Origin of the sequence: Actinomadura rayongensis (assembly GCF_009831215.1) — a bacterium.
Classification (GTDB): domain Bacteria; phylum Actinomycetota; class Actinomycetes; order Streptosporangiales; family Streptosporangiaceae; genus Spirillospora; species Spirillospora rayongensis.
Map to the genome: position 1 here is coordinate 314193 of NZ_WUTW01000006.1, position 55438 is coordinate 369630.

Genomic DNA, 55438 nt, shown 5'->3' on the forward strand with positions numbered 1-55438 from the left:
CGGGCCGGTCGGGCCGGGACGCGCTGGTCGCGTTCGCCGGCGCCTACCGCGCGTACGCCCACGAGCACCCGGGCCGGTACGCGGCGACGCGGTTCCCGCTGGACGCCGAGACCGCCGCGGCGAGCGCCGCGCCGCGGCACTCGGCGATGACGCGGGCGCTGCTGCGCGGCTACGGCCTGCCCGAGCCGGACGAGACGGACGCGGTGCGGTTCCTCGGCAGCGTGTTCCACGGGTTCGTGAGCCTGGAGGCGACGGGCGGGTTCGCGCACACGCCGCGCGAGACCGACGCGTCGTGGGCGTGGCTGCTGGACACGGTGGACGCGGCGCTGTGGTCCCGGCGGCCGGGGAACGCCTGATCAGGGCGGCATCGCGGCCGAACCGCCTGATCAGGGCACCTCGGGGAGCATCGCCGCGATGCACGCCAGGACGCGGTCGAGCCCGTAGGCGAAGCGCTCCTCGCGTCCGAGGTGGGGCTGGCGGGCGTCGCGGACGACGCGGGTGAGCATCGGGTACCGCCCGAACGCCATGAGGTCGCGGACGTAGCCGCCGCTGGCGCGCATCCAGGCGTCGGCGGTCATGCCGGTGCGGCGGGTCTCGGCGGCCCAGGCGGCCTCCTCGCGGACGGTGTCCTGCACGTAGGAGGTGACCAGCCCGCTGTAGGTCATGATGTCGTCCACGGGGATGCCGACGTCCAGGGCGCCCATCATGAACTCCAGGTAGCGGAGCTGGTTCGGCCCGAGCGCGGGGCGGGCGCGGCGGGCGTCGACGGCCCAGGGGTGGCGCAGCAGGGCGGCGCGGGCGTGCTCGGCGCCGAGCCGCAGGTCGGCGCGCCAGTCGCCGCTCGGGGCGTCGGGCAGGCCGAACTCGCCGTGGACGTGGTCGATCATCAGCTCGACGAGGTCGTCGCGGCTCGGGACGTACCGGTACAGCGACATCGCGCCGGTGCCGATCTCGGCGGCGACGCGGCGCATGGACGCGGCGTCCAGCCCGTCGGCGTCGGCGACGGCGACGGCCGCGGCGGTGATCTGGGCGCGGCTGTAGGCGGGCCGCGGCCCGCGGCTCTGCCGTTCGGGACGGCTCCAGATCGTGGTGGGTTCGGTCACCGGGCGTGGCACCTCCGTCCGGACGATTCTAGTTGCGTACGCCGTACTCCGTTGCCTACCCTCTCTCTGCGTACGACGTACCCAATGGGAGGTGGCCATGGCGGATCCGATCGTCCTCGCCGAAGGGCTGCACAAGCGCTTCGGCGACACCCACGCGCTGCGCGGGCTGGACCTGGCCGTCCCGGCCGGGACGGTCTGCGGCGTGCTCGGCCCGAACGGGGCCGGGAAGACAACGGCCGTCCGCATCCTGGCGACGCTGACCGCGCCGGACGCCGGGCACGCGCGCATCGCCGGGCTGGACGTGGTCGCCGACGCCGCCCGCGTCCGCGCCCGGATCGGGCTGGCGGGCCAGTACGCGGCGGTGGACGCGAAGCTGACCGGGCGCGGGAACCTGCGCATGTTCGGCCGCCTGTTCCACCTGCCGCGCGCGGCGGCGCGGCGCCGGGCCGACGAGCTGCTGGAGCGGTTCGGGCTGACGGCGGCGGCCGACCGGGTCGTCGGCGGCTACTCGGGCGGGATGCGGCGGCGCCTGGACCTGGCGGCGAGCCTGATCCTGCGCCCGGACGTGCTGTTCCTGGACGAGCCGACCACCGGCCTGGACCCGCGCAGCCGGGGCGCGATCTGGGACGCGGTGCGGGAGCTGGCGGCGGGCGGCGCGACCGTCCTGCTGACCACGCAGTACCTGGAGGAGGCCGACCGGCTCGCCGACGAGGTCGCGGTGGTCGACCACGGCCGCGTCATCGCGACGGGCACGCCGGACGCGCTGAAGTCGCGGATCGGGGACCGGCTGGACGTCGTCGTCGCCGACCCGGCGCGGGCGGCGGACGCGGCGCAGGTCCTGGCGCGGCTCGCGGGCGCCTACCCGGCGCTGGCGGGCGGCACCCGGTTCAGCGTGCCGCTGACCGCGCCGGTGCGGCTCGCCGACGTCGTCCGGGAACTGGACCGGGCGGGCGTGGACGCCGACGACGTCGCGCTGCGCCGCCCGACGCTGGACGAGGTGTTCCTGCGCCTCACCGGCGCCGACGCCGAGCCGGCGGAGGCGGCCCGATGAGCGCGGTCGCGGGACGGCGGCTGCGGTGGGCGCTGTCGGACGGCCTGGTCCTCGCGGGCCGGGAGCTGGCGCACCTGCGGCACCAGCCGGGCGAGCTGGTCGCGGCGCTGGTGTTCCCGGCGGTGATGGTGGTGCTGTTCGGGTACGTGTTCGGCAGCGCGATCGAGGTGCCGGGCGGCGGCGACTACCGCGAGTACCTGATGCCGGGCCTGTTCTCGATGGTGACGCTGTCGTCGCTGATGGCGGTGACGCAGAAGGTCGCCGCCGACGCCGAGAAGGGCGTCATGGACCGGTTCCGGGCGATGCCGACGGCGCGGTCGGCGCTGGCGTTCGGGCACACCGGCGCGGACCTGGCGGGCGGGCTGCTCGCCCTGGCGATCATGATGGGGGCGGGCGCGGCGGCGGGCTGGGCGCCGCACCGGGGCGCGGCGCGGGCGGCGGGGGCGGTCGCGCTGATCGTCCTGCTGCGGTACGCGCTGAGCTGGCTCGGGTGCTGGCTGGGGCTCGCGGCGCCCAGCGAGGAGGTCGCGGACCGGCTGGGGCCGCTGGTGCTGCCGGTGTCGATGCTGTCGAACGCGTTCGTCCCGACCGACGGGATGCCCGCGTGGCTGCGGGTGGCGGCCGAGTGGAGCCCGGTGAGCGCGCTGACGGCGGCGAGCCGGACGCTGTTCGGGAACGCGGGCGTCCCGGCGGGCCCGGCGCCGTGGCCGCTGGCGCATCCGGTGCTCGCGGTGTGCCTGTGGTCGGCGGTGCTGCTGGCGGTGTTCGTGCCGCTGACGGCGCGCGCCTACCGGCGGCGGGGCCGGTAGGCGCGCGTCCTCGTCAGACGCCGAACGGGGCCGGGTAGCGGATCCGCCCAGCGGGGACGGGGCCGTCGCGCAGGGCGAGGGCCATGAGCGCGCCGTCCGGGAAGTCCGCGGTGATCCCCGGCGCGGGGACGAACCCGAACCGCGCGTAGTACGCCGGGTCACCGAGGACGACGGCGAAGGCTTCGCCGGCGTCGCGCGCCGCGTCCAGCGCGGCGGTGACGGCGGCGGTGCCCGCTCCCGTCCGCTGCCGGTCCGGGTGGACGGCGACGGGCGCGAGGGCGAGCGCGGCGGCGTCCCCGACGTGGCAGCGGGTGAGCAGGGCGTAGCCGGTGACGGGGTCGCCGGCCGTCCACGCCAGGCCCGGCAGCCAGGCGGGGTCGCGGCGCAGCGCGTCGACGAGGTCGGCCTCGGCGGGGGTGGGGAACGCGGCGCGCAGCACGGCGCGGACGGCCGCGTGGTCGGCGGCGGTCTCGGGGCGGGTCGTCCAGGTCACCGGCCGTCCTCCCGGGCGCCGCGCTCGCGGTAGAGCCGCCTCTGCTCGCGGACGATCTTCTTGTGGCGGCCGGTGCGTTCGGCGCGCAGGCGGGCGTCGTCGCGGGACCGCGCCCACTCGTCCTCGCGCAGGAGCCTGCGGTACCCGTCCAGGCGCCGTGCGGGCAGGGCGCCGGACGCGACGGCGGCCAGGACGGCGCAGCCGGGTTCGGCGACGTGCGCGCAGTCGGCGAAGCGGCAGCCGACGGCGAGGTCCTCGATGTCGGCGAAGACGTGCCGGATGCCGTCCGCGGCGTCGTGGAGCCCGACGCCGCGCAGGCCGGGGGTGTCGATGAGCGCGCCGCCGCCGGGCAGCGGGTGCAGTTCGCGGCGGACGGTGGTGTGGCGTCCCTTGCCGTCGGCGGCGCGGACGGCGCCGGTGGCGAGCCGGTCGGCGCCGAGCAGCGCGTTCGCCAGCGTCGACTTGCCCGCGCCGGACGGGCCGAGCAGCGCCACGGTGCCGGTGAGCAGGGCGCGGACGGCGTCGAGGCCGGTGCCGTCCAGGGCCGCGACGGTCCGGACGTCCACGCCGGGCGCCGCCGCGGCTGCCTCGGCGGCGTCGGCGGCGGGGTCGGGGCTGCGGTCGGCCTTGGTCAGGACGATCACGGGCCGGGCGCCGCTCTCCCAGGCCAGCGCGAGCGTCCGCTCGATCCGGCCGGGGTTGACGGGACGGTCCAGCGCGGCGACGACCGCGACGGTGTCGACGTTGGCGGCCAGGACCTGGCCTTCCGACGTCCGTCCGGCCGAGGCGCGGACGATCGCGGTGCGGCGCGGCAGCAGCGCCGCGACGTGCGGTTCTTCGGGGGTCAGGGCCGCCCAGTCGCCGGTGCAGGGCGCGAGCGCCGGGGCGCAGGCGGCGCGCAGCGGGCCGTCGGGTCCGTGGGCGTCGCAGCGCCCGCGGTCGACGGCGGTGATCCGCGCGGGGACGAGCCCGGCGGCGCGGTGCGGGGTGAACAGGGCGTTCCAGTCCTCGTCCCAGCCGAGGGAGAGGAGGTCGTGCGGGAAGTCCAAGACGGAACCTTCGGGTGCGAGGTCCCGGCGGGCAGGGGTCAGCCGCGGGACCGGAGGACGACGATGGCCGGAGTGCCGCGCGGGGCGGCGCCGTCGACGACGGCCATAGGTCGCGCCCCCCTCCGGTCGTTGTTCGTTCCGTCTGCCGTGGACGGTACCGGGCGCCGTCCGCCGCGCGCGAGTCCTTTTTCACGGCGCCGCGCGGGAACCGGAGGGCGGGGCCCGGCGGTTATCGTGGCAGGAGACCGACGAGTGGGGGCGCGGCGTGGACGGACGAGCGGACCGGGACCCGGGCGGCCCCGACGAGCCGGTGCGGGATCTGGTGGCGCGGCTGGACCGCGCGGCGGCCGTCCGGCTGGAGGAGCTGTGGACGGGCCTGCGCGACGAGCTGGCGCCCGCCGCCCGCAAGGCCGGGGCGCTCACCGAACCGGCCCGGGACCTGGCCAAAGACGTCGCGGGCGACCTGATCCGCGACCTGGCCGGGGCGAGCGCGGACACGGCGGCGGCGCGGATGCTGGACCGGCTCGCCGGGACGCCCGCGATGCGCGCGGTGGAACGCGCCGCCCACGACGCGGCGGTGCGGCTGGCGGTCGCGGCGGCCGAGCGGGCGGTGGCGGACGCGCGTGCCGCGGCGGAGTCCCACCCGGTGACCGGCGCGGCGCTGGACGCGACGACGACGGCGGTCGCGCTGGCCGGGCAGGCCGCCCAGCGCGCGGCGCGGCTGGCCGGTCCGCTGGCGGGCCCGTTCGCGCGGGCGTCGTCCCCGGCGCTGGAGGCCGTCGCGGACGCGGCGGGCCGCACGGTGTCGGCGACGGTGACGGCCCCAGTGGTGCAGGCGGCGACGCGGGCGGTCGCGGACGCGGTGCTGGACGCGGTCGCCGAGGCCGCCGTGGAGGTCGCACTGGACGTCGGCCGGGACGTGGCGGTGCAGGTGGTGCGGGAGACGGCGCGCGAGACCGTCCGGGGCGCGGCGACGGCGGTGCGGACCCGCGCCGCCGACACCACGGGCCTGCGCCCGGTGACCTCGGCGGCGGCGGACCTGGCGGTGCGCGCGGCGGGAAGCGACGCGGCGCGCACGGCGGGCGGAGTGGTCGCGGCCGTGGCGGGCAGCGCGGTGGCGCGGACGGCGCGGGACCTGGCGGGCCGCGCGGCGGCACGCGCGACGGTCCTGGCGGTCGAGGCGGTCCTGACCGAACTGCTCCGGGAGGCCCTGAAGGCGGCGCTGCGCGAACGCGTGCGGGGCCTGCTGCGCGACGTGGCCCGCGACGTGGTGGTCGACGTGACCCGAACGACCTGGACGGCCGCGACCCGCCCGTCCCCCCGCCCAACCACCGCCGCCCCATCACCAGCGGACACACCACTTCGCGTCCCGCCAACCGCAGAACCGGCCCCTGACGCCTGGGCAACAGCCACCCAAGACCCGTCCCCAAACGCCCCCAAAACCCCAAATCCCAACGAACCGGCCGACGGCTCAGCCCCGCCAACCGCCACCACCCCGCAGACCGACACCCTCGCGCACCCCTCCAGGAAGCCGACCCCCGAGGCCCCGGCCGACGGTTCAGCCTGGGCAGCAGCCACCGCCACCGAAACCAACGCCCCCGCGAACGACCGCAGAATGCTTGCGCCCGCGGACCCAGCCGACGGCTCGGCCTGGGCAAAGGCCACCGCCGCACAGCCAGACGCCTCCGCACGCGACGCCAGGAAGCCGCCGGCCAAGGAAGCGACCGACGGATCCGCGTGGGCGGCGGCCACCGCCGCCCCGGCCGACAACCCCACGCCCGGAACCAGAAACCCCACGGCCCCAGACATCGCGGACGGACCAGCGCGGCCGGCCACACCCGACCCGGCGGATCAGCCGCCCGCGCCCACAATGTCCACGGAAAACGCCCGGCGGCCAAAGGTCCCAGCGCCGGCGAACGGGTCCGAGGAGGCGGCATCCGCCCCCGCCGACCGGTCGCCAGCGTCCGGAAAGCGCGCGGACGTCCAGAAGCCGACAGCCTCGGAACCTGCGGACGGCTCAGCCTGGGCGACGGCCACCCGCGAGGCCGCAGACCAGCCGCCGCCGACCAACAACCCGGCACTCGAGACCGGAAAGCAGCCCGCCCCAGAACCGGCGGACGGACCGGCCTAGGCGTCGCCGCGCGCGAAGCGGGGCCGTCGCCGCCCGCAGGCACCCGCGCGATGACACGCAACGGGCACCTTCGCGCTCGTGAGCGGCCAGCGCTCGCTCTCGCGCGTCCGGACGCGCCGGATGCATCCACGCGTCCGCGGCCCCACAGGCGTCCGCGTGTCCGGATGCGCCGATTGCGCTTTTGCGCTGGGCCGCGTCTCGGGCGCTCGCGTGTCCGGACGTGGCGCGCGGGCGGCGTGTGGGCGTCGGCCGTCCGCGAGGCGGCGGGTCGGCCGTCGGCGGCCGGGCGGGTCGGCGTCCGCGAGCCGCTGGGGCAGGGCCGGCGGACGGCCCGCGTGGGGGCGGCCACGCGCAAGGGCGTCGCGTTTCGCGAGCCCATGCTGAACGCGCGGGGGCTGGGCGGGAGCGGCTGGTCGGGTGGTGCGGTGGGCGACGTCGTCCGAGTATGCGGTGCGGTGGTTGCCGCAGGGCTGAGGGGTGGCTGAGAAGTTCCTGAGAGTGGGATGAGAATCCCGGCGGCGGCGGTGGGGCCGCGGGGGTGCGTGGTTACGGTGGGTGCATGGAGGCGGGGACGCAGGACGCGGCGGCGCGGATCCTGATCGTGGACGACGAGCCGGCGGTGCGGGAGTCGCTGGCGGGGAGCCTGGAGTTCGAGGGCTACCGGGTGGAGGAGGCCGCCGACGGGGCGCTGGCGCTGGACCGGGTGGCCGAGCGTCGTCCGGATCTGATCGTGCTGGACGTGCTGATGCCGCGGATGGACGGCCTGACGACGTGCCGGCGGCTGCGCGCGCTGGGCGAGGTGATGCCGGTGCTGATGCTGACGGCGCGCGACATGGTCGGGGACCGGGTGACGGGCCTGGACGCGGGCGCCGACGACTACCTGGTGAAGCCGTTCGAGCTGGACGAGCTGCTGGCGCGGATCCGGGCGCTGCTGCGCCGCACCGCGATGGCGGCTCCGGCGGGGACCGAGCCGGGCGACGTCCTGACGTTCGGTGACCTGCGGATGGACACGGTGACGCGGGAGGTGACGCGGGCGGGCCGTCCGCTGGGCCTGACGCGCACCGAGCACATGCTGCTGGAGATGTTCCTGCTGCATCCGCGGCAGGTCCTGACGCGGGAGCAGATCCTGGAGACGGTGTGGGGGTTCGATTTCGAGCCCGCGTCCAACTCGCTGGACGTGTACGTGATGTACCTGCGCCGCAAGACCGAGGCGGGCGGGCTGCCGCGGGTGGTCCACACGGTGCGGGGCGTGGGGTACGTGCTGCGCGCGGCGGCGTGAGGCGGGCATGAGGCGGGCGTGGCGGCCGTTGCGGCGGCTGCCGTTGCGGGGCCGGCTGGCGCTGCTGATCGCGACGGCGGTGGCGGTGGCGGTGGCGGCGTGCGCGACGCTGTCGTGGTTCCTGGTCCGCGACCAGCTGTACCGGGAGCTGGACCGGAGGCTGGGGGTGCTGGGCGGCGGCCCGCCGGGGCGGCCGGGCGATCCGGGGCGCGGCGGGCGGGTCGCGATGGACCTGACGCGGCTGGTGGCGGTGTGCTCCCCGGACCCCATCGAATCCGGATCAACGTTCCGTTTCCCTGGCCCGTACGACATGGTGCAGGTCGTGCGGGCGGACGGGACGCGCTGCACCGTCCCGGACGCGGGCGCGCTGACGGTGACGCGCGCGGACCGGGACGTCGCGGCGGGCCGGGCGGCGCAGGCCGTCCACAACGGGTCGGGGGTGACGTCGGGCGGTGAGGGCACGGGCGTGCGGGTCCTGACGCGCCCGGCGGTGACGCTGGACGGGACCCGGGTGGCGCTGTCGTACGCGATCCGGCTGGACCAGGTGGACCGTCCGCTGAACGATCTGGCGCTGATGCTGATCGCGGTGGCGGCGTTCGGGGTGCTGGTGTCGGCGGGCGCGGGCCTGATGATCGCGCGGGCGTCGCTGCGCCCGGTGGACGAGCTGACCGACGCGGTGGAGCACATCGCCCGCACCGAGGACCTCGGGACGCGGATCCCCGCGCACGGCGCGGACGAGATCGCCCGGCTGAGCCGGTCGTTCAACCTGATGACGTCGGCGCTGGCGGCGTCGCGGGAGCGCCAGCGCCAGCTCGTCGCGGACGCGGGCCACGAGCTGCGGACGCCGCTGACGAGCCTGCGCACCAACATCGACCTGCTGCTGCGGTCGGAGCAGACGGGCCGGGAGCTGCCGGCGGGGACGCGGCACCGGCTGCTGGTGAGCGTGAAGGCGCAGATGGTGGAGCTGTCGAGCCTGGTGGGGGATCTGCTGGAGCTGGGCCGTCCCGACGAGCGGGGCCCCGAGCGGGCGGCGGTCGCGCTGCACGAGGTGGTGGGGCGGGCGGTGGAGCGGGCGCGGCTGCGCGGCCCGGGCCTGACGGTGGACGCGGCGGTGGAGCCGTGGTTCGTGCGCGGCGATCCGGGGTCGCTGGAGCGGGCGGTGGTGAACCTGCTGGACAACGCGGTGAAGTTCAGCCCGCCGGGCGGGACGGTGCGGGTGCGGCTGGCGGGCGGGGAGCTGGTGGTGGCCGACGAGGGCCCGGGGATCCCGGCGGCGGACGTCCCGCACGTGTTCGAGCGGTTCTGGCGGTCGCCGTCGGCGCGGAGCCTGCCGGGGTCGGGCCTCGGCCTGTCGATCGTGGCGCGGGTGGCGCGGGAGACGGGCGGGCGGGTCGCGGTGGACCGCGCGGACGGCGGCGGGACGCTGATGCGCCTGACCCTGCCGGGCGGGTCCGCCGAACCGGCCTGATTCTCATGGGGCGTTCATGCGCGCCTCACGGGCCCCCCAGACCCGGCCCCGACGGTGAAGCGCATGAGCCATCTGATCACCGAGAGCGGCGCGCGGGACGTGCCGCCGGGGCCGCCGCTGCGGCTCGTCGAGGTCGTCGTGCCCGTCCACGACGAGGAGCGGGTGCTGGACGCGAGCGTGCGGCGCCTGCACCGGTACCTGGACGGGACGTTCCCCTACCCGTTCCGGATCACGATCGCCGACAACGCCAGCACCGACGGGACGTGGCGCGCGGCGCAGGGCCTGGCGGCGGAGCTGCGCGGGGTGCGGGCCGTCCGGCTGGACCGCAAGGGCCGGGGCCGGGCGCTGCGGCACGTGTGGAGCGGCAGCGACGCCGACGTCGTCGCGTACATGGACGTGGACCTGTCGACGGATCTGGACGCGTTCCTGCCGCTGGTCGCGCCGCTGATCTCCGGGCACAGCGACCTGGCGATCGGGTCGCGGCTGACGCGGGGCGCGGCGGTGGTGCGGGGCCCGCGCCGGGAGGTGATCTCCCGCTGCTACAACCTGCTGCTGCGCGCGGCGCTGGCGGCGAGGTTCACCGACGCGCAGTGCGGGTTCAAGGCGGCGCGGACGGAGATCGTGCAGGCGCTGCTGCCGCGCGTGGAGGACGAGGAGTGGTTCTTCGACACCGAGTTGCTGCTGCTGGCCGAGCGCAACGGGCTGCGCATCCATGAGGTCCCGGTGGACTGGGTGGACGATCCCGACAGCCGGGTGCAGGTGTGGCGGACGGCCCGCGACGACCTGCGCGGGATGGCGCGGGTGGCGCGGCGGATGCTGACGGGCGGGTTCGGCGCGCCGGTCGGCCGCCGGCGGGCCGCGGTGGAGGGCCTGCCGGCGGGGATGGCGCGGCAGCTTCCGGTGTTCGCGGTGATCGGGGCGGTGAGCACGGCGGCGCAGCTCGTCCTGTTCGTGCTGCTGCGGACGGTGCTCGGGCCGCTGGCGGCGAACGCGGTGTCGCTGGTGGCGACGACGGTCGCGAACACGGCCGCCAACCGCCGGTTCACGTTCGGGGTGACGGGCGCGGGCGGCGCGCTGCGGCACCAGGCGCAGGGGCTGCTGGCGTTCCTGCTGGGGCTGGCGCTGAGCACGGGCGGGCTGGCGGCGCTGCACGCGGCGGCGCCGGGCGCGCCGCGCGCGGTGGAGGTGCTGGCGCTGGTCGCGGCGAACGCGGTGGCGACGCTGGCGCGGTTCGTGCTGATGCGGGCGTGGATCTTCCGCCCGCGCGGCGAGAGGGGCGCGGCGTGACGGCGACCATGACGGCGCCGGGCGCGGTGCGCCGGGCGGTGCTGGGCGGGGACGGGCCGCGCTGGTCGCGTCCGGCGCTGTGGGCGGTCCTGGTCGCGGCGTTCGCCCTGTACGCGTGGGACCTGCCGGGCGGCGGGACGGCGAACGCCTACTACGCGGCGGCGGTGAAAAGCGCGACGCAGAGCTGGAAGGCGTTCTTCTTCGGGTCGCTGGACGCGGGGTCGTTCATCACGGTGGACAAGCCGCCGCTGGCGCTGTGGGTGCAGGCGCTGTTCGCGCGGGTGCTGGGGTTCGGCCCGTGGGCGCTGCTGCTGCCGCAGGCGCTGGCGGGGACGGCGGCGGTCGCGGTGCTGCACGCGACGGTGCGGCGGGCGTTCGGGCCGGTGGCGGCGCTGGCGGCGGCGGTGGTGCTGGCGCTGACGCCGATCACCGTCGCGATCGACCGGGACAACAACCCCGACGCCCTGCTGGTGCTGCTGCTGGTTTCCGGCGCGTGGGCGGTGCAGCGCGCGGTCGCCGGGGGGCGGCTGCGGTGGCTGCTGGCGGCGGCGTTCCTGGTGGGGTGCGGGTTCAACGCCAAGATGCTGCAGGCGTTCCTGGTCGTCCCGGCGTTCGCGCTGGTGTACCTGGTCGCGGCGCGTCCGCCGTTGTTGCGGCGGGTGGCGCATCTGGCGGCGGCGGGCGCGGTGCTGGCGGTGTCGGGCGGCTGGTGGATGGCGGTGGTGGACGCGATCCCGGCGGGGTCGCGGCCGTTCGTCGGCGGCAGCACCGACGGGACGGTGTGGGATCTGGTCGTCGGCTACAACGGCCTCGGCCGGATCCTCGGCCGCGACGCGCCCGGCGGCGGGCCGGGCGGCGGTGCGGGGTTCGGCGGGGAGCCGGGCGCGGGACGGCTGTTCAACGACGTCGTCGGCGGCCAGATCTCGTGGCTGCTGCCGCTGGCGGGGCTGGTGCTGCTGGCCGGGGGGCTGCTGCTGGGACGGCGTCCGCGCCGGGATCCGCAGGGCGCGGCGCTGCTGCTGTGGGGCGGGTGGCTGGCCGTCCACTACGCGGTGTTCAGTTTCGCGCAGGGGACGTTCCACCCGTACTACACGACGGCGCTGGCCCCGGCGGTCGCGGCGCTGGCGGGCGCGGGGACGGTCCTGGCCGCCGCCCTGTACCGGGAGCGGCGCCGGGCGTGGACGGTGCCGCTGGGCGTCGCGGTGACGGGCGGCTGGGCGTTCGCGCTGCTGGCGCGGACGCCGGGCTGGCATCCGTGGCTGCGCTGGACGGTCGCCGTCGCGGCGGTCGTCGCGGTCGCGGGCCTGCTCGCGGCCCGGTACGCGCCGACGCCGCGGCGTCTGCTGCCCGTCGCTGTGGCGTCGGCGGTGGTCGCGGGCCTGGCCGGGCCGGGAGCGTATTCGGTCGCGGCGGCGTCGACGGCGTCGAACGGGACCAATCCGCTGGCGGGCCCGTCGGCGGGCGCGGGTTTCCCGGGCCGTCCGGGCCGGGCCGCGATGATGCCCGGCGCGCCAGCCGGCGCCCGGCGGGGTGTCCCGTCCGGCGCGCCGCCGGGGATGCCGGGCGCCCTGCCGCGCGGCGGCCTGGGCCGCGGCGGGTTCGGCGGCGGCCCGGGCGGCGGGGTGGACGCGAAGATGGCGTCCTACCTGGTGCGCGACCAGGGGTCGGCGCGGTGGCTGGTGGCGGTGTCGAGCGCGCAGTCGGCGTCGTCGCTGATCCTGGAGACGGGCCGTCCGGTGATCGCGATGGGCGGGTTCACCGGCTCGGACCCGGCGATGACCGTGGCGAAACTGCAGGCGCTCGTACGGTCGGGCCAGTTGCGGTATGTGCTGGTCGGCGGCGGTTTCGGCCCGGACCGGGGGTCGGACGGCGTCAGCGCGTGGGTGCGCGCGCACGGCACGGAGGTCCCGGCGTCGGAGTACGGCGGGGCGTCGGGCGGCTCGTCCGTCCTGTACCGGCTGGAGGCGTCATGACGGCGACGACCGCACCGCCGACGGTGGCACGCTCGGCGTCCGGCGGCGACCCGAAGTGGGCGCGGCCCGCGCTGGGCCTGCTGCTGGCCGCGACGGCGGTGCTGTACCTGTGGGGGCTAGGCGCGTCGGGCTGGGCGAACGCGTTCTACGCGGCGGCGGCGCAGGCGGGGTCGCGGAGCTGGTCGGCGTTCTTCTTCGGCGCGTCGGACGCGGCGGGCGCGATCACCGTGGACAAGACGCCGGGCGCGCTGTGGCCGATGGCGCTGTCGGCGCGGCTGTTCGGGGTGAACTCCTGGAGCCTGCTGGTCCCGCAGGCGCTGATGGGCGTGGGGACGGTCGCGCTGCTGTACGCGGCGGTGCGGCGGTCCCTGGGCCGGACGCCGGGCAGCGTCGTCCCGGCGCTGCTGGCGGGCGCGGCGCTGGCGGTGACGCCGGTCGCGGCGCTGATGTTCCGCTTCGACAATCCTGACGCGCTGCTGGTCCTGCTGCTGACGGCGGCGGCGTACGCGCTGCTGCGGGCATGCGAGGACACGCGGGCGCGGTGGGTGGTGGCGTGCGGCGCGCTGGTCGGCGCGGGGTTCCTGGCGAAGATGCTGCAGGCGTTCCTGGTGGTGCCGGTGTTCGCCGTGGTGTACCTGGCGGTGGCGCCGGGCGGCGTGCGGGGCCGGATCGTGCGGCTGCTGGCGGGCGGCGCGGCGCTGGTGGCCGCGGCGGGCTGGTGGGTGGCGGCGGTCGCGTTGGTCCCGGCGGGGTCGCGTCCCTACATCGGCGGGTCGCAGCACGACAGCGTGCTGGAGCTGGCGCTCGGCTACAACGGGTTCGGGCGGCTGAACGGCGCGGAGACCGGGGGGCTCGGCAACCCGGACGGGGACGCGGGCTGGGCGCGGATGTTCGGCCCGGTGATCGGCGGCCAGGTCGCGTGGCTGCTCCCGGCGGCGCTGCTGCTGCTCGCGGCGGGGCTGTGGGCGGTGCGGCGGGCGCCGCGCACCGACGGCGTGCGGGCGGCCCTGCTGGTGTGGGGCGGGTGGCTGCTGGTCACCGGCGCGGTGTTCAGCTTCATGCGGGGGATCTTCCACGAGTACTACACGGTGGCGCTGGCCCCGCCGATAGCGGCCCTGACCGGGCTGGGTGCGGCGGTGCTGTGGGAGCGTCGCCGCTCCCCGTCGGCGGCGGTGCTGGCGGTCGCGGTAGCCGGGACGGCGGTGTGGTCGTTCGTGCTGCTCGGCCGGTCGCCGGGCTGGCTGCCGTGGCTGCGCCCCCTCGTCCTGGCCGCGGGCCTGACCGCCGCAGCAGCCCTGGCGGCGCTGCGGCTCCTGCCGCGCCGCGCGGTAGCGGCGGCGTCGTGCGCCGCTGTCGCCGCATGCCTGGCGGGCCCGGCCGCGTACGCGGTGGACACGGCGGCGACGCCGCACACCGGGTCGATTGTGACGGCGGGCCCGGCGGTGGCGCGCGGCGGGCCGGGACGCGGCTTCGGCCGTCCGCCCACCGGAATGCGCACCGGCCCGCGCGGCGCACCCCCCGGCCTACCGCGCAACTTCCCCGCCCCCGGCACCGGACGCCGCCCACCGCGCGGCGTGCCCGGCGGCGTGCCCGGCGGCGTGCCCGGCGGCGTGCCCGGCGGCGTGCCCGGCGGCGTGCCCGGCGGCGCGGCCGGGGGCGCGGCCCGTGGCCTGGGCGGTGGCCTGGGCGGCGGTGCGGCGGGCGGGCCGGGCGGCGGAGCCAGCGGGCTGCTGCGCGCGGCGGCGCCGGACGCGCGGGTGACGGCCCTGCTGCGGGCGGACGCGTCGGCGTACACGTGGGCGGCGGCGGCCGTGGGCTCCAACAGCGCGGCGGGCCTGCAGCTGGCGAGCGGCCGTCCGGTGATGGCCGTCGGCGGGTTCAACGGCACGGACCCGGCCCCGACGCTCGCGGAGTTCCAGCGCCTCGTCGCCCAGAAGAAGATCCACTACTTCGTCGGCGGCGCGATGCCGGGAGCGCGCGCCGCGTCGGGCGGCAGCGACGCGGCGGCGCGGATCGCGGAATGGGTGGAGGCGTCTTTCCCGTCCCGGGCGGTGGCGGGCACGACCCTGTACGACCTGACCGCCGGCCGGGCGTGACGGATGGTGTGAGGGAGGCGGCGCGGGGCATCTGGCAGAGGGAGCCCGGCGCCGCCGGGCGGGAAGGAGCACGCGATGGCGGAGGTGCTGGGCGACGCGGCGATCGCGGCGCGCCTAACGGAGCTGGCGGGTTGGGAGCGGACGGACGGCCGGATCCACCGGTCGGTGACGGCGCCGTCGTTCCTGACGGGCATCGAGGTGGTGAACGAGGTGGCGCGGGCGGCGGAGACGGCCGACCATCATCCCGACATCGACATCCGGTGGCGGACGGTGACGTTCTCCCTCACGACGCACAGCGCGGGCGGCCTGACGGCCAAGGACTTCGCGCTGGCGGAGTCGATCGACCGCATCGCCGCCCAACACGACGCGACCTGACCCGCCGCCCGCCGCCCTGGCACGCCGCGACGTCCCGCCCGGAAGCCCGCCGACGGCCACCACACGCCCAGGCGCGCCCCAAGCCCGAACCCGCGCGCCCGATGGCGCGCCGCGAACCCGTGCGTCCAAGCCTGCGCGCCTGGGTCTGACGGCCGACCGCATCGCGGCCCAGCACGACGCGACCTGACCCTGCCGGAACCCCGCCGACGCACACCGCGCGCGAAAGCGCGATGCCGCGCGCCCGACGCCCAGCGCTCGCCGCGTGCATGCCCCGAGTGCGACTTGGGCGCTCCAAAGGCGCCTCAGAGGCACGGCATCGCGCCTCGAGCGCGATGCCGTGCGCTCGGAGCCGTGCGCTCAAGCGCGAGCATGAGTGGCCGGTCAGCGTGCCCGTCTGCGCGGGCGCGTGCTGCACGCCGGGCCTGACGGTGCGGCACCGGCGTTCCGCGCGCCCGCTTGTGGGCGGTGGCCGAGGGCTCGCGGGCGTGGCGCGCCCCGTCGTCGGACGCCCCGTCGTCGGACGGGCTGTGCGATCGGGTTCACCGTGCGGCATCGGGCGTCGCTGGGGGCGTGCCGTTCGCGGGCGCGGCGCGGGGTTCTGCAGGCAAAACGCGGGGTGGTGGGTCAGTGGGCGGAGAAGCCGCCGTCCACGAAGATGGTCTGGCCGGTGACGGCGGACGCTGCGGGGCCGGCGAGGAACACGGCGGCGCCGGCGAAGTCGCCGGGGACGCCGTTGCGTCCGGTGAGGGTGCGGTCGGCGAGCGCGGCGACGCGGGCGGGGTCGGCGGACAGGTGCGCGTTCAGCGGCGTCGCGACGAACCCGGGGACGAGTGCGTTGCTGGTGACGCCGTGCCGCGACCACGCCTCGGCCTCGGACCGGGCGAGCGCGGTGACGCCGCCCTTGGACGCCCCGTAGGCGCCGCTGTCGGCGAACGCGCGGAACGCCTGCTGGGACGACAGGTGCAGGATCCGCCCGTACCCGCGCCGCGCCATGCGGGGCCCGAAGTGGCGGCCGAGCAGGAACGGGGCGGTGAGGTTGACGGCGAGGGTGGTGTCCCAGACGTCGTCGCCGAGGTCGCCGAGCGGGGGCCGCAGGTTGACGGCGGCGCTGTGCACGAGGATGTCGGGCTCCCCGAACGGCACGGCGGCGTCGGCGGCGGCCCGCCGGACCTGGGCGCGGTCGGCGAGGTCGGCGACGACGTGGTCGGCGTCGTGCCCGGCGGCGCGCAGTTCCCCGGCGGTGGCGCGCAGCGCGTCCTCCCCGCGGGCGAGCACGACGACGCGGGCCCCGGCGGCGGCGAGCGCGCCCGCGATGGCGCGGCCGATGCCGGAGCTGCCGCCGGTGACGAGCGCGACGCGTCCGTGCAGGCCGAACAGCCCGGTGAGGTAGGCGGCGGGTGTGGTCATGCGGGCACCCTACGGGCGGGGCGGGGGCGGCGTCGTCCATCATCGGGGTATGGACATCGCGGGCGGGTCGCTGTCGGTGGAGGAGGCGCGCGGCGAGTTCGCGCCGCGCGTCGCGTATCTGAACACCGCGTCCTACGGGCTGCCACCCCGGGCGGCGCACGAGGCGGTGCTGGCGGCCGAGCGGGACCGCGCGGCGGGCCTGATGTCGCCGGTCGGGGTGGAGGCGACGGTGCCGGTGGCGCGGGCGGCGTTCGCGCGGCTGACGGGCGTGCCCGTGGAGTGGGTGTCGGTGGGCCCGCAGGCGTCGTACTTCGTGGGCCTGGTGGCGGCGTCCCTGCCGTCCGGGGCGCGGGTGGTGGTCGCCGACGGCGATTTCGCGTCGCTGGTGCACCCGTTCCTGGCGCGCGACGGCCTGCAAGTACGGTCGGTCCCGCTGGACCGCGTAGCGGACGAAGTCTCCGGCGGCGCGGACCTGGTAGCGGTGTCGGTGGTGCAGTCGGCGGACGGCCGGATCGCGCCGCTGGCGGAGGTGACGGCGGCGGCCCGGTCGGCGGGCGCGCGGGTGCTGCTGGACGCGACGCAGGCGTGCGGATGGCTGCCGGTGGACGCCTCAACCGCCGACTTCGTGGTCTGCGGCGGCTATAAGTGGCTGATGGGCCCGCGCGGGACGGCGTTCTTCACGGTCGCGCCGGACGCGCTGGCGGACGTGTGGCCGGTCGCGGCGGGCTGGTTCGCCTCCGAGGACCCGTGGGCGTCGCTGTACGCGGGCCAGTTGCGGCTGGCGCCGGACGCGCGGCGGCTGGACCTGTCCCCGGCGTGGCCGTCGTGGGCGGGCCAGGCGGCGGCGCTCGAACTGCTGGAACGGGTCGGCGCGGACGCGGTGCTGCGCCACGACGTGGCCCTGGCGAACCGGTTCCGCGCGGGCCTGGGCCTGCCGCCGGACGACTCGGCGATCGTGTCCCTGCGCGTCCCGGACGGCACGGCGGCACGCCTGGCCGAACACGGCGTGGTGGTGGCCGAGCGAGCGGGCCGACTGCGCGCGTCGTTTCACCTGAGCACGTCCGAGGACGACGTGGACCGCGCCCTGTCCCTCCTGACCACCCCCTGAACCCGCCCCCCCAGAAACAACGCACCACCCCGTCCGCAAACCCGACGCCGCACAACCCGCCGCCCGACGTGCGCGCCGCCCGCCGACGGCGCCTCCAGGACGCCACCCGACCCGCCGTCCACTCACCGCCACCTGCACGGCTTACTCGCCGGCGCCGCCCACCCACCGGCGCGCGGCTCCCTGCCCGCGCGGCCAGCCCGTCCGCATGGTCTGCCCATGCGCGTGCGGCGTGCACCCCGCTCGCCGCCTACCGGCCCGCGCGATCGACCCGTCGCCCGCGCGTCATCGGCAATGCTCGCGAGCGCGCGGGTCGTGCGAGGGCTCGCCGCGATGCGTTCGCGCGGCCGGACCGGTGTGGGCCGGTGGGGAAAGGCCGCCGCGCGCCGAGAGGTCCGGCGGCGCCGCGGCACGCGGACGTTCATGGGCGCGAGCGCGGACGAGCCGTCTTAGCCCGTCACCCGGCTCTCCCATGGTGGTGCCGCTGGTGCGCGTAGCCCGTTCGAGCCCGTCGGCCGGGACGGGTGAGCGCGGCGGGCGTCACGCGGTCGGCGGCACAGCGATGCGGAGGCACGCCGTCGGCGCGGCGCGCCGGGTTGGGAGGCGCGTGGAGCGGACGGGCGGAGGGCCGCAGGCGGTGGGACGAAACGGGCGTTTGGAGGTGGCCGGAGGGGAAGGAATGGGGCGTCCGGACGATCCCGCTAAGCGGGGTGACGGCCTGGATTGTCCTGAAACGTGGCTTGTTGTTGATGATGTCGGCGCGGTGTTATCACGTGAGTGACAACGTTCGGCGTGCAGCACGTACAGGATGTGAGTGTTGCGCAACGCACAAGATACCTACCGTCGGAGACCCGGTTCCGGGCGGCGGCCCGGCTGCTGTCCGGGTGGAGGTGTGCGGTGACGTTGGTGTACGACGGGGCTCCGGTGGACGGGGCGCGCGAGGGCGCGGCGGCGCAGCCGTGGCGTGCCGTGCCGGTGGCGGAGGCGGCGTGGATGCGGGGGCATCTGCCGGCCGTGCAGGAGCTGATGGTGGCGGGCGTGCTGCGGGAGGTGCCCGAGTACGCGCGGCCGGGTGATCCGGTGTACCGGCAGGTGGTGGAGGCCGCGGTGGTCTTCGCGATGGAGCACCTGGTGCGGCTCATCGAGGACCCGGACGTGTCGTGGAAGGACGTGTACCAGGTCTACTTCGACGTCGGCTACGGGGAGGCGGTCGAGGGCCGCAGCCTGGAGCACCTGCAGAACGCGATGCGGATCGCGTCGCGGACGGCGTGGCGATACCTGGCGGCGGAGTACCAGCGGCTGGGGCGCCCGCTGTCGCTGCTGAGCGTGATGGCGGAGGCGAACTTCGCGTATCTGGACGAGTTGTCGTCGGCGGCGGCGGCCGGGTACCGGCGGGCGCGGGAGAAGGCGGCGGGCGAGCGCGAGCAGCGCCGGCACCGGCTGCTGGGCCTGCTGCTGTCGGAGGCGCCGGTGCCCGAGGGCGTGGTGGCCGAGCAGGCGGCGATGGCGGGCTGGCCGCTGCCGCAGCGGCTGGCGGTGATCGTGCTGCGCCCGCGTCCGGGCAGCGGCGGGGAGGGCCCGTCGGGGCTGCCGCCGCAGGTGCTGGCGGGCCTGGACGGCGGCCGTCCCTGCCTGGTGATGCCCGACCCCGACGGCCCCGGCCAGGCCGAGCGGCTGACGGGGATGCTGGCGGGCTGGTCGGGCGCGGTCGGCCCGGCGGTGCCGCCGGGCGAGGCGCGGGTGTCGCTGCACTGGGCGCGGCGCGCGCTGGAGCTCCCGGCCGACCCGTGCGGCGGGGACGACGCGCAGCGCGGCGGCCTGGTCCGCGCGGAGGAGCGGGTCGCGGACCTGCTGCTGGAGGCGGGCGGGCGGCTGACGGAGATCGTCGCGGCGCGCCGCCTGGAACCGCTGACGCGGACCCGGTCCCGGCACGGGGTGCGGCTGGCGGTGACGCTGCTGGAGTGCCTGAAGAACGGCTTCAACGCGACGGGCGCGGCGGCGGCGCTGCACGTGCACCCGCAGACCGTCCGGTACCGCCTGGGGCAGCTGCACGACCTGCTCGGCTTCGACATCGAGGACCCCGAGATCCGCCTGGAGCTGATGCTGCTGCTGCAGGTGTGGATCCGGCGGGACGGCGAGCTGCCCGAACAGCCCGCGTGAGCGCGGCGTTGAGAGGGTTCTGAGAGGTCGGTGCCGTTGGATGACCGTCCATGAGCGATGACGCCACGGCCCCCGCGCCGTCCCCCGGCCCCGTCCCCTCCGCCCCGCCCGCTTCCCGCCCGGACGGCGCCCCGCGCCCGGGCCCGTTCGGCATCCCCCTGAACGCGCCGGTGCTGCTGCTGGCGGCGGCCGTGGTGCTCGCCGCGGCGCTGGCGCCGGTGGAGCCGCAGGACGCGTTCGGGCTCCCGGCGCATCCGCTGCTGGTGCACGTCCCGGTGGTGCTGGTGCCGCTGCTGTCGGCCGCGGCGGCGGCGCTCGCGGTGCGCCCGGCGTGGCGGCTCCGCTTCGGCGCGGCGACGGGCGGCGCGCTGGTCGCGGTGATGGCGGCGACGATGCTGGCGGCGGGCGCGGGCGAGGCGCTGCGCGACGAGCGCACCGGCGGCGGCCCGGTGCCGCACGCGGTGGCCGAGCACGGCGAGCTGGGAGGCCAGCTCCGCGTGCTGGTGGTGGCGCTGACGCTGGTGTTCCTGGCGCTCCTGATCCTGGACGCGCGCCGCGCCCCCGAACCGGGCCGCGCGGCCGTCCTGACGGGCAGGGCCGCCGCGGCGCTCGTGGTCGTCCTCGCGCTGCTCGCGTTGGTGTGGGTGGTCCGGACGGGCCACGCCGGCGCCGAGCTGACCTGGGGCCACACCACCTGACGCACCCTGAGCCGCCCCACCTGACCACACCTCCGTGCCCAGCCCGCGCGAGCCTCCGCGCGCGGAACATCCACTCCGCCTTGCTGCGGCACAGCCCACGCACGTGATCGCGCGCGGCCCAGCACAGCGCGTCCCCGCTCCCGACCCACGCCCGGCCACGTCATCGGTCGCGCCGCCGCAGATCCCGCCAGCCCGCCCGGGCGTTCGTGCGGTCCGCCGCCTGCGAGGCGGCGGACCGCACGCGCGGTGGCGCGCGTTGCGCCCGCCGTCGATCTACCGTCCGCCGTTCGGCTGCCAGCGGACGTTCGCCGGCCGTCCGCCCGCCGGGACGCGCACCGGCCTGCACGGCGCACCACCAGGCCTCCGGCGCAACCTCCCCGGCCCGGGCACCGGCCGCCGCCCACCGCGCCGCCTACCGCGCAGCGTGCCCGGTTGCGCGGGCGGCTGGGCGGGACGGGCGGGATCTGCGGTCGGTGCGCGTGTACCGCGCCGCACCGCGAGGGGGCGCGCGGCGCGGTACGGGGCGAGTTGCGGGTCGTCGGGGGCCGGTGCGGGCACCGCGTCGGCCGGTCGTGCCGCTCGGGATCCCGGGCGGCGGCGTGGGCGGGTCGGTGGAATGGGCCGGTTGACGTTCGTGGGCCGGTTGGCGGGCGGGGGGCTGCGCTGCGCCGTGCGGCGGGTGGGGCGTGCGGCGGGGTGGGGGTGAGGGTCAGGTGGGCCAGCGGAGGAGGACGTGGCCCCAGGTGAGGCCGGCGCCGAAGCCGGCGAGCAGGACCAGGGCGTCGGGCGGGAGGGTGCGGGTGCGCAGGGCGCGGTGGAGGGCGTAGGGGAGGCTGGCGGCGCCGATGTTGCCGACGTCGTGGCCGGCGACGGCGATCTGGGCGGGGTCCAGGCCGGCGGCGGGGCCGAGGGTGGCGGTGAGGCGGGGGTTGGGCTGGTGGGGGACGACGAGGGCGAGGTCGGCGGGTTTGACGCCGGCGTCGTCGAGGGCGGCGGTGACGAGGCGGGGGAACGTTCCGGTGATGAAGTCGCGGACGGCGCGGCCGTCCATGTGGATGGTGTGGCCGCGGGCGGTGAGGGTGGCGGGGCTGGCCGGGGAGCGGCTGCCGCCGGCGGGGATGAGGACGTCGTCGGCGCGGGTGCCGTCGGAGCCGAGGGCGAGGGAGACGATGCCGGCGGGGGCGGCGGCGGGGCCGAGGACGGCGGCGGCGGCGCCGTCGCCGAACAGGGCGGCGGTGGCGCGGTCGGCGGGGTCGAGGAAGCGGGAGTAGACCTCGACGCCGATGACGAGGGCGCGGGGCGGGGCGCCGCGCTGGGTGGCGAGCCAGCCGACGGCGGCCTGGACGCCGAACACGAACCCGGTGCAGGCGGCGGCGACGTCGAACGCGGCGGCGCGGCGGGCGCCGAGGAGGGCCTGGACGCGGCAGGCGGTGGCGGGGCCGAGTTCGTCGGGGGTGGAGGTGCCGACGACGATGAGGCCGATGTCGGCGGGGGTGAGGCCGGCGTCGTCGAGGGCGCGGCGGGCGGCGTGGGCGGCGAGGTCGGAGGCGGCCTGGCCGGGGGCGGCGACGTGGCGGGCGGCGATGGCGGTGCGGTCGGCGATCCAGCAGGGGTCCAGGCCGAGGTCGCGGGACAGTTCCTCGCTGGTGACGCGCCGGTCGGGCAGGTAGGCGCCGGTGCCGTGGACGGCGACGGGGTGGCGGGCGGCGGGCGTCCCGTCCGGTGGTCGGGGCTGTTCAGGTGTCCCGGCAGGCGTCCCAGCTGGTGTCACGGGCGTTCCCCTCGGTCCGGTCGGGGCTCCGGGTGCGGTGACCGGGAGCGGTGCGGGCCGTCGCTTCGGCCGGTGGCGGGCCGGGCGGCGGCCGGGGTGGTTGTCAGGCCGACCCCTGAAAGGAATAATCCCAGTTTGTAACTTTTGTTCTATATCTGTTGGCGCGCTGTCGCTTATCCACGAAGACAAGTGAGTCTTACCCAGAGGTAAGGAGACCCGCCCGTGCCGTTCGCCCCGGACTGGACGCAGGACCTGGCCCCCGATCTCAGACCCGACGACGTGTGCGCCTTCCTCTTCCCCGGGACGGGATCGGGCGGAACCCCCGACCTGACCGCCCTGTCCGCATCCGGCCACACCGCGGCCGGGCCGGCGGGCCGCCGGATCGTCGCCGACGTCCTGGACGCCGTCCAGGAGGGCCTGCCGGTCGGGTGGCCGGTGCTGCGCGACGTCCTGCTCGACGACCCGGCCGCCTACCCCGACGCGGCGCGCCGCCCGGGCGTCGCGCAGGCCGCGGACTACGCGTGCGCGGTCGCCGCCGACCGGGTGCTGCGCGCGGCGGGGGTCGTCCCGGCGTTCGCGGTCGGGCAGAGCTTCGGGGAGATCGCGGCGATGGTGTCGGCGGGGGTGTTCACCGTCGCCGACGGCGCCCGCATGGCCGTGACGCTGGTGGACGTCCTCACCCGGCACGGGTCGGGCGGCGGGATGGGCCTGGTCGCCGCGCCCGAGGCCGACACCCGCGCGTGCCTGCTGCGCGCCGCCGAGCCGTCGGTGGTGATCGCGTGCACGACCGCGCCCGCGATGACGGTGGTGTCGGGGCCGGACGAGCCGCTGGAGCGGGCCCTGGCCGCCGCGCGCGACCACGGGGTGAAGGCGGTGCGGCTCGCCGTCCCGTACCTGTCGCACCATCCGTCGCTGCGCGGCGCCGACGACGAGTGGTACACGATCATCCGGTCGGTGCCGGCGCGCGCGCCGGAGCTGCCGGTGTACTCCCCGGTGCGGGGCGGCGCGTACGGGCCGGGCGACGACCCGCACCGCGCGCTGGCCGACTGCATCGTGCGGACGCTGCGGTTCCCCGAGATCGTCCGGGCCGTGCACCGCGCGGGCGCGACGCTGTTCGTCCAGGCCGGGCCGGGCGACGCGCTGTGCCGCGCGGCGGCGCTGTCGGTGCCCGGCGCCCGCACCTGCGCGCCGCTGGCCGCCCCCCGCCCCGCCGCCGTCCACTGAGAGGAACCGCCCATGCCCGACAGCATGCCCGACACCACCGACACGGCCGCCGACGGTCTGGCGGGGTTCGTCCGGGGCCGCGCCGACGCGTGGCTGGACGCGGCGGTCCCGCCGGAGTTCGCGGTCGTCCCCGACGGCCTGACGGCCCGCGACCGGCAGGCCCTGACCTACGACCGGCTGCGCCGCGCGGGCCGCGCCGCGCCGCCCGCCGCCGAGCTGCTGGACGACCCGCACGCCCTGTGCGCGCTGCTGGAGCGCGCCGCCGTCGCCGACCCGGCGCTGTTCCACGTGATGCTGCTGCACTACACGCTCGCGCTCGCCCCGATCCTGCGGTTCGGCGCCGGGCAGGACGGCCTGGACGGCCCGCGCGAAAGGCTGGCGTCGATGGGGGACGTCGGGACGCTGCTGATGACCGAGGCGGGCCGCAGCAACAGCCACCTGTCGCCCCGCACCACCGCCCGCTACGACGCCGGGACCCGCGAGTTCGTCCTCACCACCCCCGACGCCGACGCCGCCAAGTTCCCCACCAACACCGGCCACCCCGGCGTCGCCAAGACCGCCGCCGTGTACGCCACCCTCGTCCACGGCGGACGCGAGCACGGCGTGTTCGTGTTCATCGCCGCACTGCGCGGACCCGACGGGACGCCCGCGCCCGGCGTCCGCATCATCCCCGCCCCCGACGGCAGCGGCCTGCCCGTCGACTACGCGGCGGTCCGGCTGGACGGGCTGCGCGTCCCCTACGAGGCGTGGCTGCGCGACGGCGCGTCCATCGACGCGGCCGGAGCGTTCCACGACCCGGCGGGCGGCGCCGCGCAGCGCCTCACCCGGTCGATGTCGGTGGGCCCGGCGGTGTGGCGGGCGGTCGTGGCGGCGTGCGCGGCGGTGACGCGCGCGTCGGCGGGCGTGCTGGCCGCGCACTCGGCGGGGCGGGTCGCGCTCGGCCGCCTGGCGCCGCTGCGGCCCCTCACCGACTACCGCAACCAGCGCGAGGCGGTGCTCGGCGCGCTGGCGTCGGCGTACGCGCTGACCGCCGTCGCCGCCCACGTCAAGGACCGCACCGCCTCCGCCACCGGTGACGGCGGCGGGGGCGCGTGGGCGCCGTGGTCGGCGGTGGACCGGGACCTGGCGCTGTTCAAGGCCGCCGTGACGGTCCGCGCCGAGGACGCCGTCGCGCGGTGCCGCACCCACAGCGGCGCGCCCGGGTTCGCCGCCACCGACCGCCTCAACGCCTACCGGGGCCTCGCCCACGCCTACCGCAGCGCGGGCGGCGACAACGACCTGATCCTGTTCGACACCGCCCGCGCGATGGCCGCCGGCGACCGGTACGCGCCGCCGCCCGCCGCGCCCGTCCCGGCGGGCGCCGACCCCCTGGACCCGGGCGTGTGGCTCGGGGTCGCCGCCGACGCCGAGCGCCGCCTGGCCGCCCGCCTCACCGACCGCGTCGCGACCGCCGCCGCGGCGGGCGCGGACCCGTTCACCGCGTGGAACGCCAACCTGTCCCTGGCGACCGCCGCCGCGACCGCGCACGCCGACCGGACCGTCCTGCAGGTCGTCGCCGCGGCCGAAGGGTCGGCGCCGCCGCCGGTCCGGCCGCTGCTGCGGCTGTTCGCGCTGGACTGGATGGAGTCGCGCGCCGCCGTCCTGCTGAACGAGGGCGCCGCCGCGTCCGGCCTGCTGGACCGCGTGTGGGAGGCGCGCCGCACCCTCGCCGACGACCTTCCGCCGGGCCGCGCCGCCGACCTCGCCGCCGCCCTGGACCTCCCGCCCGCCATCACCGCGCCCGCCTCGTTCATCACCGCGTGACGCGCGCGGGAACCACGGCGCGGCGGGCTCCGTTGCTCGTTACAGTGCGTGCGGACGACGGACGTCCGCGCGACCGGAACCGGAGGTGGAGTGTGGGTGTCAGCCTGAGCAAGGGCGGCAACGTCTCGCTGACCAAGGAGGCTCCCGGGCTGACCGCGGTGGTGGTGGGCCTCGGCTGGGACGTGCGGACCACGACCGGCGCCGACTTCGACCTGGACGCCAGCGCGCTGCTGTGCTCGGCGGACCGCAAGGTCGTCTCGGACCGCCATTTCGTGTTCTTCAACAACCTCACCAGCCCCGACGGGTCGGTGGAGCACACCGGCGACAACCTCACCGGCGAGGGCGAGGGCGACGACGAGCAGATCAAGGTGAACCTCGCGGGCGTGCCCGCCGAGGTCGACACCATCGTGTTCCCGGTGTCGATCTACGACGCCGACGCGCGGCAGCAGAACTTCGGGCAGGTCCGCAACGCGTTCATCCGCGTCGTGAACCAGGCCGACGGCGCCGAGATCGCCCGCTACGACCTGTCGGAGGACGCCTCGACCGAGACCGCCATGGTGTTCGGCGAGCTGTACCGCAACGGCGCGGACTGGAAGTTCCGCGCGGTCGGGCAGGGCTACGCGTCGGGCCTGTCGGGCATCGCGTCCGACTTCGGCGTCAACGTCTGACCCGTCCGGGCCCCGCCGGGCGCACCGCGACCACCGGTCGCGCCCGGCCCCTCCCGGCCGCCCGGCCTCAGGTCCCGGACGCGCGGCCTCAGGCGAGCGGCCTGGGGTGCGCAGGTGGCCGACGGTGCGCGCCGCCGCCCGGCCCCGTCAGGGCGCACGGCCCTGCGGAGACCCGCGCGCCCGTGTGCACCGGCCGCGCGATAGCCCCGAACACGCCGGGCGTGCGGCGATCGCTGGTGCGTCCCGCCTGCGGCCCCGCCCGACAGTCCCGGGCGCGGGACCGGGCGCGCAGGCCATCGCGGAGTGCCTGGCCGGGCGCGTGGCCGTTGCCTTGTCTGGAGGCCCGGGCGCAGGCGATCCGGGTGCGCGCGGACCCGCCCGCCGGGTGGTCCTGCCTGGAAACCGGGGCGCGCCGGCGATCGCTGGCGCGCCCGGTGTGTAGGGCCCCGGGCGTGTACGGCTCCCGCCGCGCGCCCGGGCCAGCGGGGGCGCGCGGCCCTTGAATCCCGCACGCACCGGCGATCGCCATGCGCTCGGCCTGTGCGGCTCCTGCCGTGCGCCTGGGTCGTGCGTTCGGGTCAAGCGGGCCGCCGGTCCGGCCGCACGGGCCGCGTTGGCCCGCGCCGCCGCCGGGACGTCCGGGGCGAGGAACACGGCATGCGCGTTGGCCCGCGTTGGCTGCGTCGGCCCGCGTTGCGTTCCAGCCGTGTCCCCGCGCGCGACTGCTCCAGGAGCCGGGGCAGGTCGTCCAGCGTCACCGTGTCCCCGTGCGCGTGTCCCCGTGCGCGCGGTGGGGCGTGGGCGTTGTGCCGCTGTTGGGTGGAACGTTCCGGCCTGCGACAATGGGCGGTATGAACAAAGGCGCGCCGATCGAGTCGTGGTTGTCGGACATGGACGGCGTCCTCGTTCACGAGGGCCGCCCGATCCCGGGTGCGGCGGAGTTCCTGCAGCGGCTGCAGGCGGCGCGGCGCCCGTTCCTGATCCTCACCAACAACTCGATCTACACCCAGCGGGACCTGTCGGCGCGGCTCGCGGCGCTCGGCCTGCCCGTCCCCACCGAGTCGATCTTCACGTCGGCGCTGGCGACGGCGGCGTTCCTGGCCGACCAGCGGCCGGAGGGCTCGGCGTACGTGATCGGCGAGGCGGGGCTGACGACGGCGCTGCACGAGGCCGGGTACGTCCTCACCGACATCCGGCCCGACTATGTGGTGCTGGGCGAGACCCGCACCTACAGCTTCTCCCAGATCACCCAGGCGGTCCGGCTGGTGGACGGCGGCGCCCGGTTCGTCGCGACCAACCCCGACCCGGTGGGGCCGTCGGCGGAGGGCTCGATGCCCGCGACCGGCGCGGTCGCCGCGATGATCACGCGGGCGACGGGCGTGGAGCCGTACTTCGTCGGCAAGCCGAACCCGCTGATGATGCGGACGGCGCTGAACCGCGTCGCCGGGCACAGCGAGAGCACCGTGATGGTCGGGGACCGGATGGACACCGACATCGTCGCGGGCATCGAGGCGGGCATGCGGACGGTGCTGGTGCTGAGCGGCGTGACGGGGCGCGGCGAGGTGGAGCGGTTCCCGTTCCGCCCGACGGCGGTGGTGCCGTCGATCGCGGACGTGGCGGCGATGGTCGACGACCCGTCCCTGCTGGACCGCGACGAACCCACCGCCCCCTGACCCACGCCCCCACCCGTCCGCGCCGCGCACGGCCGGGCACGGTCGTGGACCCCGACGTGGGCTCCGCCCAACGAGCCGCCCGTCCGCCCGCCCGCTCGCGTCCGTCCGGACGGGCGGACGGGACGTGCGGCAGCCAGCGCGGCGTCTGTTCGCGCTGTGCTGTTCGCGCGCGGGGAAGCGCGCGCTTTCCCGCGTGGGGAGCGCGGCGGTTGGCGTGGTGCTTCTCTTGTCGCCTTGCTGCCGCCCGGTCCTCGTCGCGTTCGGGCCCCGGGGGTCGGGGCGGGGTTCTGTTGTCGTTGTGTGCAGGTCGGGGTGGTGCGGGTGGGGGCAGGGGCGGGCGTGGGGCGTGCGGGGGCGGCTGGTTATCCTGGCGGCGATATCCCGACATGGGCTGGTGAACCTGGTCATCGCGCGTGCGCGTCGTGGCGGGGACCGTCCAGACCGGCCGCCGATCGCAGGAGTTGCGCGTGCACGAACCCGACCCGTCCGGGGTTCCGGCCCGGCCGCGCCGCCGTCTGGTGTGGACGGTCGCGGGCGCCGTCGTGTGCGCGGCGGCGGTCGGTGCGGCGGCCGTGGCGGTCGCCGCCCGCGACGGCGGGTCCGGTGACGGGCGGCGACCACCACGGTCGGCGCGGCCGGAGGCGGCGGGCACCCGCGCGGCGGCGCCCCGCACGCCCGGCTCGCCCCGGCAGGCCCGCTCGCCGAAGCAGCGGCGTGACGGGCGGCGGCAGCCGCAGCGGGTCCGGGTGCCGGTGTCGGGGACGGGACGGTTCACCACCGCGCCCGCCGCTGCCTCGGCGGCGCGCTTTTCCGGGGCGGCCCGGACGGTCCGGTACGCCGTGGACGTGGAGGGCGGCCTGCCGTTCGACGCGGCGGTGTTCGCCGCGCAGGTCCAGCGGATCCTGAACGATCCGCGCAGCTGGGGGCACGGCGGCCGGGTCCGGTTCGTCCGCGTCGCGCACGGGCCGGTCGCGTTCCGGGTGTCGCTGGCGAGCCCCGCGCTCACCGACCGGTTGTGCGCGCCGCTGGTCACGGGCGGGGAGCTGTCGTGCCGCAGCGGGAACCGCTCGGTCATCAACGCGCGCCGCTGGGGGCAGGGCGCCGTGACGTACGGCCCGGACCTGGCGTCCTACCGCGAGTACGTGGTGAACCACGAGGTCGGGCACGCCCTCGGCCACGGCCACGAGCAGTGCCCGGGGCGGGGGCGGCGCGCGCCGGTGATGGTGCAGCAGACCAAGTCGCTGCAGGGCTGCCGCATCAACCCCTGGCCGTTCCCCGGCTGAGGAGCGCGTCGACGAGCGCGGTGAGGTCCCCGGCGAAGTGCTCGTGCCGGCCGTGCGGGTTCCAGGCGTCCCCGAGCGCGTCCAGCGTGGGATGCTCCGACGGGTCCACGTCCCCGGTGACCAGCAGCCGCTTGCCGGTGTAGGCGGGATGGATCCGCTGCACCAGGTCCCCGAAGCTGAACACCCACGTCACGCGGTGCGCGCGCGCCGCCTCCGGCAGCGTCAGACCGCACGCCGTCCACGCCGCGTACAGGTCCTCCATCAGCCACAGCAGCGCGGGCGCGGCGACGTCGCTGCGGCTGAGGACCTCGGTGATCCACGGCCGTCCCGCCAGCTCCCCGTGCTGCCAGAGCAGCAGCGCCAGGAGGCGGTCGCGGGGCGCCTGCGGCAGCACCGGCCGCGGCAGGCTGCCGAACACCCGGTCCATCAGCAGCGTCAGCAGCTCGTCCTTGCCGCGCACATGCCGGTAGATGCTCATCGGCGCGCTCCCGACGGCGGTCGCGACGCGCCGCATCGACAGCGCCGTGCTGCCCTCCCGGGTGACGATGTCCAGCGCGGCGTCGATGATGTCCTCGCGCGTCAGCCGCTGATCGGACAGCCCGTGGTCGCTCACGCACGCAAGTGTGACACGCCCGGGGATCTTGACGGGAACGGGCCGCCGCCGCGCCCGGCTACACTCGCCCCCGTCATGCGCAGGATCCAGCGGCCCGGCTCCCACACCGTGGAGGTGCGGCGGTCCCGGTTCACCTGCACCCTCGCCCGCGTGGACGACGAGGCCGCCGCCGTCGCGTTCCTCACCGCGCACCGCCGCGCGCACCGCGACGCGACCCACAACTGCACCGCCTACGTCGTCGGGGACCGCGGCGAGACCACCCGCAGCAGCGACGACGGCGAACCCGCCGGGACGGCCGGGATCCCGATGCTGGAAGTCCTGCTGCGCCGCCGCGTCACCGGCACCGCCGCCGTCGTCACCCGCCACTTCGGCGGGGTGAAGCTCGGCGCGGGCGGCCTGGCCCGCGCCTACGCCGGCGTCGTCGCCGCGACCCTGGACCTGGTCGGCCTCGTGGAGCTGCTGCCGGTCACCGACGTCACCGTCCGCGTCGCGCACACCGACGCCGGACGGTTCCTCGGCGACCTGCACGCCCGCGGCCCCGCCCCGCAGACCGTCCGGTACGGCGCCGACGTCGCCGTCACCGTCGGCGTGCCCGCCGCCGACACGGCGGAGTTCGCGGCGTGGGCGGCGGCGGTCACCGGCGGACGCGCCGCCGTCGAGCACGGCCCGACACGCTACGGCGAGGTCCCCCTCCCACCCTGACCGGCCCGCGAGGAGGCTGAGCGCAGGCCCTCGCGAGGCCCCTTGGGAGGTCATGAGGAAAAGGATGCGATCACCTCGACCGCCGCCGATGAATCCCGCACCCATCCTCCTCGCAGGCCGACCCGTGCCCCGCCCGCGCTGCGGCCGGCCCAGGCGCGGCACAGGCGCGGCACGGGCGGCGGGCCGGAACGCCCTGGCGGGCACTCGCTCCGGTGCCCGGTCACCGCTCCGGCTCGACGCCGCGCCGACCGCCCCGCGCCACCTCACAGGTCCGGCGCGGCAGCGTGACCAGCGGGGGCGACGGGGGTGGCCGGTGCGGTCGGGCCGGGGACGGTGGCGGGGGTGCGGCGGGTGGCGCGGAGGCGGCGGAGCATCCGCGCGTCGCCGAACCCGACGGCGCGGGCGGCGGCGTCGGCGGTGGCGCCTTGGGCGATGAGCGCCTCGGCGTGCTCGACGCGCAGCTCCTGCTGGTACCGCAGCGGTGTGCGGCCGGTCGCGGCGGTGAACCGGCGCGTCAGGGTCCGTTCGCTCACGCCCGCCGCGGCGGCGACCGCAGCGAGCGGCAGCGCGTCCCGGTAGCGGGCGTCGATGAGGTCCTGCGCGCGGTGCACGGCGTCGCTGAGGTGCGCCCGGTACCGCAGCATCACCCCGTCCTGCGGCTGGTCCCCGTTGCGCCGCGCGTACACGACCATCGCGCGGGCGGCGCGCGCGGCGGCGCCGGGCCCGTGCCGGACGGCGAGCAGGTGCAGCGCCAGGTCGATGCCGCTGGCGATGCCCGCCGACGTCACCACCCGCCCGTCGGTCACGAACAGCACGTCGGGGACGACGCGCGCGGCGGGGTGGAGGCGGGCCAGGTCGGCGTGCAGGGCGTGGTGGGTGGTGCAGCGCCGCCCGTCCAGCAGCCCGGCGCGGCCGAGCGCGAACGCGCCCGCGCACACGCTCGCGACCGTCCCGCCCGCCGCGTGGTGGGCGCGCAGCCGCGCCGCCGTGCCCGCCCCGATCCGCCCCGGGTCGGGGTCGGGGGCGCGGCGCCGCCACCCGGGGACGACGACGAGGTCGGCGGGGGACAGGTCCGGCCACGCGGTGCCGGCGCGGACGGTGAGGCCCTGCGCGGTCGGGACGTCCTCCTGCTCGGCGACGTACTCCGTCCGGTAGGGCAGGCCGAGGTCGGCGGCGGTGGAGAACACCTGCGCGGGCCCCGCCAGATCCAGCAGGTGCACGCCGGGGACGAGCACGAACAGCACACGCGTCACGATCCGGTCAGTCTACGCCCGCCGCCGCGACGTGGTCGTCCAGGGACGCGATCCGCGCGAACCTCCCCGCCAGCGCGTACTCGGTGCGCTCGGTGACGGCGTCGGCGGGCAGGGTGCGGGGGTCGGCGAGCAGCGCCGCCACGTCCAGCCCGGCGCGGACGGCGGGCGGCGCGTCGCGGTGCGCGATCGGGAACGTCGCGGTCGCGTCCGTCACGAACACCACCCCGTAGCCGAGGTCCGCGCCGATCCGCGCCGTGGTCTCGCAGCACTGCTCGGTCTGGATCCCGCACACCACCAGCTCCCCGACGCCGTGCCGGGTGAGGACCCGCTGCAGCTCGGTGGTGGTGAACGCGTTCCGGGACGTCTTGGTCAGCACCGGCTCCCCGGCGGCCGCCTCCAGACCGTCCATCAGCCGCACGTGCCCGCTCACCGGGTCGAACGGCGTCCCCGACCCCGGCTCGCTGTGCAGCACCCACACCACCAGGTCCCCTGCGGCGCGCGCCGCGTCCACCAGCCGGACGGTGCGCGCGGCGATGTCGGGACGGTTCACCGCCTCCCACAGCGGACGGCGGCGGAAGGACTCCTGGACGTCGATCACGATCAGCGCTCGGTTCATGCCCCGATCCTGGCGTCCCGCGCGCCGCCGCGCCCAGCCACGATCACGCCCCGCACCGGAACGATCCGGTCACCCACCCGCCCCGACCGACCGGACCAGGCCGGGCGGAGGCGGACGGGCAGGGGCGCCGACCGCAGCGGGCGGGGGCGGCGCGGTGTTTGGCCGGTCAGCCGACTGCGGTGCGGCCTTTCCACATGCCGCCGCGCCCGGCGTAGTGGCGGCGCGCCGAGTCCACCGTCATCGCCGCGTACAGGGCGGCGACGAGGGGGAGCGCGACGGCCCGGGCCGGCGACAGTCCGTAGAACCGCAGCACCGGGACCTGTGTCGCCGCCATCACCGCCCACCCCGCCGCGCCCGCGACGGTGGCGGTCCCGTTTCCGGTGGCGGCTCCGGCGATCGCCGCGACCGGCGGGACCCCGTACAGCACCGCCAGGCCCGCGACCGTCGCGGCCAGCAGGGCGGGGGAGTAGCGGAGCTGGTGGTAGGCGCTGCGCACCACCATCGCCCACAGGTCCGCCAGCCGCGGGTAGGGGCGGCGGCTCTCCACGTCCCGCGCGAGGCGCAGCTCGCACCGCGCCCCCGACCGCTTCAGCAGCCGCCCGAGCGCGACGTCGTCGATGAGCGCGCCGCCGATCGCGGCGAGCCCGCCCGCCCGGTCCAGCGCCGTCCGCCGCACGAGCATGCATCCGCCCGCCGCCGCGGCCGTCCGCGACCCGTCCCGCCCCACCCGCCGGAACGGGTACAGCTGCGCGAAGAAGTACACGAACGCCGGCACCACCAGCCGCTCCCACCCGGTCGCGACGCTCAGCAGCGCCATCCGCGACACCAGGTCCCGGTCCCGTCCCAACGCGGCCCGCACCAGGCCCGCCACCGCGCCCGGACGGTAGGCGATGTCGGCGTCGGTGAACAGCACGAACTCCGGCCGGTCCCGGGCGGCGGCGCGGACGCCCTCGCTCATCGCCCACACCTTCCCCGCCCACCCGGCGGGCCGCTCCCGCGCCGCCACCACCTCCAGGTCCGCCGCCGCCCCCGCGGCCAGGCGCTTTGCGAGCGCGGCGGTCCCGTCGGAGCTGCCGTCGTCGACCAGCACCACCCGGAACGGCCCCGGGTACTCCTGCGCCAGCAGCGTCGGGAGCGTGTCCGGCAGCACCGCCGCCTCGTCGCGCGCCGGGACGACCGCGACCACGCCCGGCCACCCGCCCGCCGGAACCCCGCCGCCCTCCCCACTACCGCCGTCGCCGGTGGGGGAGGTGCGCCAGAAACCCCCGTGCCCCGCCGCGAGGTACACCCATCCCGCGACCGCCGCCACCGCCGCCGCACCCAGAACCGTCACGCTCCGCAGCCTCGCACCCGCACGCCGTGATCGTCACGGCGCCACGCGCCGCACCCGCCCGACCGGCCGCGCCGTCCCCGCCCACCCCGACCTCTCCACGCACCGCGCCGGTCCGCGAAAGGTCGGGGTGGGTCGGACCGGGGCGCCGCACCCGCTCGCTACCCGCTCGATCCGCCCCGCCACGTCCCGCGGCGCATCCCGCGCCCGACCGATCCATCCGCCGCGTCCCGACGCGCACCCCGCGCCCGGCCCTTGTGTCCGGAGCGTCCTGCGTCAGGGCGTCCTGGGGCCGGACGCGGGGCGGGTCAGGGGGTGTCGTCCGGGCGGGTGCGGCGCGGCGCGGGCAGGAGGGGGTGGACGCGCATCGCGGCTTCGAGTTCGCCGGGCAGCTCGTCCCGGTAGCGGCCGAGGGTGGACAGGTCGGCGTGGCCGAGGATCCGGCGGACCGCGTCCATGTCCGTCGCGACCGCCAGCAGGTGCGTCGCGGTGGTGTGCCGCAGGCCGTGCGGCGTCACGCTCCGCCGCCGTCCCGGCTCCACCCGCGCCAGGACCCGGTCGATGACGCCCTGCACGTCGCCGCGCGCCAGCCGACGGCCCCGCCACGACAGCAGCAGCGCCTTGTCCTCCACCCCCCGGTCCAGTTCCCGCCGCCCCGACGCCAGGTACGCGTCGAGCACGTCGGCGACCGCGCCGGGCAGCGGGACGTCCCGCGTCCGCCCGCCCTTGCCGAAGATCCGCCAGTACCGCACCCCGGCGTTCACGAAGAAGTCCTCCACGTTCGCGCGCGTCAGCTCCGACACCCGCGGCCCCACCGACGCCAGCAGCAGTACGATCAGCCCGTCGCGCAGCTCGGTCCGCTGGTCCGCGCGCCGCCCCGCCGCGGGCCGCGCCGCCACCAGGTTCTGCGCCGCGTCCAGCAGCCCCGCCGCCTGCTCCGCCGTCAAAGCCCGCCGCTCCGCGCGCAGCCCGCCGCGCTCGCGCGCCTCCAGCGTCACCGACCCCATCGGGTTGAGCTGCACCCACCCCGCCACCGTCGCGTACCGGAAGAACGCCGACACCGACCGCCGGAACCGCGCCTGCGACGCCGCGCTCTGCGTCGCCCGCCCCACCGGCCCCGGACCCGCCGCCGCGCGCCGCCCGTCCGGTTTGCGCGCGAACCGCACCAGCACCGCGTCGACCGCCGCGCCGTCCAGGTCGTCCAGCACCGCCTCCGGGTCGGCGAGCTCGGCGAACGTCCCCACGTCGCGGACGTACACCTCCGCCGTCCCGGGCGCGAGCGCACCCGTCGCGGCCTTGGCGCGGACCATCTCGGCATAGCGGTCGGCGGCCTCGGCCACCGTCAGGCGCAGGACATCGGCTGGACGCACGCCGCCGAACCTACCGGCCCCCTCCGACAAAACCCCGGGGAACGCGCGAGGGCGGCCCCGGGGCACGGGACCGCCCTCGCATGCGCCGCCCGCTAGGGGAACACGACCTCCCGGGCCGTGCTCTCGGGCGCGTGACCCTGCGCCTCGCGCAGCGCCCGCGCGAACAGCGGGTCGCGGCGCCCCCGCCGCGCTACGACCGTGCAGCTCACCCCGGCGGTCCTGGCGGCGCGGGCCACGTACCCGTGCTCGGCGAGATCTTCCAGGAAGACGTCCACCCACCCCGGGGCGGACCGCTCGGTCGTCACAGCCATTGGGATCACTCACTACGCGTTTCCAGGGCGCCGCCGGTGCGGCGGCGCGTTCGATAACGGCACAAGATACTCCTGCCCGCCCCGCCTCGCACCCGGAAACCAGGACGGCTCACGACGGCTGCACTTCGTCGAACAACGCCACCGCCCGCGCCGGGTCCGCGCCCACCAGCCGCTCCAGCCCCGCCGCCGTCCGCGCCGCCCACCGGCCCGCCCGCGCCCCCATCCGCTCCTCGAACGCCCGCACCGCCCCGTCCAGGTCCCCGGCGCCGACGATCGCCTCGGCGAGTTCGGCGCCGTCCAGCAGCGCCAGGTTCGCGCCCGCCCCGAGCGGCGGCATCAGGTGCGCGGCGTCGCCCACCAGCGTCACCCCGGGCACGTGCGCCCACGCGTGCCCCACCGGCAGGACGTGCAGCTCCCGCCGCACGAACGCCGTCCCGTGCCGGACGAGGTCCAGCAGGGGAGGAGCCCACCCGTCCAGCAGGTCCAGCACCGCCGCCCGCAGCGCGTCCGCGTCGCCCGGATCCACGTCCGCCGGCCACCCCTGCGGCGTCCGGTACTGCGCGTACACCTTCACGTGCCCGCCGCCGCCCCGCTGCGCCACCAGCCCCCGGTTCACCCCGTACACCGCCACCGCACCGTCCCCGACCAGCCGCGCCAGACCCGGGTGGCGGGCGTCGACGTCGTCCAGCGACGTCTCCACGTACGTCACCCCCGCGTACTCCGGCACCGCCCCCGACACCGCAGCCCGCACCCGCGACCACGCGCCGTCCGCGCCCACCACCAGATCGAACGCCTCCTCCCGCCCGTCCGCGCACCGCACCACCGCGCCGCCCCCGCCCGGCACCACCTCCGCGACCTCCCACCCCCACCGCACGTCCTCCAGCCCGCCCAGCAGCAGATCGCGCAGCCGACCCCGGTCGATCTCCGGATTGGCCCGCTCGTCCGGCCCCGGACGCCAGTCGCGCAGCACCGCCCCGCCCGGATCAAGGATCCGCATCGCCTGCCCCTCCGGCCGCGCCGCCGCCCGGAACTCCGCCAGCAGCCCCGCCTTCTCCAGCGCCCGCTGCCCGAGGCCCGCGTGCAGGTCCAGCGAACCGCCCGGCGGACGCGCCGCGGGGGAGCGGTCGCGCTCCAGGACCGTCACCGGACGCCCATGACGCGCCAGGACGCGCGCGAACGCCAGCCCGGCCGGGCCGCCCCCTACCACCGCGATACGACTCATGGCGATACACCGTATTGACCCGATATGGTGTATCGCAACAGTACGGTGAAACCATGACCGTGTGGGACCGCCCCGAACCACCGCCGCCGCCCGCGCCGCTCGACCGCCCGCGCATCGTCGCCGCCGCCGTCGCGCTCGCCGACGCCGGGGGACTGGACGCGGTGTCCCTGCGCAAGGTCGCCGCCCGCCTCGACGCCGGCCCCATGCGCCTCTACGGCCACATCGCCACCAAGGACGAACTCCTCGACCTCATGGTCGACCACGTCCACGCCGAGATCCTGCCCACCGAACCGCCCGCCGGCTGGCGGGACGCGCTGCGCGGACGCGCCCACCGCACCCGCCGCGCCGTCCTGCGCCACGAATGGCTCGCCGACCTGCTCGGCGGCCGGCCGTCCCTCGGCCCCAACGCCCTCGCCGTCACCGAGTCCGCCCTCGCCGCCCTCGACGGCCGCGCGCCGCTCGACACCGCCCTGCGCGCCGTGGCGACCGTCAGCGCCTACGTCACCGGGGCGCTGCGGCACGAGGTCGCCGACCTGCGCGCCGAACGCGCCACGGGGCTGTCCGAACGCGACTGGCAGCGCGCGTCCGGCCCCCACGTCCGCCGGATGCTGGCCACGGGCCGGTTCCCGGCGCTGGCCAAGGCCGTGCACGACGGCGCGGACGTCGACGCCGCGACGTCCTTCGCGACCGGCCTGGAATGGGTCCTGGACGCCGTCGCCGCCAAGCTCGACGACCCGTCCACCTGACAAACACCGCCCAGACCTGCACAAGTGGGTACAAACCATCCAATACCCAACAGAAGCCCTTTTCTGTCGTGTTTAGGGCCAGTGGGGATCTGCGGGGTCGGGGAGAGGTCGCCGGCGGCCCCGGGACGCGGGGCCGCCGACAGGGTCACCCGGCGTGCGGCGTCACCGCGACAGCGTTGTGACGCGCGGTTTCGCCGGTGAAACCGGCGGCGGCGCCCGCGATGACGGCGTCGCTCCCGGCCGGGCCGAGGAACGTCACGCCGTGGGGACGGCCGGTCGCGGTGGTCCCGGCGGGCACGGCGACGGCGGCCAGGTCCAGGAGGTTCGCGAACATCGTGTAGTGGCCGAGGACGGTGTTGCGCCCGATCGGGTCCGCGGCCATCTCCGCGCGGGTGAACGTGGTGGGGACCGTCGGGACCGCGAGGACGTCGACGGCGTCCCACACCGGGCGGGTCGCCGCCTTCAGCGTCTGGAGGCGGTGCAGGCCCCGGAAGGCGTCCACGGCGGTGAGGGACCCGCCGGTCGACAGGACGCGGCGGGTGACGGGATGCAGGTCGTCGCCGTGGTCGGCGAGGAAGTCCCCGAACACGGCGAGGCGTTCGGCGACCCACGGCCCGTCGTACAGGAGCCGCCCGGCGGCCAGGAACGGCCGCAGGTCCACCGGGACGGCGGTGTGCCCGAGGGCGTCCAGGCGGGCGACCGCGTCGCCGAACCCGGCCGCCGCGGCGGCGTCCCCGTGGAACTCGGGGTGGTCGGGCACGCCGACCCGCAGCGGACCGGTGTCGGCGGGGACCGCGCCGGGGCCGGGGAAGTCCCGGGACCACGGGTCGCCGGGCTCGGGCCCGGCCATCACCGACAGGACGGCGCAGGCGTCGGCGACGGTCCGGGCGATGACGCTGGCGCAGTCGATCGACTCGCACGCGGGCACCAGGCCGAGGGTGCTGACGAGCCCGCGCGTCGGTTTGAACCCGACGGTCCCGGTGAGCACGGCGGGCACGCGCCCCGACCCGGCGGTGTCGGTCGCGACCGCGAACGGGACGAGCCCGGCCCCGACCGCGACGGCCGACCCGGAACTGGACCCCCCGCACACCAGCCCCGGCACCAGCGGCGACTCGGGGGTGCCGTAGGGGCTGCGCATCCCCGACAGGCCGGTGGCGAACTGGTCGAGGTTGGTCTTCCCGACGAGCAGCGCGCCGCCGTCCAGCAGCCGCCGCACCAGCGGCGCGGTGCGGTCGGGGACGTAGGCGTAGGCGGGGCACGCGACGGTGGTGGGGATCCCGGCGACGTCCAGGCTGTCCTTGACCCCGAACGGCACCCCCCACAGCGGCGGCCGGGTCGCGGGGTCGGGCCAGCGGCGGGTGAGGGCGGCGGCGTCGGCGAGCACGTCGGCGCGGCTCCGCAGCGTGATCCAGACGTGGTCGTCGCCGCGCGCGTCGATGCGGTCGTAGGTGGCGTGGACGATGGTGGCGGGGTCGGTTCCGGCGCGGTAGCGGGCGGTGAGGTCGGGGATGTTCATGCGGTCTGGGTCTTCGCGGTGACGGGCTGCCCGGCCTCGGGTTCGGGTTCGGCCGGTGTTTCGGGCTTGTGGCGGGTGGAGAGGGCGAACGCGGCGAACACGATGGCGGCGAACAGGTAGCCGAGGGCGATCTGCCCGCCGGCGTTCCAGGTGACCTCGCTGCCGTGGATGAGGCCGACGAACGACAGGGCGGCGCCGAACGCGGCGTATCCGGCGGCCCACAGGAAGGACCGGTCGACGACGAACGCGACGATCGCGCCGAGGACGAGTCCGGCCAGGACGGCGCCGCCGCCGAGGAGCATGGTGCCCCGGTAGACGGTTCCGGCGCCGGCGATGGTGTCGTAGCCGACTTTCTGGGCGGTGGTTCCGGCGGCGGCGAGGGCGTTGTCCATGTAGCCCTGTGCCCACTGGGCGATGTTGGGGATGATCGCGGCGACGACGGCGACGGCGTGCGCGGGGGGGACGGCCTGGAACGCCTGCGCGCCGATGAGCAGGCCGATGTAGAGCAGGATCGGGACGATCGCGGGGGTGGGGAGGACGGCGGCGAGGAGGGAGAACAGGCCGCCGAAGCACAGGGCGGCGATGACGACGCCGCTGGCGAGGGAGTATCCGGCGCGTCCGCCCGCCGACTTCCAGCCGGGGTGGCCGATGTAGACGGCGGGTGGGAACGGTGAGCCGAGCATGGATCCGACGATGGCGCCGGTTCCGTCGGCGAGCAGGACGGACCGCAGGTTGTAGGAGTCGCCGGCCGCGGCGGCGCTCTCGACGTTGCTCATCCCTTCGGTGAAGTTGTAGATGCCGAGGGGGATGGCGGTGGCGAGCAGGGGTGAGATCTCGCTGAGGCCGTCGCCGAGGCGGGTGAGGTTGAGGGTGGGGACGCTGACGGTGATGTCGTGGGCGGCGGCGGTGACGTCGGCGGGGTGCATGTAGCCGCCGATCCAGCCGATGGCGGTGCCGAGGAGGAGGGCGGCGAGGCCGACGGGGATGTTGCCGGGCAGGCGGACGCCGGTGAAGAACCCGACGAGCAGGAGCGCCAGGACGGGCAGCGCGATCCAGGCGGCCTCCCACATCTGCGCGGCGGGCCGCATGGAGATGAACGCGATGGAGATTCCGGCGAGGGTGCCGAGCATCGCGGCGCGGGGGGTGAAGCGCCGCACCCAGGGGCCGATGAACGCGCCGATGATGACGATGATCCCGATGATGAAGCACCACGCGAGTCCGGCGGCCCACGCCTTCAGGGGGTCGTGGGTGGTCAGGTACGTCGGCAGCATGATCACGAAGGTGACGATGAACATGTGGGGGACGCTGGGCCCGTAGGGCAGGGCGGTGACGTCGGCGCGGCCCTCGCGGAGGGCGAGGCGGCGTGCGAGGTAGGTGTAGTAGACGTTGCCGATGAGGAGCTGGACGCCGAGGGCGGGCAGCAGGACGCCGAAGACGTCGTGGCCGGGCAGGTGGACGACGCTGATGCACAGGCCGCTGAGGACCAGGACGTTCACCATGACGTTGAAGCCGAGGCCGAACGCGGCGTTGGTGTCGCCGCCGACCCACCAGGGCGGGCGTGCCGGTGCGGGGGTGGTCGTTGTGGTCATGGGATTCGCTCCTGGAGGGCCTTGAGGTAGTTCTGTGATGGTGCGACCCAGCCGAAGATGCCGCCCTGCGCGCTGATCATGTCGAGGGCGTACCGGTGGAGGTCGGGGAGGTAGGAGCCGACGCAGTCGGTGAGCACGAGGCAGTCGTAGCCGCGGTCGTTGGCTTCGCGGACGGTGGTGTGGACGCACACCTCGGTGGTGACGCCGGTGACGATGAGGTGGGTGATGGCGGCTTCGCGCAGGACGGTGTCGAGCGCGGTGGCGTAGAACGCGCCTTTGCCGGGTTTGTCGATGACGGTCTCGGTGGGGAGGGGTGCGAGGTCGTCGATGATGCCGTGGCCGTATTCGCCCCTGATGAGAACGCGGCCGAGGGGTCCGTCGTCGCCGATGCGCAGGGTGGGCGCGCCGCGGCGGCGTTTGGCGGGCGGGCAGTCCGACAGGTCGGGCAGGTGCCCTTCGCGGGTGTGGACGACGGTGAGTCCGGCGGCGCGGGTGGCGTGGAGGGTGTCGCGCAGCGGTGGGACGACCCGTTGGAGGAGGCCGACGTCGTTGCCGAGGGTCGCGCCGAAGCCGCCGGGTTCGAGGAAGTCGCGTTGCATGTCGATGACGAGGAGGGCGGTGTGGTGGGGGTCGAAGGCGTAGGAATAGGGGGAGGCGTCGACCTCGAGGCGCTGTCCGGTTTCGTGTTCGGTCATGGGGCTCCGTTCACCGGGGGAATCCCTCAACCGTCGATTGTCGACAGAATTGTGTCGGTGAGGCGTCCCGCCCGGTTACAGCCGTGTTAGCTGCCCCTCACCGGCACCCGGCGAGGGGAGAGGCCGCCCGAAACGCCACGGGCCAGCCGATGTCAGCCGATGTAGGTGCGGGCACCGTGCCCGGCGAGCGCGTCCAACGCCACCTCGCGGTCACCGGTCGCGACCGCCTCGTACAGGCGGCGGTGCCGCGCGACGCCCTCGGCCGGGTCGCGCTGCTCGGCCTCCAGCCGCAGGTTCGCCGCCATGTAGAGCTGCAGCTTCAACAGCACCGGCTCGTAGGCGCGCATGAGGTGACGGTGCCCGGCCAGGTCGACCAGCGCCAGGTGGAACCGGCGGTGCGCCTCGTTCTCGGCGAACGCGTCACCGGTGCGCGCCGCGTCGTCCATCGCCTCCAGCGCCGCCGCCAGCCCCGTCACGTCGTGTGCGGCGACGGTGACGGCGCGCGGCGGCAACGCCACCTCCACCGCGTAGCGTTCCAGGACGTCGCGGAGCCCGAACAGGCCGTCCACGTCGTCGCCCGACAGTTCCGCGACGCGCACGCCGCGGCGCGGCAGGTGCTCGACCAGTCCCTGCTGGCCGAGGAGCCGCAACGCCTCACGCAACGGCGCGCGGCTGATCCCGAACCGGGCGGTGAGCTGTTCCTCGATGAGCCGCTCGCCGGGCGCGAACGCGCCGCTGAGGATCTCGTGCCGCAGCCGCCGCACCGACAGCTCGACCAGGCTGGCGGGCTCCAGCGCGTCCCCGGACTCCACCAGACATCCCCCTCCCGGCCGCCGGTCGTCGGAGACCACTGTGTCAGAGCCGCCGCCGCGCACCGCACCGCCCACACCCGAACGGACGAACCGGACCACTCTCCTACGACCCGTGAATGCGCGATAATGTACATTATGTTAAGTAGCGTTCTCGGGGGCGGTGGGGTGTCCGTTTCGGGTGGGTCGTGAGAGGGTGCGGGGCATGCTGAGCGAGCCCGTCCCCCGGCTGTCGGTCCGCGCGCGGCCCGGCGGGGTGTCCGCTGTCGCGCTGGTGCTGCACGGCGGGCGGGAGCACAGCCGCGCTCGCGCGTCGTCGCGGCAGCCGGCGGCGCTGCGGATGGCGCCGTTCGCGTGGACGCTGGCGGCGGACGGGCGGCGGCACGGTCTGGCGGTGTGGACGCTGGGGTACCGGTTCCGGGGGTGGAACGGCGCGGACGCCTCCCCCGTCGCGGACGCGTGCTGGGCGCTGGAGCGGGTCGCGGCGGCGCATCCGGGGGTGCCGGTGGTGCTGGTGGGGCATTCGATGGGTGCGCGGACGGCGTTGCGGGTGGCGGGCGCGGAGCAGGTGCGGGGTGTGGCGGCGCTGGGCGCGTGGGTGCCGCGGGACGAGCCGGTGGGGCAGCTCGCGGGCCGCCGGGTGCTGTTCGTGCACGGCACCGGGGACCGGACGACGCCGATCTCGGGCGCCCGCCGGTACGCGGCGCGTGCGCGGGAGGTCGCGGACGTGCGGTTCGTGGAGGTGCCGGGTGAGGGGCACGCGATGCTGCGGCGTCCGGGATTGTGGCACCGGGCGGTGAGCGCGTTCGCGTTGTCGTGCGTGGCGGCGGGCTGACCGGTGGGCCGGGACCGGGAGTACCTGGCGTTCCTGCGCCGCTTCCTCGCCGACTCCGAGAAGCTGCGGCGCGCGGCGGAGCGGGACGGGCTGCGGGGTGTGGCGGCGGCGCGGGCGGTGCACGCGGCGGAACTGGCGGCGCTCCCCCACCCGCCGCTGCACCGGGTCCGGGACGTGGTCGTCGGCGGTGTCGCGGGTCGCCTGTACGTGCCGGACGCGGCGAGGCCGCCGGGGCTTCTGGTGTTCGCGCACGGCGGCGGGTGGGTGCTGGGCGATGTGGAGTCCTATGACCCGGTGGTGCGGGGGCTGGCGCGGGCGTCGGGGGCGGCGGTGCTGTCGGTGGAGTACCGGCGCCCGCCCGAGCACCGGTTCCCGGCGGCGGTCGACGACGTCACGGCGGTGACGGCCGCCGCCGGCGATCTCGCCGCGAGCCTCGGCGCGGGAAGGGTGGGGGTGGGCGGGGACAGCGCGGGCGGCCAGATCGCGGCGGCGGCCGCGCACCGGCTGGCGGTGGCGGGACGGCGCCCGGCGGGCCTGGTGCTCGTCTACCCGGCGGTGGACCTGCGGTCGGTGCCGCCTCCACCGCCCGACCCCGACGGCCTGCGGTTCCCCGGCCAGGACCTGGACCGCGTCCTGGACCTGTACCTCGGCGACACCGACCGCACCGACCCCGACGTGTCTCCCCTGCTGGCGCCCGATTTCTCGGTGCTGCCGCCCGCGGTGGTCGCGACGGCCGCGCACGACCGGCTCCGCGCGCAGGGCGAGGCGTTCGCGGCGCGGCTGCGGGACGCGGGGCCGGGCGCGGTGCTGCTGCCGGGCGAGGGCCTGGACCACGGGTTCCTCGGGTGGGGGCCGTTCGCGGCGCGCGCGGCGGACGCGGTCGCCGAACTCGGCGCGGCGGTGAACGCCCTGTTCGCGGCATAGGGTCAGCGGGTTTCGGCGGCGAGGCGGGCGCCGAGGCCGACCAGGACGATCCCGGACGCCTGGTCGAGGCGGCGGCGGACGGCGGGGCGGCCGAGGACGCGGCGTGCGGCGCCGGCGAGGGTGACGACGGTGAGGTACCAGGCGAGGTCGATGACCGTCCACCACACGGCGAGCAGCAGCAGGAACGCGGCGAGGGGCACGCCCGTCCCCACCGACGCGGGGACGAACTGGGGCAGGAACGACACGGCGAACACGCCGGCCTTGGGGTTGGCGAGGTTGGTGACCACCCCCCGGCGGACACTGCGCCACCCGCCCTCCCCCGCCTCAGCCCCGTCCGGAACGCCGGACGGGACGCCGGACGGGACGCCGGACGGGACGGCGGAGCGCCGCACGGCGCGCAGCGCGCGGACCCCGAACACGACGAGCACCACGGCCCCGACGATGCGCAGCCCGTCGTAGGCGACGCGGGACGCCACCAGCAGCGCCGACAGCCCCGCCGCCGCGGCCACGCCCCACAGCAGGACGCCGAGTTCGTTGCCGACGGCGGTGAGCGTCCCCGCGCGGCGGGACCGCAGGGACGCGCGCAGGATCACGACGGTGCTGGGCCCGGGGGCGAGGGCGACGAGGACGGCGGCGCCGGTGAACGCGGCGAGATGCGTCAGCATCCCGCCATCGTCGACACACCACCCGCGACCGGGCAACCCGGTTTCCTACAGCGGCCCGCCGCCTCCGTCGCCCGGCCCGGGCGACCCCGGCGGCGGCGACTCCGGCGGCGATCCGGGCGGCGCCCCCGACGGCGCCGGTTCGGGCGTCGTGCCGGGCGCGGGCTGCTGCGGGACGCCCATCGTCGGCTCGGGCGGCGGCGGGGGCGGCGGCGACGCCTTCGGCTCGCACGCGAACAGCACCGCCAGCAGCAGCCCCAGGATCACCAGGACGGCGACGAGCGTCAGCGTCGCCGCGACCAGCCCCCGCTCCGGCCGCCCGCCCTCCCCCGGCACGGTCACCGGAGCCGTCACCGGCGGCGGCGCCAAAGCGGGCTGCGACCCCTGCCAGTGCGGGCGGAACCCCGGCCCGTGCCGCGGCCCCTCCACCACGCCCGCACCCAGCAGCACCGCCTGCAAGAACCGCTCCGCGCCGACGCGCGCCGTGTCGAACTCCGTCGCGACCCACGGCGCCGGACCGTCCGGCTGCGCCGCCACCACCGGCGCCGCACCCGACGCCGCACCCGACGAGGACGGCTCCCCCGGCCCGCCCGGCAGCGCCGCGCGGATCGCCGCCCGGAACCGGTCGCGCGCCGCCGCGTCCTCGGCCGCGCCGCTGCTCAGCACCGCCACCGACGCGCGCCGCCCCGCACCGTCCACCCCGACGAAAACGATCCCGGCCGCCGACTCCGACAGCCGCGCCGACAGGCGGAACGGACCCAGCACTCCCGGATCCCCCGGCGGCAGCGGCGCGGACATGGCCGCCACACTAACAACCCGATCACTGGACGGTGCCCCACCCGGGTAGGACCCGCCCCAACGGAGATCGCGTAGGGTCGGAGAAGCTCCCGCCGCACCCGCCGAGGACCAGTGAGGGAAACCGCCGATGACCGTCGCCGCGCACGACGCCGACCGGGCAGCAGGGCTGCTGCGCGACACGCTCGCCGAGGTGAAGAAGGTCATCGTCGGGCAGGACCACATGGTCGAGCGGCTCGTCGTGGCGCTCCTGGCGCGCGGGCACTGCCTCATCGAAGGGGTCCCGGGCGTCGCCAAGACCCTCGCCGTCGGGTCCCTGGCCCGCGTGGTCGGGGGGACGTTCGCGCGGCTGCAGTTCACGCCCGACCTCGTCCCGTCCGACATCGTCGGGACCCGCATCTACCATCCGTCCACCGAGCAGTTCGACGTCGAGCTCGGCCCGGTGTTCGTGAACTTCGTCCTCGCCGACGAGATCAACCGCGCGCCCGCCAAAGTGCAGTCGGCGCTGCTGGAGGTCATGGCGGAACGGCAGGTGTCGCTCGGCGGCACCACCTACCCGCTGCCCGAGCCGTTCATCGTCCTGGCGACCCAGAACCCCATCGAGTCCGAAGGCGTGTACCCGCTGCCGGAGGCGCAGCGCGACCGGTTCCTCATGAAGATCGACGTGGAGTACCCCGGCGCGCACGACGAGCTGGAGATCCTGCGGCGCATGAGCGTCGACCCGCCCGCCCCCGACCGCGTCCTCGACCCGGCCGGGCTCGCCGACCTGCAGCGCGCCGCCGACACCGTGTCGGTCCACGAACTCGTCGCCGACTACATCGTCCGGCTCGTCATGGCCACCCGCGACCCCGCCCAGTACCACCTGCCCGAGTTGCGCGACCTCATCGACATCGGCGCCAGCCCCCGCGCCACCCTCGGCCTGGTGTCGGCCGCGCGCGCCCTGGCGCTGCTGTCGGGACGCGACTACGTCCTGCCCGACGACGTCCGCGCCGTCGCCCGCGACGTCATGTCCCACCGCATCGTCCTCACCTTCGACGCCCTCGCCGACGGCGTCGACACCCGCGACGTCGTCCGGCAGATCCTCGCGACCGTCCCCCCGCCCCGCGTGGTGTGGAACCACGGCGCGGGGGTGACCCCGGCATGACCGGCGGCGACGACGAACGCCGGCGGGCGCGGCGTCTCGCCCCCGGACCGGGCCTGCGGCGCCTGCACCTGGCCGTCACCCGCCGCCTCGACGGGCTCCTCAACGGCGAGCACCTCGGCCTGCTGCCCGGCCCCGGCACCGAACTCGCCGAGGCGCGCCTGTACCAGGCCGGTGAGGACGACGTCCGCCACATGGACTGGGCCGTCACCGCCCGCACCACCAACCCCCACGTCCGCGACCTCGTCGCCGACCACGAACTCGAGGCGTGGGCGCTCGTCGACCTCACCCCCAGCATGGACTTCGGCACCGCGCACCTCACCAAACGCGACCTCGCCGCCGCAGCGCTCGCCGCCGTCGGGTTCCTCACCGTCCGCCTCGGCGACCGCGTCGGCGCCTACCTCCACACCCCCGCCGGGCTCCGCCGCCAGCCCGCCCGCACCGGACGCCCCGCCCTCTACGCCCTCCTCCACACCATCCTCACCACCCCCATCCAACCCGCTCCCACCGCCCCCGCCACCCTCGGCGCCGCCCTCACCGCCCTCGCCTCCGGGCAGACCCGCCGCGGCCTGCGCGTCGTCATCTCCGACTTCCTCCCCCAACCCGGCGACGACCCCGAACACCCCCCGTGGGAACGCCCCCTGCGCCGCCTCACCGCCCGCCACCAGGTCCTCGCCGTCGAGATCATCGACCCCCGCGAACTCGACCTCCCCGACATCGGCCTCCTCGACATGACCGACCCCGAGACCGGCGCCACCCACGAAATCGTCCTCGACCGCCGCACCCGCCAGAAATACGCCCGCGCCGCCGCCGCCCACCGCGCCGCGACCCGCGCCGCCCTCCGCCGCGCCGGCGCCCACCACCTCGTCCTGCGCACCGACCGCGACTGGATCGCCGACATCGCCCGCTTCGCGCTCCGCCAGCGCCGCGCCGCCGGACGCGCCATCGCCGCGCCGGGGGTGCGCGCATGACCTTCCTGTCGCCCGAACGGCTCTGGCTCCTCGCGCTCCTGCCGCTCCTGGCCGCCGCGTACGTCCTCCTGCAACTCCGCCGCCGCACCTACGCCGTCCGGTTCACCAACCTCGCCCTCCTCCAGCACGTCGCGCCCCGACGCCCCGGCTGGCGCCGCCACATCGCCGCCGCCCTGTTCCTCGCCATGATCACCCTCATGACCGTCGGGTTCGCGCGGCCCGCCGGGAACGTCAAAGTCCCCCGCGACCGCGCCACCATCATGGTCGCCGTCGACGTGTCCCTGTCCATGATGGCCCGCGACGTCACCCCCTCCCGCCTCGACGCCGCCAAGGACGCCGCCAAGAAGTTCATCCAGGACCTCCCCGCCCGCTTCAACGTCGGCGTCGTCGCGTTCGCCGGAAACGCCAACCTCATCGCCGCGCCCACCACCGACCGCGCCAACGCCATCGCGTCCCTGGACCGCCTCACCCTCGCCAAACGCACCGCCATCGGCGAAGCCGTCTTCACCTGCCTCCAAGGCATCAGCTCCTTCGACGAACAAGCCCGCCAAGACCCGCCGCCCGCCCACATCGTCCTGCTGTCCGACGGCGACAACACCACCGGACGCTCCGTCCAGGAAGCCGTCGACGCCAGCCGCGCCGCGCACGTCCCCGTCTCCACCATCGCGTTCGGCACCCCCTACGGCACCGTCGACATCGAAGGCGAGACCACCAGCGTCTCCGTCAACAAAGAGACCCTGCGCACCCTCGCCGAGAGCACCGACGGGAAAGCCTACGAAGCCGCCGACGCCGGGCAGCTCAGCGACGTCTACACCCACATCGGCAGCTCCCTCGGCTTCACCACCGAGCACCGCGACATCACCGCCCGCTTCACCGGCCTCGCCCTCCTCCTCGCCCTCGGCGCCGCCGGAACCTCCCTCTTCTGGTTCTCCCGCCTCCCCTAACCCGCCCGCAACCGGCACGGCTCCGCGCACGGCAGGCACCCCGCCACGCTCGGCGGACGCCGCGGCGGCGCCCACCACAGCAGCACCGCGCCCGCCGCCAGCCCGCACAGCGCCGCCAGGACGTGCCCGACGTCCCACAACGTCCCGCCCCGCACCAGCGGCGCCGCCACCGCCACCGTCACCAGCGCCGCCCCCGCCACCCGCACCCGGCCCCGCATCAGCAGCACCGCCCCCGCCAGCTGCGCCACCATGATGTACGACACCCCGACGTCGGTCGTCACCGCCAGCCACGCCGGAGCCCGCCCCGACTCCAACGCCCCCGTCTCCACCACCGCCGTCAGCAACGACCCCAGCACATGCCCCGCCAACCCGATCACCACCGACCGCGGCGTCCCCCACCGCCGCTCCCCCCACGCCACCACCGTCACGAACACCAGCACGTAAAGCACCAGCCCCTGCCCCTTGTCCGCCACCCACAACGCGCTGTTCGCCAGCGCCCGCAACGGCTCCCGGTGCAGATTCGCCAGATTCGTCGACTGCAACGTCGTCAACAACTCGATCAACCGCGGCGGCGCCGACTCCTGCACCAGCGTCGACGCCGTGAACACCGCCACGTACGCGAACGTCGCCGGCGCCTCCAGCACCCACGCGTGCGCCGCCCGCGTCCACGGCGCCAACACCCCCACCAACCGCCCCGCAGGCCCCCACACCGCACCCAGCCCCCGCAGCGCGTACCACGCCGCGACGACCGCGGCCACACCCATGACCATCCCCGCACCCAACGTCCGGCCCCCCTGCCCGTCGACCACCGCAGCGTCCCACCCGCCCCCTCCCCCACGCCCGCACCGACACGACCCGCCCGAACCAGTCCGCGCCCGCACCGCGACACCGCCGACCGCACACGAACCGGTCCGCACACGAACGCGAGCGCGAACCCCGGTCAATCCGGCGCGGCCTCCCCGCCGACCGGCCCGCGCCGACGCGCACGCCATGCTCCTGTCCCGCGGGACGAGCCCGTGCCCGCCGGCCCGCTCACGGATCGGCGCCCGGCGGCGGTCTCGGCGAGGGAGAACCCGACGCCGCCGCCGGGCGGTTCCCCGGCGGTCGGTACGGCAGACGCTGCCCGCTGCCCCGCCCGTGGACGGACGTGCGCGCGAAGCGGCGACGTCCGCGCCCCGTCCGTGCCCCGTCTGCGCCTGTCGGGCCGCGCGGCGGACGGGCGGGCGTCCCCGGACTGGTACGGTCGGCCGACGTGGGAGATCACTACTTCGCGCCGCGGCCCGGCCTGCCCGCCCGGCCCGGCGCCGTCGACCTGGTCCTGCCGGACCTGCACCTGCGGCTCGCGACCGACCGCGGCATGTTCTCCCCCGGCCGCGTCGACCCCGGCACCCGGATCCTGCTGGAGACCGTCCCGCCGCCCCCGCCCACCGGGCACCTGCTCGACCTCGGCGCCGGGTACGGCCCCATCGCCCTCACCATGGCGGCACGCTCGCCGCAGGCGAGCGTCTGGGGAGTGGACGTCAACGAACGCGCGCTCGACACGGCGAGGTGCAATGCCTCCACCGCCGGGCTTGACAATGTAAGGTTCATACTGCCGGACGAGGCCGACCCCGGCGTCCGCTACGCCGCGCTCTGGTCCAACCCCCCGATCCGCATCGGCAAGGCCGCCCTGCACGACCTGCTCGGCACCTGGCTGCCGCGCCTGTCCCCCGGCGCGACCGCCCACCTCGTCGTCCAGAAGCACCTGGGCGCCGACTCCCTGCACCGGTGGCTCGACGCCTCCTACCCCACCGAGCGGATCGCGTCCCGCGCGAACTACCGCGTCCTCGCCGTCACCGCACCCCGAGAAGGAACCGCCCGATGACCAGCCCGCAGGCCGGCGCGAGCACCGGCGCGCAGCCCGGACGCCGCCAGCTGCGCCCCACCGACGTCAAGCGCCTCAACCGCGGGTGGCGCCGCCGCACCGAGGCCCGGCTCGGGCTGCTCGCCGAGTCCGTCACGCAGCCGTTCAACGTCGGGTCCCTGCTGCGCAGCGCCGCGGTGTTCGGCGTCGAGCACCTGTGGCTCGCGGGGAACGCCACCTCCCCCGACCACCGCAACGTCGCCAAGACCGCGCTCGGCACCGAACGCCTCGTCCCCTGGACGCACGCCGGGACCGCCGCCGACGCCGCCGCGGCGATCCGGGAGGCCGGGCTGCGGCTGGTCGCGATCGAGCTGACCGCCGACGCCGTCCCGCTGCACGACGCGCCCCTGGACGGCGACGTGTGCCTGGCCGTCGGCGGCGAGGACCACGGGGTCTCCCCCGCGCTGCTCGCCGCCGCCGACGCCGTCGCCTACATCCCCCAGACCGGGCGCGTGGGGTCCCTCAACGTCGCCGTCGCCGCCGCGATCGCGCTCGCCGAGGCGCGCCGCCGCGAATGGGCCGCAGGCCCGCCGCCCGCCTGAGCCCCCCGGGGTCAGGCGGACAGGCCGTCCATCAGCGCCGCGAACTCCTCCAGCGAGATCCGCCCGTCGCGGTCCCGGTCGGCCTGGACGACGACCTCCACCGCCCGCGTGTCGGAGATCTCCCGGCCCAGCGCCGCCATCAGGCCCTTCAGCTCCGCCGGGGAGATCCGGCCGTCCCCGTCGACGTCCACCAGCTCGAACGTCGCCCGGTACTGCTCCACATCCGCCATCCGCGCGTGCTCCTTCCTCGATGCCGTAACAGGTGCGGGGGTGACGGTAGCAGTCCCGCACCTGTCCTTTACAAAGTAAGTCACGGGGCGCGGCGGGGACCCGCGATAATCGGGGGCGTGCCGCCCAGCTACGCCTTCCTCGACCACCCCGGCCCCATCCCCTTCGCCCACCGCGGCGGCGCCGCCGGACGCCCCGAGAACTCCATGGCCGCCTTCGGGCGCGCCGCCGAACTCGGCTACCGCTACCTGGAGACCGACGCGCGCGCCACCGCCGACGGCGTCGTCGTCGCCTTCCACGACCGCACCCTGGACCGCGTCACCGACCGGACCGGGCCGCTGGCCCGCCTCCCCTACGCCGAGGTCGCGCGCGCCCGCGTCCACGGCACCGAGCCCGTCCCCCGCATGGACGACGTCCTCGGCTCCTTCCCCGGCGCCCGCGTCAACATCGACCTCAAGGACGCCGCCGTCATCGGCCCCCTCATCGAGGTCCTGCACCGCACCCGCGCCTGGGACCGCGTCTGCATCACCTCGTTCTCCACCCGCCGCCTCGCCCAGTTCCGCGCCCGGCTGCCGCTCTACACCGACCGGGACGTCTGCACCGCCCTCGGCCCCCGCGACCTGGTCACCCTGCGCGCCCTGTCGGCCGCCGGACGGCCCGGGCCGCGCCGCGAGCGCCTGGCCGCGCTCGCCGCCGCCGGCGTCGCGTGCGCGCAGGTCCCCGCGTCCCTCGGCCCGCTGCGCGTCGTCACCGCCGGGTTCGTCGCGCAGTGCCACGCCCTCGGCCTGAAGGTCCACGCCTGGACGATCAACGACCAGCCCACCATGCACCGGCTCCTGGACCTCGGCGTGGACGGCATCATGACCGACGAGCTGGTCACCCTCCGGCACGTCATGTCCGCGCGCGGCGTGTGGCGGCACGGCCCGCCCGCCGTCCGGCCCACCCCGCCCCCCGCGACGCCCCCCGCAACTCCTCCGACGGCGCCTCCCGCCGCACCGCCCGCAGGGCCTCCGGCGGGGCGCCCGTCCGGCACCTGAGCGGTGCCCAGGACGACAGGGTGGTCGACACCGTGGCCGGCACGGTGACCGGCACTGTGGCGGGCAGGGACGCGGGTCAGCGGCCGAAGCCGGGCGGACGGCGCAGCTCGGCCGCCACGCGCAGCGGACGCTGCGGCGCGCGCTCCTCGGCGGGCGGCGCCGCGCTCGTGCGGGTCAGGTCGATGCGCTGCTCGCGCAGGCTGCGCAGCAGTTCCAGGTCCTCGGCCGACACCAGGGCGGCCATCGGCCGCCCCCGCCGGGTGAGCAGGACCGGGTCGCCGGTGTAGGCGACCCGGTTGACCAGATCGGCGAACTGGGCGCGCGCTTCCGTCACCGGGATTTCCACGGATTCATCGTATAGCGAACCGCCCTGGCCTTCCCGGCCCACGAACTGTACGTTTCGTACGTCCGCGACGCGTACAGAACGTACAGTTCATGGGAGGCACCGCCATGCACCGTCCCGACGGGGACCGCCCGCCGCTGTTCACCGGCCGCACCGCCGCGCCCGCCGAGGCCCCGCCGCGCGGCGACGAGCCGATCTTCCAGCGGCTGCTGGAGCGGCGGATCGTGTTCCTCGGCCAGGAGATCGACGACCGCGTCGCCAACCGCGTCGGCGCGCAGCTCCTGCTCCTGGCCGCCGACGACGCCGACCGCGACATCACCCTCTACGTCAACTCCCCCGGCGGCGTCGTGGACGCGGGCCTGGCGATCTACGACGTGATGCAGTTCGTGCCCAACGACATCGCGACCGTCGGCCTCGGGCTGGCCGCGTCGATGGGCCAGATGCTGCTGTGCGCGGGCGCGCCCGGGAAGCGGTACGCGCTGCCGCACACCCGCGTGATGATGCACCAGCCGCACGGCGGCATCGGCGGGACGGCGTCCGACGTCCGGATCCAGGCCGAGCAGTCCCGCTACCTGCGGCGCGTCCTCGCCGAGCGGACCGCGTTCCACACCGGGCAGCCGCTGGAGCGCGTCGAGGCCGACGGGGAGCGCGACCGGTGGTTCACCGCCGAGCAGGCCCGCGAGTACGGGTTCGTCGACCACGTCGTCGACACCACCGACCGGGTCGGGTCGTGACCGGCGCCGCCCGGCCCTGACCGCGATCCGGGACGGGCGCCCGTCCCGGACGAGTGCCGCGAACCGGGCGCCCGAAACCGGACACCTCGTCTCCGAGTCCGCAAACGGCAGGGTTGGAACGGCCTCCGGACGGGAATCTTGTGACCGGATCCAGCGTTGGCATGGACGACACCGCAAGCCGTCTGGGAGGCACGTGACGATGGCCGAGCGCGCACTTCGCGGCACCCGACTCGGAGCGACGAGCTACGAGAACGATCGCAACACCGACCTGGCCCCGCGCCAGGAGGTGGACTACACCTGCGGCAAGGGCCACCGGTTCACCGTGACGCTCGCCGCCGAGGCCGAGGTGCCCATGACATGGGAATGCCGGAGCTGCGGCGCGACCGCGCTCCGGGTGGACGGGGAACTGCCCCAGGCCAAGAAGGGGAAGCCCGCCCGCACCCACTGGGACATGCTCATGGAACGCCGCACCGTCGAGGACCTGGAGGAAGTCCTCGCCGAACGCCTGGCGATCCTGCGGGCGGGCCGCCGCAAGAGCGCCTGACCCGCCCGACCGAACACCGACTTCGGGGTCCGCACCGCGCAAGGTGCGGACCCCGACGCATGTCCGCGGCAGACCGACCGCGGGCACAGCACGGCCGGTTGTGGCCGCACGCCCTGGCGAAACCCTCCGCCGCCCGACCGCCGCACGCCAGCGGCAGCCGGGCGGCGGCGTAGGCGAGCGGACGCTCGGGCCGCAACGGGCGCGACCGGCCGCATGGACCGGGGCTGGCGGGACGGTCAGGGGCGGGCGGGGAGGCCGCCGTCGGTCGGCGGGTCGTCGCGGATCACCTCGCCGCGCACCACCGGGCCGCGCGGCGCGTCCCCGGCGGACGGGCCGAAGCCGGGCGGGAACGCGCCGCCGAACGGCGCCGGGCGCGGCAGGGCCCCCGCGCGGCGCGACGCCCACGACAGGAACGCGCGCCGCACCAGCGGGCGCGTCCACGGCAGCACGACGAGCGCGCCGAGGACGTCGGTGACGAACCCCGGCGTGAGCAGCAGCAGGCCGCCCGTCATGACCAGGGCGGCGTCGCCGACCTCCCGGTCGGGCAGCGCGCCGGTGCGGGCGGCGTCCTGCAGCGCCCGCCAGGCGCGGCGCCCCGCGCGGCGCACGATCCAGCCGCCGAGCGCGGCGGAGGCCAGCAGCAGCGCGAACGTCCACCAGCCCCCGATCAGGTGGGCCGCGCCGGCGACGGCGAGGACCTCGGCGACCGGGAGCAGCAGGATCGCGGCGAGAACGGGACGGGACGGCATGGCTCCAGCCTCGGGCGGTCGGCGCGGGACGCGTCCCGCCCGGGACGCGCCCCCTTCACACCGCGTTCAACGCGGCGGACCCCCGGAACGTTTCCGGCATCCATCGGCCGACGCCGCGGCCGGCGAGCCGGTCAGCGGCGGAAGCGCTCGGCGCGGGCCTCCACGCCCCACCGCGCGACCCGCCACGCCGCCTCCAGGATCACGTCGCCGCTCATCTTGCTCTGCCCGTGGATCCGCTCGCGGAAGGTGATCGGGACCTCCGCGACGCGCAGGCCCTGCCGCAGCGTCCGCAGCGCCAGGTCGATCTGGAAGCAGTAGCCGCGCGACGCGACGCCCTCCAGCCCGATCTTGTCCAGGGTCGCGGCGCGGAACGCGCGGAACCCGCCGGTCGCGTCGTGGACGGGCACGCTCAGCACCAGCCGCGCGTACACGTTCGCGCCGCGCGACAGGACCTCGCGGCGGCGCGGCCAGTTCACGACCTTCCCGCCCGGCACCCACCGCGACCCGATGACGAGGTCGGCGTCGCGCAGCGCGCCGAGCAGCCGCGGCAGTTCCTCGGGCTGGTGGGAGCCGTCGGCGTCCATCTCGACCATGACGTCGTAGCCGTGCTCGGCGGCCCACCCGAACCCGGCGATGTAGGCGGCGCCCAGGCCGTCCTTGGCGGTGCGGTGCAGGACCTTCACGTGGTCGTCGCCGGCGGCGAGGGCGTCGGCGAGGTCGCCGGTGCCGTCGGGGCTGTTGTCGTCCACGACGAGGACGTCGACGTGCGGGACGGCCGCCCGGACGCGGCCCACGATGGACTCGATGTTCTCCCGTTCGTTGTAGGTCGGGATGATCACCAGGACCGTGCCCAGGTCCGGCGTCCCGTCCGCCGCAGTCTCCATCGCCTGTCAGTTCCCCTCGTTGTCTCGTCGCCCCCGCGCCGCGACGCAGGCCGCCCCCACGGCCAGCACGGCGACGGCGGTGAGCGCGTCCTCCGGAAGCGCGCCGAGCCGGTCGGCGAGCGTGCGCCCGGTGCGCGCGGGCATCGTCGCGACCTGGACGTCGGGCGTGAACTCCCGCGACCGCGCCACGACCCGCCCGTCGGGAGCCACGATCGCGCTGATGCCGCTCGTCGCCGCCACCAAGATCGTACGACCATGCTCGACCGCGCGCAGCCGCGACATGGCGATCTGCTGCGGCGGAAGGCTCGTGCGGCCGTAGGTGGCGTTGTTGGTCTGCACGACGAGCATCTGCCCGCGCGCGACATCGCGGACCTCCCGGTCATAGGCGACCTCGAAGCAGATGACGTCCCCGATCGTGATCGGACCGAGCCGCATCACCCCCGACCGGGTGCCGTGCGCGAAGTCGCGGGGGACGCGGTCGAACCGGGTGATCAGCTTCGTCAGCAGCGGACGGAACGGGATGT

The 55438-nt window shown here is 76.5% G+C and carries 54 protein-coding genes (2 of these 54 only partly in view); 30 read left to right on the forward strand and 24 right to left on the reverse strand.

Going from position 1 to position 55438, the window contains the following annotated elements; all coding sequences use genetic code 11:
* On the forward strand, nt 1-356 hold the 3' portion of the coding sequence (locus GQ466_RS24885) for a TetR/AcrR family transcriptional regulator (protein WP_161105443.1). Its footprint begins 214 nt before the window's first position; the window shows 356 of its 570 coding nt (coding positions 215-570); the start codon falls outside the window, past its left edge; the stop codon is at nt 354-356.
* Nucleotides 357-386: 30 nt separating this feature from the next.
* Here GQ466_RS24885 and GQ466_RS24890 read toward each other — a convergent pair whose 3' ends face one another.
* Complete coding sequence (locus GQ466_RS24890; RefSeq protein WP_337193614.1) at nt 387-1103, reverse strand: TetR/AcrR family transcriptional regulator; 717 nt, start codon at nt 1101-1103, stop codon at nt 387-389.
* A gap of 97 nt (nt 1104-1200) precedes the next feature.
* On the opposite strand from GQ466_RS24890, the gene GQ466_RS24895 reads away from it, so the two are divergent.
* A complete protein-coding gene (locus GQ466_RS24895; protein ID WP_161105445.1) occupies nt 1201-2154 on the forward strand; it encodes an ATP-binding cassette domain-containing protein in 954 nt (317 codons plus the stop codon).
* Nucleotides 2151-2963, forward strand: coding sequence for an ABC transporter permease (locus GQ466_RS24900; RefSeq protein ID WP_161105446.1), 813 nt, complete (start codon nt 2151-2153; stop codon nt 2961-2963). Before GQ466_RS24895 ends, GQ466_RS24900 begins: the two co-directional genes overlap by 4 nt.
* Before the next feature lie 13 nt (nt 2964-2976).
* On the opposite strand, the gene GQ466_RS24905 is transcribed toward GQ466_RS24900, so the two are convergent.
* Nucleotides 2977-3456 carry a GNAT family N-acetyltransferase gene (locus GQ466_RS24905; RefSeq protein ID WP_337193615.1) on the reverse strand — a complete coding sequence of 160 codons (480 nt, stop codon included), beginning with the start codon at nt 3454-3456 and terminating at the stop codon, nt 2977-2979.
* The gene (rsgA, locus tag GQ466_RS24910; protein ID WP_161105448.1) at nt 3453-4505 is read right to left on the reverse strand and encodes a ribosome small subunit-dependent GTPase A; all 1053 of its coding nucleotides are present in this window, start codon (nt 4503-4505) and stop codon (nt 3453-3455) included. Before rsgA ends, GQ466_RS24905 begins: the two co-directional genes overlap by 4 nt.
* Before the next feature lie 265 nt (nt 4506-4770).
* On the opposite strand from rsgA, the gene GQ466_RS24915 reads away from it, so the two are divergent.
* The 7 genes from GQ466_RS24915 to GQ466_RS24945 all read left to right on the forward strand — a co-directional run bounded on the left by GQ466_RS24915 (nt 4771) and on the right by GQ466_RS24945 (nt 15114).
* Nucleotides 4771-6636: a hypothetical protein gene (locus GQ466_RS24915; protein WP_161105449.1), complete on the forward strand. Its 1866-nt coding sequence runs from the start codon at nt 4771-4773 to the stop codon at nt 6634-6636.
* A gap of 559 nt (nt 6637-7195) precedes the next feature.
* Nucleotides 7196-7915 (forward strand): response regulator transcription factor, encoded by a 720-nt coding sequence (locus tag GQ466_RS24920; protein WP_161105450.1) that lies wholly within the window; start codon nt 7196-7198, stop codon nt 7913-7915.
* A gap of 7 nt (nt 7916-7922) precedes the next feature.
* Nucleotides 7923-9383: a HAMP domain-containing sensor histidine kinase gene (locus GQ466_RS24925; protein ID WP_161105451.1), complete on the forward strand. Its 1461-nt coding sequence runs from the start codon at nt 7923-7925 to the stop codon at nt 9381-9383.
* A 63-nt stretch (nt 9384-9446) separates the two neighbouring features.
* The gene (locus GQ466_RS24930; protein ID WP_161105452.1) at nt 9447-10670 is read left to right on the forward strand and encodes a glycosyltransferase; all 1224 of its coding nucleotides are present in this window, start codon (nt 9447-9449) and stop codon (nt 10668-10670) included.
* Nucleotides 10667-12643 carry an ArnT family glycosyltransferase gene (locus tag GQ466_RS24935; protein ID WP_337193616.1) on the forward strand — a complete coding sequence of 659 codons (1977 nt, stop codon included), beginning with the start codon at nt 10667-10669 and terminating at the stop codon, nt 12641-12643. The genes GQ466_RS24930 and GQ466_RS24935 overlap by 4 nt, the downstream gene beginning before the upstream one ends.
* The gene (locus GQ466_RS32485; RefSeq protein ID WP_161105453.1) at nt 12640-14739 is read left to right on the forward strand and encodes a glycosyltransferase family 39 protein; all 2100 of its coding nucleotides are present in this window, start codon (nt 12640-12642) and stop codon (nt 14737-14739) included. Before GQ466_RS24935 ends, GQ466_RS32485 begins: the two co-directional genes overlap by 4 nt.
* Before the next feature lie 75 nt (nt 14740-14814).
* Entirely contained in the window at nt 14815-15114 is a 300-nt protein-coding gene (locus GQ466_RS24945; protein ID WP_103566461.1) for a 4a-hydroxytetrahydrobiopterin dehydratase, read from the forward strand.
* Nucleotides 15115-15738: 624 nt separating this feature from the next.
* Here GQ466_RS24945 and GQ466_RS24950 read toward each other — a convergent pair.
* A complete protein-coding gene (locus GQ466_RS24950; protein WP_161105454.1) occupies nt 15739-16521 on the reverse strand; it encodes an SDR family NAD(P)-dependent oxidoreductase in 783 nt (260 codons plus the stop codon).
* A gap of 49 nt (nt 16522-16570) precedes the next feature.
* Here GQ466_RS24950 and GQ466_RS24955 point away from each other — a divergent pair, with 49 nt between their 5' ends.
* From GQ466_RS24955 to GQ466_RS31060, 3 genes are all read left to right on the forward strand, one after another.
* Nucleotides 16571-17629 carry an aminotransferase class V-fold PLP-dependent enzyme gene (locus GQ466_RS24955; protein WP_161105455.1) on the forward strand — a complete coding sequence of 353 codons (1059 nt, stop codon included), beginning with the start codon at nt 16571-16573 and terminating at the stop codon, nt 17627-17629.
* An 894-nt stretch (nt 17630-18523) separates the two neighbouring features.
* Nucleotides 18524-19786, forward strand: coding sequence for a PucR family transcriptional regulator (locus tag GQ466_RS24960; protein ID WP_337193617.1), 1263 nt, complete (start codon nt 18524-18526; stop codon nt 19784-19786).
* Between the two features lie 50 nt (nt 19787-19836).
* On the forward strand, nt 19837-20484 hold the full coding sequence (locus GQ466_RS31060; RefSeq protein WP_202421058.1) for a DUF2231 domain-containing protein: 648 nt from the start codon (nt 19837-19839) through the stop codon (nt 20482-20484).
* A 709-nt stretch (nt 20485-21193) separates the two neighbouring features.
* Here GQ466_RS31060 and GQ466_RS24965 read toward each other — a convergent pair.
* Nucleotides 21194-22255: a beta-ketoacyl-ACP synthase 3 gene (locus tag GQ466_RS24965; RefSeq protein WP_161105456.1), complete on the reverse strand. Its 1062-nt coding sequence runs from the start codon at nt 22253-22255 to the stop codon at nt 21194-21196.
* A gap of 222 nt (nt 22256-22477) precedes the next feature.
* Between GQ466_RS24965 and GQ466_RS24970 the strand changes: the two genes are divergently transcribed.
* The 5 genes from GQ466_RS24970 (at nt 22478) to GQ466_RS24990 (ending at nt 28906) form a co-directional block, all read left to right on the forward strand.
* Nucleotides 22478-23479 (forward strand): acyltransferase domain-containing protein, encoded by a 1002-nt coding sequence (locus GQ466_RS24970; protein ID WP_161105457.1) that lies wholly within the window; start codon nt 22478-22480, stop codon nt 23477-23479.
* A 12-nt stretch (nt 23480-23491) separates the two neighbouring features.
* Nucleotides 23492-25282 (forward strand): acyl-CoA dehydrogenase family protein, encoded by a 1791-nt coding sequence (locus tag GQ466_RS24975; RefSeq protein WP_161105458.1) that lies wholly within the window; start codon nt 23492-23494, stop codon nt 25280-25282.
* A gap of 92 nt (nt 25283-25374) precedes the next feature.
* Nucleotides 25375-25950 (forward strand): TerD family protein, encoded by a 576-nt coding sequence (locus GQ466_RS24980; RefSeq protein WP_161105459.1) that lies wholly within the window; start codon nt 25375-25377, stop codon nt 25948-25950.
* Between the two features lie 851 nt (nt 25951-26801).
* Nucleotides 26802-27623, forward strand: a complete 822-nt coding sequence (locus GQ466_RS24985; protein WP_161105460.1) for an HAD-IIA family hydrolase — start codon at nt 26802-26804, stop codon at nt 27621-27623.
* Nucleotides 27624-28090: 467 nt separating this feature from the next.
* Nucleotides 28091-28906, forward strand: a complete 816-nt coding sequence (locus tag GQ466_RS24990; RefSeq protein ID WP_337193618.1) for a DUF3152 domain-containing protein — start codon at nt 28091-28093, stop codon at nt 28904-28906.
* Here the strand turns inward: GQ466_RS24990 and GQ466_RS24995 are convergent.
* A complete protein-coding gene (locus tag GQ466_RS24995) occupies nt 28881-29519 on the reverse strand; it encodes a TetR family transcriptional regulator (RefSeq protein ID WP_161105461.1) in 639 nt (212 codons plus the stop codon). The genes GQ466_RS24990 and GQ466_RS24995 overlap by 26 nt on opposite strands.
* A gap of 75 nt (nt 29520-29594) precedes the next feature.
* Between GQ466_RS24995 and GQ466_RS25000 the strand changes: the two genes are divergently transcribed.
* Complete coding sequence (locus GQ466_RS25000; protein ID WP_161105462.1) at nt 29595-30221, forward strand: IMPACT family protein; 627 nt, start codon at nt 29595-29597, stop codon at nt 30219-30221.
* A gap of 263 nt (nt 30222-30484) precedes the next feature.
* Here GQ466_RS25000 and GQ466_RS25005 read toward each other — a convergent pair whose 3' ends face one another.
* The 6 genes from GQ466_RS25005 to GQ466_RS25030 all read right to left on the reverse strand — a co-directional run bounded on the left by GQ466_RS25005 (nt 30485) and on the right by GQ466_RS25030 (nt 36323).
* Nucleotides 30485-31474, reverse strand: coding sequence for a DJ-1/PfpI family protein (locus GQ466_RS25005; protein ID WP_161105463.1), 990 nt, complete (start codon nt 31472-31474; stop codon nt 30485-30487).
* 7 nt (nt 31475-31481) lie between these two features.
* A complete protein-coding gene (locus GQ466_RS25010) occupies nt 31482-32090 on the reverse strand; it encodes an isochorismatase family protein (RefSeq protein ID WP_161105464.1) in 609 nt (202 codons plus the stop codon).
* A 166-nt stretch (nt 32091-32256) separates the two neighbouring features.
* Nucleotides 32257-33423, reverse strand: a complete 1167-nt coding sequence (locus GQ466_RS25015; protein ID WP_161105465.1) for a glycosyltransferase — start codon at nt 33421-33423, stop codon at nt 32257-32259.
* 305 nt (nt 33424-33728) lie between these two features.
* Nucleotides 33729-34790, reverse strand: coding sequence for a tyrosine-type recombinase/integrase (locus tag GQ466_RS25020; RefSeq protein WP_161105466.1), 1062 nt, complete (start codon nt 34788-34790; stop codon nt 33729-33731).
* 92 nt (nt 34791-34882) lie between these two features.
* Entirely contained in the window at nt 34883-35101 is a 219-nt protein-coding gene (locus GQ466_RS25025) for a hypothetical protein (RefSeq protein WP_161105467.1), read from the reverse strand.
* A 109-nt stretch (nt 35102-35210) separates the two neighbouring features.
* The gene (locus GQ466_RS25030) at nt 35211-36323 is read right to left on the reverse strand and encodes an FAD-dependent oxidoreductase (protein ID WP_161105468.1); all 1113 of its coding nucleotides are present in this window, start codon (nt 36321-36323) and stop codon (nt 35211-35213) included.
* Between the two features lie 53 nt (nt 36324-36376).
* Between GQ466_RS25030 and GQ466_RS25035 the strand changes: the two genes are divergently transcribed.
* The gene (locus GQ466_RS25035) at nt 36377-37069 is read left to right on the forward strand and encodes a TetR/AcrR family transcriptional regulator C-terminal domain-containing protein (protein WP_161105469.1); all 693 of its coding nucleotides are present in this window, start codon (nt 36377-36379) and stop codon (nt 37067-37069) included.
* A gap of 145 nt (nt 37070-37214) precedes the next feature.
* Here the strand turns inward: GQ466_RS25035 and GQ466_RS25040 are convergent, their stop codons facing one another.
* The 4 genes from GQ466_RS25040 to GQ466_RS25055 all read right to left on the reverse strand — a co-directional run bounded on the left by GQ466_RS25040 (nt 37215) and on the right by GQ466_RS25055 (nt 41681).
* The gene (locus GQ466_RS25040) at nt 37215-38585 is read right to left on the reverse strand and encodes an allophanate hydrolase (protein WP_161105470.1); all 1371 of its coding nucleotides are present in this window, start codon (nt 38583-38585) and stop codon (nt 37215-37217) included.
* Nucleotides 38582-40174, reverse strand: coding sequence for a regulator (locus tag GQ466_RS25045; RefSeq protein WP_161105471.1), 1593 nt, complete (start codon nt 40172-40174; stop codon nt 38582-38584). Before GQ466_RS25045 ends, GQ466_RS25040 begins: the two co-directional genes overlap by 4 nt.
* Nucleotides 40171-40869 carry a cysteine hydrolase family protein gene (locus GQ466_RS25050; protein ID WP_161105472.1) on the reverse strand — a complete coding sequence of 233 codons (699 nt, stop codon included), beginning with the start codon at nt 40867-40869 and terminating at the stop codon, nt 40171-40173. The genes GQ466_RS25045 and GQ466_RS25050 overlap by 4 nt, the downstream gene beginning before the upstream one ends.
* A 152-nt stretch (nt 40870-41021) precedes the next feature.
* Nucleotides 41022-41681 carry an FCD domain-containing protein gene (locus GQ466_RS25055; protein ID WP_202421060.1) on the reverse strand — a complete coding sequence of 220 codons (660 nt, stop codon included), beginning with the start codon at nt 41679-41681 and terminating at the stop codon, nt 41022-41024.
* A gap of 202 nt (nt 41682-41883) precedes the next feature.
* Here GQ466_RS25055 and GQ466_RS25060 point away from each other — a divergent pair, with 202 nt between their 5' ends.
* Together GQ466_RS25060 and GQ466_RS25065 are read left to right on the forward strand one after the other, a co-directional pair.
* Nucleotides 41884-42513 carry an alpha/beta hydrolase gene (locus GQ466_RS25060; RefSeq protein ID WP_161105473.1) on the forward strand — a complete coding sequence of 210 codons (630 nt, stop codon included), beginning with the start codon at nt 41884-41886 and terminating at the stop codon, nt 42511-42513.
* Between the two features lie 3 nt (nt 42514-42516).
* Nucleotides 42517-43437, forward strand: a complete 921-nt coding sequence (locus GQ466_RS25065) for an alpha/beta hydrolase fold domain-containing protein (RefSeq protein ID WP_161105474.1) — start codon at nt 42517-42519, stop codon at nt 43435-43437.
* A gap of 2 nt (nt 43438-43439) precedes the next feature.
* Here GQ466_RS25065 and GQ466_RS25070 read toward each other — a convergent pair whose 3' ends face one another.
* Both GQ466_RS25070 and GQ466_RS25075 read right to left on the reverse strand, forming a co-directional pair.
* Complete coding sequence (locus GQ466_RS25070) at nt 43440-44102, reverse strand: LysE family translocator (protein ID WP_161105475.1); 663 nt, start codon at nt 44100-44102, stop codon at nt 43440-43442.
* A 45-nt stretch (nt 44103-44147) separates the two neighbouring features.
* Complete coding sequence (locus GQ466_RS25075; RefSeq protein ID WP_202421061.1) at nt 44148-44897, reverse strand: hypothetical protein; 750 nt, start codon at nt 44895-44897, stop codon at nt 44148-44150.
* A 127-nt stretch (nt 44898-45024) separates the two neighbouring features.
* On the opposite strand from GQ466_RS25075, the gene GQ466_RS25080 reads away from it, so the two are divergent.
* The 3 genes from GQ466_RS25080 to GQ466_RS25090 are packed head-to-tail and all read left to right on the forward strand — an operon-like array spanning nt 45025 to nt 47950.
* Nucleotides 45025-46038: an AAA family ATPase gene (locus tag GQ466_RS25080; RefSeq protein ID WP_161105477.1), complete on the forward strand. Its 1014-nt coding sequence runs from the start codon at nt 45025-45027 to the stop codon at nt 46036-46038.
* Complete coding sequence (locus GQ466_RS25085) at nt 46035-47006, forward strand: DUF58 domain-containing protein (RefSeq protein ID WP_161105478.1); 972 nt, start codon at nt 46035-46037, stop codon at nt 47004-47006. Before GQ466_RS25080 ends, GQ466_RS25085 begins: the two co-directional genes overlap by 4 nt.
* A complete protein-coding gene (locus tag GQ466_RS25090) occupies nt 47003-47950 on the forward strand; it encodes a VWA domain-containing protein (RefSeq protein ID WP_161105479.1) in 948 nt (315 codons plus the stop codon). Before GQ466_RS25085 ends, GQ466_RS25090 begins: the two co-directional genes overlap by 4 nt.
* Here GQ466_RS25090 and GQ466_RS25095 read toward each other — a convergent pair.
* A complete protein-coding gene (locus GQ466_RS25095) occupies nt 47947-48714 on the reverse strand; it encodes a rhomboid-like protein (protein ID WP_161105480.1) in 768 nt (255 codons plus the stop codon). The two genes, GQ466_RS25090 and GQ466_RS25095, sit on opposite strands and share 4 nt — an antisense overlap.
* 488 nt (nt 48715-49202) lie before the next feature.
* Between GQ466_RS25095 and GQ466_RS25100 the strand changes: the two genes are divergently transcribed.
* Together GQ466_RS25100 and GQ466_RS25105 are read left to right on the forward strand one after the other, a co-directional pair.
* Nucleotides 49203-49814 (forward strand): methyltransferase, encoded by a 612-nt coding sequence (locus GQ466_RS25100; RefSeq protein WP_161105481.1) that lies wholly within the window; start codon nt 49203-49205, stop codon nt 49812-49814.
* Entirely contained in the window at nt 49811-50395 is a 585-nt protein-coding gene (locus GQ466_RS25105; RefSeq protein WP_161105482.1) for a TrmH family RNA methyltransferase, read from the forward strand. Before GQ466_RS25100 ends, GQ466_RS25105 begins: the two co-directional genes overlap by 4 nt.
* Before the next feature lie 11 nt (nt 50396-50406).
* Here GQ466_RS25105 and GQ466_RS32490 read toward each other — a convergent pair whose 3' ends face one another.
* On the reverse strand, nt 50407-50625 hold the full coding sequence (locus tag GQ466_RS32490) for an EF-hand domain-containing protein (protein WP_161105483.1): 219 nt from the start codon (nt 50623-50625) through the stop codon (nt 50407-50409).
* A 117-nt stretch (nt 50626-50742) separates the two neighbouring features.
* Between GQ466_RS32490 and GQ466_RS25115 the strand changes: the two genes are divergently transcribed.
* Entirely contained in the window at nt 50743-51660 is a 918-nt protein-coding gene (locus GQ466_RS25115; RefSeq protein ID WP_161105484.1) for a glycerophosphodiester phosphodiesterase family protein, read from the forward strand.
* A gap of 76 nt (nt 51661-51736) precedes the next feature.
* Here the strand turns inward: GQ466_RS25115 and GQ466_RS25120 are convergent, their stop codons facing one another.
* Nucleotides 51737-52006 carry a type II toxin-antitoxin system prevent-host-death family antitoxin gene (locus GQ466_RS25120; RefSeq protein ID WP_161105485.1) on the reverse strand — a complete coding sequence of 90 codons (270 nt, stop codon included), beginning with the start codon at nt 52004-52006 and terminating at the stop codon, nt 51737-51739.
* 89 nt (nt 52007-52095) lie between these two features.
* Between GQ466_RS25120 and GQ466_RS25125 the strand changes: the two genes are divergently transcribed.
* Both GQ466_RS25125 and GQ466_RS25130 read left to right on the forward strand, forming a co-directional pair.
* Complete coding sequence (locus tag GQ466_RS25125) at nt 52096-52737, forward strand: ClpP family protease (protein ID WP_237418330.1); 642 nt, start codon at nt 52096-52098, stop codon at nt 52735-52737.
* A 199-nt stretch (nt 52738-52936) separates the two neighbouring features.
* Nucleotides 52937-53281: an RNA polymerase-binding protein RbpA gene (locus GQ466_RS25130; protein ID WP_103566595.1), complete on the forward strand. Its 345-nt coding sequence runs from the start codon at nt 52937-52939 to the stop codon at nt 53279-53281.
* Nucleotides 53282-53517: 236 nt separating this feature from the next.
* Here GQ466_RS25130 and GQ466_RS25135 read toward each other — a convergent pair whose 3' ends face one another.
* The 3 genes from GQ466_RS25135 to lnt all read right to left on the reverse strand — a co-directional run.
* The gene (locus GQ466_RS25135) at nt 53518-54030 is read right to left on the reverse strand and encodes an FxsA family protein (RefSeq protein ID WP_161105486.1); all 513 of its coding nucleotides are present in this window, start codon (nt 54028-54030) and stop codon (nt 53518-53520) included.
* A 131-nt stretch (nt 54031-54161) separates the two neighbouring features.
* Nucleotides 54162-54914, reverse strand: coding sequence for a polyprenol monophosphomannose synthase (locus GQ466_RS25140; RefSeq protein ID WP_161105487.1), 753 nt, complete (start codon nt 54912-54914; stop codon nt 54162-54164).
* A 6-nt stretch (nt 54915-54920) separates the two neighbouring features.
* Nucleotides 54921-55438, reverse strand: partial view of an apolipoprotein N-acyltransferase gene (gene lnt, locus GQ466_RS25145; RefSeq protein WP_161105488.1) — the 3' end only. Its footprint extends 1108 nt past the window's final position; only the last 518 of its 1626 coding nucleotides appear in the window; its start codon lies beyond the right edge, outside the window — the gene reads right to left on this strand; the stop codon is at nt 54921-54923.

What these genes read in the sequence shown, in the direction of transcription:
- GQ466_RS24895 (WP_161105445.1), top strand. Translation starts at nt 1,201, where the DNA reads ATGGCGGATCCGATCGTCCTCGCCGAAGGGCTGCACAAGCGCTTCGGC.
- GQ466_RS24900 (WP_161105446.1), top strand. Translation starts at nt 2,151, where the DNA reads ATGAGCGCGGTCGCGGGACGGCGGCTGCGGTGGGCGCTGTCGGACGGC.
- GQ466_RS24920 (WP_161105450.1), top strand. Translation starts at nt 7,196, where the DNA reads ATGGAGGCGGGGACGCAGGACGCGGCGGCGCGGATCCTGATCGTGGAC.
- GQ466_RS24925 (WP_161105451.1), top strand. Translation starts at nt 7,923, where the DNA reads ATGAGGCGGGCGTGGCGGCCGTTGCGGCGGCTGCCGTTGCGGGGCCGG.
- GQ466_RS24930 (WP_161105452.1), top strand. Translation starts at nt 9,447, where the DNA reads ATGAGCCATCTGATCACCGAGAGCGGCGCGCGGGACGTGCCGCCGGGG.
- GQ466_RS32485 (WP_161105453.1), top strand. Translation starts at nt 12,640, where the DNA reads ATGACGGCGACGACCGCACCGCCGACGGTGGCACGCTCGGCGTCCGGC.
- GQ466_RS24945 (WP_103566461.1), top strand. Translation starts at nt 14,815, where the DNA reads ATGGCGGAGGTGCTGGGCGACGCGGCGATCGCGGCGCGCCTAACGGAG.
- GQ466_RS24950 (WP_161105454.1), bottom strand. Translation starts at nt 16,521, where the DNA reads ATGACCACACCCGCCGCCTACCTCACCGGGCTGTTCGGCCTGCACGGA.
- GQ466_RS24955 (WP_161105455.1), top strand. Translation starts at nt 16,571, where the DNA reads ATGGACATCGCGGGCGGGTCGCTGTCGGTGGAGGAGGCGCGCGGCGAG.
- GQ466_RS31060 (WP_202421058.1), top strand. Translation starts at nt 19,837, where the DNA reads ATGAGCGATGACGCCACGGCCCCCGCGCCGTCCCCCGGCCCCGTCCCC.
- GQ466_RS24975 (WP_161105458.1), top strand. Translation starts at nt 23,492, where the DNA reads ATGCCCGACAGCATGCCCGACACCACCGACACGGCCGCCGACGGTCTG.
- GQ466_RS24985 (WP_161105460.1), top strand. Translation starts at nt 26,802, where the DNA reads ATGAACAAAGGCGCGCCGATCGAGTCGTGGTTGTCGGACATGGACGGC.
- GQ466_RS25000 (WP_161105462.1), top strand. Translation starts at nt 29,595, where the DNA reads ATGCGCAGGATCCAGCGGCCCGGCTCCCACACCGTGGAGGTGCGGCGG.
- GQ466_RS25010 (WP_161105464.1), bottom strand. Translation starts at nt 32,090, where the DNA reads ATGAACCGAGCGCTGATCGTGATCGACGTCCAGGAGTCCTTCCGCCGC.
- GQ466_RS25025 (WP_161105467.1), bottom strand. Translation starts at nt 35,101, where the DNA reads ATGGCTGTGACGACCGAGCGGTCCGCCCCGGGGTGGGTGGACGTCTTC.
- GQ466_RS25030 (WP_161105468.1), bottom strand. Translation starts at nt 36,323, where the DNA reads ATGAGTCGTATCGCGGTGGTAGGGGGCGGCCCGGCCGGGCTGGCGTTC.
- GQ466_RS25035 (WP_161105469.1), top strand. Translation starts at nt 36,377, where the DNA reads ATGACCGTGTGGGACCGCCCCGAACCACCGCCGCCGCCCGCGCCGCTC.
- GQ466_RS25040 (WP_161105470.1), bottom strand. Translation starts at nt 38,585, where the DNA reads ATGAACATCCCCGACCTCACCGCCCGCTACCGCGCCGGAACCGACCCC.
- GQ466_RS25045 (WP_161105471.1), bottom strand. Translation starts at nt 40,174, where the DNA reads ATGACCACAACGACCACCCCCGCACCGGCACGCCCGCCCTGGTGGGTC.
- GQ466_RS25050 (WP_161105472.1), bottom strand. Translation starts at nt 40,869, where the DNA reads ATGACCGAACACGAAACCGGACAGCGCCTCGAGGTCGACGCCTCCCCC.
- GQ466_RS25060 (WP_161105473.1), top strand. Translation starts at nt 41,884, where the DNA reads ATGCTGAGCGAGCCCGTCCCCCGGCTGTCGGTCCGCGCGCGGCCCGGC.
- GQ466_RS25070 (WP_161105475.1), bottom strand. Translation starts at nt 44,102, where the DNA reads ATGCTGACGCATCTCGCCGCGTTCACCGGCGCCGCCGTCCTCGTCGCC.
- GQ466_RS25075 (WP_202421061.1), bottom strand. Translation starts at nt 44,897, where the DNA reads ATGTCCGCGCCGCTGCCGCCGGGGGATCCGGGAGTGCTGGGTCCGTTC.
- GQ466_RS25080 (WP_161105477.1), top strand. Translation starts at nt 45,025, where the DNA reads ATGACCGTCGCCGCGCACGACGCCGACCGGGCAGCAGGGCTGCTGCGC.
- GQ466_RS25085 (WP_161105478.1), top strand. Translation starts at nt 46,035, where the DNA reads ATGACCGGCGGCGACGACGAACGCCGGCGGGCGCGGCGTCTCGCCCCC.
- GQ466_RS25090 (WP_161105479.1), top strand. Translation starts at nt 47,003, where the DNA reads ATGACCTTCCTGTCGCCCGAACGGCTCTGGCTCCTCGCGCTCCTGCCG.
- GQ466_RS25095 (WP_161105480.1), bottom strand. Translation starts at nt 48,714, where the DNA reads ATGGGTGTGGCCGCGGTCGTCGCGGCGTGGTACGCGCTGCGGGGGCTG.
- GQ466_RS25105 (WP_161105482.1), top strand. Translation starts at nt 49,811, where the DNA reads ATGACCAGCCCGCAGGCCGGCGCGAGCACCGGCGCGCAGCCCGGACGC.
- GQ466_RS32490 (WP_161105483.1), bottom strand. Translation starts at nt 50,625, where the DNA reads ATGGCGGATGTGGAGCAGTACCGGGCGACGTTCGAGCTGGTGGACGTC.
- GQ466_RS25125 (WP_237418330.1), top strand. Translation starts at nt 52,096, where the DNA reads ATGGGAGGCACCGCCATGCACCGTCCCGACGGGGACCGCCCGCCGCTG.
- GQ466_RS25130 (WP_103566595.1), top strand. Translation starts at nt 52,937, where the DNA reads ATGGCCGAGCGCGCACTTCGCGGCACCCGACTCGGAGCGACGAGCTAC.
- GQ466_RS25135 (WP_161105486.1), bottom strand. Translation starts at nt 54,030, where the DNA reads ATGCCGTCCCGTCCCGTTCTCGCCGCGATCCTGCTGCTCCCGGTCGCC.
- GQ466_RS25140 (WP_161105487.1), bottom strand. Translation starts at nt 54,914, where the DNA reads ATGGAGACTGCGGCGGACGGGACGCCGGACCTGGGCACGGTCCTGGTG.